This is a genomic window from Corallococcus terminator (assembly GCF_003611635.1).
Classification (GTDB): Bacteria; Myxococcota; Myxococcia; order Myxococcales; family Myxococcaceae; genus Corallococcus; species Corallococcus terminator.
In genome coordinates this window covers 1-45,149 of the sequence record NZ_RAVZ01000029.1, presented here as the reverse complement: position 1 = coordinate 45,149, position 45,149 = coordinate 1, and the positions used below count along the sequence as shown (strand labels likewise).

36 protein-coding genes are annotated in these 45,149 nt (G+C 69.2%); 10 read left to right on the top strand and 26 right to left on the bottom strand.

The window, feature by feature from the left end; all coding sequences use genetic code 11:
• Positions 1-353: 353 nt before the first annotated feature.
• Both D7V88_RS06950 and D7V88_RS06945 read right to left on the bottom strand, forming a co-directional pair.
• Positions 354-1,139 (bottom strand): anti-sigma factor, encoded by a 786-nt coding sequence (locus D7V88_RS06950; protein WP_120539813.1) that lies wholly within the window; start codon positions 1,137-1,139, stop codon positions 354-356.
• A complete protein-coding gene (locus D7V88_RS06945; RefSeq protein WP_120539812.1) occupies positions 1,136-1,765 on the bottom strand; it encodes an RNA polymerase sigma factor in 630 nt (209 codons plus the stop codon). Before D7V88_RS06945 ends, D7V88_RS06950 begins: the two co-directional genes overlap by 4 nt.
• Positions 1,766-1,889: 124 nt before the next feature.
• Between D7V88_RS06945 and D7V88_RS06940 the strand changes: the two genes are divergently transcribed.
• Genes D7V88_RS06940 through D7V88_RS06925 form a run of 3 tightly spaced genes read left to right on the top strand, consistent with a single transcriptional unit; the run spans position 1,890 to position 5,058 of the window.
• Positions 1,890-3,149 (top strand): hypothetical protein, encoded by a 1,260-nt coding sequence (locus D7V88_RS06940; RefSeq protein WP_120539811.1) that lies wholly within the window; start codon positions 1,890-1,892, stop codon positions 3,147-3,149.
• Positions 3,146-3,904: a hypothetical protein gene (locus tag D7V88_RS06935; protein WP_120539810.1), complete on the top strand. Its 759-nt coding sequence runs from the start codon at positions 3,146-3,148 to the stop codon at positions 3,902-3,904. The genes D7V88_RS06940 and D7V88_RS06935 overlap by 4 nt, the downstream gene beginning before the upstream one ends.
• Positions 3,901-5,058 carry an Ig domain-containing protein gene (locus tag D7V88_RS06925; protein ID WP_158625022.1) on the top strand — a complete coding sequence of 386 codons (1,158 nt, stop codon included), beginning with the start codon at positions 3,901-3,903 and terminating at the stop codon, positions 5,056-5,058. Before D7V88_RS06935 ends, D7V88_RS06925 begins: the two co-directional genes overlap by 4 nt.
• 13 nt (positions 5,059-5,071) lie before the next feature.
• On the opposite strand, the gene D7V88_RS06920 is transcribed toward D7V88_RS06925, so the two are convergent.
• The 18 genes from D7V88_RS06920 to D7V88_RS06835 form a co-directional block, all read right to left on the bottom strand.
• Complete coding sequence (locus D7V88_RS06920; protein WP_120539807.1) at positions 5,072-5,575, bottom strand: hypothetical protein; 504 nt, start codon at positions 5,573-5,575, stop codon at positions 5,072-5,074.
• Positions 5,576-5,616: 41 nt separating this feature from the next.
• A complete protein-coding gene (locus D7V88_RS06915) occupies positions 5,617-8,697 on the bottom strand; it encodes a POTRA domain-containing protein (protein WP_244238030.1) in 3,081 nt (1,026 codons plus the stop codon).
• 14 nt (positions 8,698-8,711) lie between these two features.
• Positions 8,712-12,587 (bottom strand): translocation/assembly module TamB domain-containing protein, encoded by a 3,876-nt coding sequence (locus tag D7V88_RS06910; RefSeq protein WP_208726161.1) that lies wholly within the window; start codon positions 12,585-12,587, stop codon positions 8,712-8,714.
• Positions 12,588-12,636: 49 nt separating this feature from the next.
• Complete coding sequence (locus D7V88_RS06905; protein ID WP_120539805.1) at positions 12,637-13,578, bottom strand: ExeA family protein; 942 nt, start codon at positions 13,576-13,578, stop codon at positions 12,637-12,639.
• A 27-nt stretch (positions 13,579-13,605) separates the two neighbouring features.
• The gene (gene sgmX, locus D7V88_RS06900) at positions 13,606-16,749 is read right to left on the bottom strand and encodes a type IV pili formation protein SgmX (protein WP_120539804.1); all 3,144 of its coding nucleotides are present in this window, start codon (positions 16,747-16,749) and stop codon (positions 13,606-13,608) included.
• Between the two features lie 192 nt (positions 16,750-16,941).
• A complete protein-coding gene (gene accC / locus D7V88_RS06895) occupies positions 16,942-18,327 on the bottom strand; it encodes an acetyl-CoA carboxylase biotin carboxylase subunit (RefSeq protein WP_120539803.1) in 1,386 nt (461 codons plus the stop codon).
• A 72-nt stretch (positions 18,328-18,399) separates the two neighbouring features.
• On the bottom strand, positions 18,400-18,984 hold the full coding sequence (gene accB / locus D7V88_RS06890) for an acetyl-CoA carboxylase biotin carboxyl carrier protein (RefSeq protein WP_120539802.1): 585 nt from the start codon (positions 18,982-18,984) through the stop codon (positions 18,400-18,402).
• A gap of 42 nt (positions 18,985-19,026) precedes the next feature.
• Complete coding sequence (gene efp, locus D7V88_RS06885) at positions 19,027-19,608, bottom strand: elongation factor P (RefSeq protein WP_120539801.1); 582 nt, start codon at positions 19,606-19,608, stop codon at positions 19,027-19,029.
• A gap of 140 nt (positions 19,609-19,748) precedes the next feature.
• Positions 19,749-20,111 (bottom strand): roadblock/LC7 domain-containing protein, encoded by a 363-nt coding sequence (locus D7V88_RS06880; protein ID WP_120533513.1) that lies wholly within the window; start codon positions 20,109-20,111, stop codon positions 19,749-19,751.
• 33 nt (positions 20,112-20,144) lie between these two features.
• Positions 20,145-20,807 carry a hypothetical protein gene (locus D7V88_RS06875; RefSeq protein ID WP_147448640.1) on the bottom strand — a complete coding sequence of 221 codons (663 nt, stop codon included), beginning with the start codon at positions 20,805-20,807 and terminating at the stop codon, positions 20,145-20,147.
• A gap of 32 nt (positions 20,808-20,839) precedes the next feature.
• Positions 20,840-23,614: a type IV pilus secretin PilQ gene (locus tag D7V88_RS06870; RefSeq protein WP_120539799.1), complete on the bottom strand. Its 2,775-nt coding sequence runs from the start codon at positions 23,612-23,614 to the stop codon at positions 20,840-20,842.
• Between the two features lie 54 nt (positions 23,615-23,668).
• A complete protein-coding gene (locus D7V88_RS06865) occupies positions 23,669-24,232 on the bottom strand; it encodes a pilus assembly protein PilP (RefSeq protein WP_167509819.1) in 564 nt (187 codons plus the stop codon).
• A gap of 44 nt (positions 24,233-24,276) precedes the next feature.
• Entirely contained in the window at positions 24,277-24,903 is a 627-nt protein-coding gene (locus tag D7V88_RS06860) for a type IV pilus inner membrane component PilO (RefSeq protein ID WP_120539797.1), read from the bottom strand.
• A gap of 24 nt (positions 24,904-24,927) precedes the next feature.
• On the bottom strand, positions 24,928-25,608 hold the full coding sequence (locus tag D7V88_RS06855) for a PilN domain-containing protein (protein ID WP_120539796.1): 681 nt from the start codon (positions 25,606-25,608) through the stop codon (positions 24,928-24,930).
• 29 nt (positions 25,609-25,637) lie between these two features.
• On the bottom strand, positions 25,638-26,720 hold the full coding sequence (gene pilM / locus D7V88_RS06850) for a type IV pilus assembly protein PilM (protein ID WP_120539795.1): 1,083 nt from the start codon (positions 26,718-26,720) through the stop codon (positions 25,638-25,640).
• A gap of 247 nt (positions 26,721-26,967) precedes the next feature.
• On the bottom strand, positions 26,968-28,380 hold the full coding sequence (locus D7V88_RS06845) for a sigma-54-dependent transcriptional regulator (protein ID WP_120539794.1): 1,413 nt from the start codon (positions 28,378-28,380) through the stop codon (positions 26,968-26,970).
• A 41-nt stretch (positions 28,381-28,421) separates the two neighbouring features.
• Positions 28,422-29,540, bottom strand: a complete 1,119-nt coding sequence (locus D7V88_RS06840) for a sensor histidine kinase (protein WP_120539793.1) — start codon at positions 29,538-29,540, stop codon at positions 28,422-28,424.
• Between the two features lie 22 nt (positions 29,541-29,562).
• Positions 29,563-30,606 (bottom strand): prepilin peptidase, encoded by a 1,044-nt coding sequence (locus D7V88_RS06835; protein ID WP_120539792.1) that lies wholly within the window; start codon positions 30,604-30,606, stop codon positions 29,563-29,565.
• A gap of 218 nt (positions 30,607-30,824) precedes the next feature.
• Here D7V88_RS06835 and D7V88_RS06830 point away from each other — a divergent pair, with 218 nt between their 5' ends.
• The 4 genes from D7V88_RS06830 to D7V88_RS06815 all read left to right on the top strand — a co-directional run bounded on the left by D7V88_RS06830 (position 30,825) and on the right by D7V88_RS06815 (position 34,224).
• A complete protein-coding gene (locus tag D7V88_RS06830; RefSeq protein WP_120539791.1) occupies positions 30,825-31,454 on the top strand; it encodes a type IV pilin protein in 630 nt (209 codons plus the stop codon).
• Between the two features lie 123 nt (positions 31,455-31,577).
• Positions 31,578-32,483: a pilus assembly protein PilG gene (locus D7V88_RS06825; protein WP_120539790.1), complete on the top strand. Its 906-nt coding sequence runs from the start codon at positions 31,578-31,580 to the stop codon at positions 32,481-32,483.
• On the top strand, positions 32,480-33,460 hold the full coding sequence (locus D7V88_RS06820) for an ABC transporter ATP-binding protein (protein ID WP_120539789.1): 981 nt from the start codon (positions 32,480-32,482) through the stop codon (positions 33,458-33,460). Before D7V88_RS06825 ends, D7V88_RS06820 begins: the two co-directional genes overlap by 4 nt.
• Complete coding sequence (locus D7V88_RS06815) at positions 33,457-34,224, top strand: ABC transporter permease (protein ID WP_120539788.1); 768 nt, start codon at positions 33,457-33,459, stop codon at positions 34,222-34,224. Before D7V88_RS06820 ends, D7V88_RS06815 begins: the two co-directional genes overlap by 4 nt.
• 42 nt (positions 34,225-34,266) lie before the next feature.
• Here D7V88_RS06815 and D7V88_RS06810 read toward each other — a convergent pair whose 3' ends face one another.
• The 6 genes from D7V88_RS06810 to D7V88_RS06785 form a co-directional block, all read right to left on the bottom strand.
• Entirely contained in the window at positions 34,267-35,700 is a 1,434-nt protein-coding gene (locus D7V88_RS06810) for a sigma-54-dependent transcriptional regulator (RefSeq protein WP_120539787.1), read from the bottom strand.
• Positions 35,697-37,286 (bottom strand): two-component system sensor histidine kinase NtrB, encoded by a 1,590-nt coding sequence (locus D7V88_RS06805; protein ID WP_208726157.1) that lies wholly within the window; start codon positions 37,284-37,286, stop codon positions 35,697-35,699. The genes D7V88_RS06810 and D7V88_RS06805 overlap by 4 nt, the downstream gene beginning before the upstream one ends.
• Positions 37,287-37,293: 7 nt before the next feature.
• Complete coding sequence (gene pilC / locus D7V88_RS06800) at positions 37,294-38,550, bottom strand: type IV pilus assembly protein PilC (RefSeq protein WP_120539786.1); 1,257 nt, start codon at positions 38,548-38,550, stop codon at positions 37,294-37,296.
• Positions 38,551-38,605: 55 nt separating this feature from the next.
• Positions 38,606-39,718, bottom strand: coding sequence for a type IV pilus twitching motility protein PilT (locus D7V88_RS06795; protein ID WP_120539785.1), 1,113 nt, complete (start codon positions 39,716-39,718; stop codon positions 38,606-38,608).
• Between the two features lie 40 nt (positions 39,719-39,758).
• A complete protein-coding gene (pilB, locus tag D7V88_RS06790; RefSeq protein WP_120536688.1) occupies positions 39,759-41,459 on the bottom strand; it encodes a type IV-A pilus assembly ATPase PilB in 1,701 nt (566 codons plus the stop codon).
• 250 nt (positions 41,460-41,709) lie between these two features.
• Positions 41,710-42,636 carry a bifunctional riboflavin kinase/FAD synthetase gene (locus tag D7V88_RS06785; RefSeq protein WP_120539784.1) on the bottom strand — a complete coding sequence of 309 codons (927 nt, stop codon included), beginning with the start codon at positions 42,634-42,636 and terminating at the stop codon, positions 41,710-41,712.
• An 80-nt stretch (positions 42,637-42,716) separates the two neighbouring features.
• Between D7V88_RS06785 and trmB the strand changes: the two genes are divergently transcribed.
• From trmB to D7V88_RS06770, 3 genes are all read left to right on the top strand, one after another.
• Positions 42,717-43,337 (top strand): tRNA (guanine(46)-N(7))-methyltransferase TrmB, encoded by a 621-nt coding sequence (gene trmB, locus D7V88_RS06780; protein ID WP_120539783.1) that lies wholly within the window; start codon positions 42,717-42,719, stop codon positions 43,335-43,337.
• 143 nt (positions 43,338-43,480) lie between these two features.
• A complete protein-coding gene (locus D7V88_RS06775; protein WP_120539814.1) occupies positions 43,481-44,524 on the top strand; it encodes a diguanylate cyclase in 1,044 nt (347 codons plus the stop codon).
• 50 nt (positions 44,525-44,574) lie between these two features.
• Positions 44,575-44,988 (top strand): hypothetical protein, encoded by a 414-nt coding sequence (locus D7V88_RS06770; RefSeq protein WP_120539782.1) that lies wholly within the window; start codon positions 44,575-44,577, stop codon positions 44,986-44,988.
• Positions 44,989-45,149: the final 161 nt, after the last annotated feature.

Below are 45,149 nucleotides of genomic sequence, written 5' to 3'. Positions count from 1 at the left end.
ACCCGGAGCCCCCTCCCGCTCCAGACACTGTCAGCCCCGGGGGCGCGGACGCCCCCTTGGCCAGGGCAGGGGCCCGGATTCCGCCGCTCCAGAAGAATCCGGTGGCATCACGATCCACGAAATCAGGCTCGTGACACTTCATTTCCAGACGCGTCCTGGATGCCGCGTCACCTTCACGAACGCCATCGCCGGAGCATGGTGCGTGCGGCCCGAGGACCTCCTCGACGCGCCATGCGGTCCCCCGGCACCAAGGAAGTGGATCGCCGCGCCGCGTCCGTCGTCGTTTCGGACCCCACAAAGCTCGGCAGTCCCCGCCCCTCCCCTGTGTTCACACGGGGGAGGGGTTGTTCGTTTCAGGGGGCCACGGGCGTGAGCGTCACCAGCGTGTCCGCGACCGTCCTGCCCTGCGCGTCCGTGAAGTTCGCGCGCACCAGCACGGGGCCCGTCAGCCACCCCCCCTGGACCGGCGTGCTGAACGGCAACGCGACGTCCACGCCGGCCGCGACTTCGGAGGCCGAACCCTCGCGCGGAAAGAAGTGCAGCGCCTCCCCCGTCACGGACGTGCCGTCCAGCGACAGGCGAGCGCGCTCCGGCGCGGTGTAGCTGAACTGCACCGCGTGGCCCTCCGCGCACGCCAGCGTCCCACCCGGCCGGGCCTCCGCGACCACCGCCCCCGCAGGCGCGATGCAGAAGGCCCGCACGCCCCAGGCCCCCACGCCCGGCGCCGCCGAGCGCGCTTGCCACTCCGGCGCCGTCTCCCTCGGAGGCTGGAGCGACGGCACCACGACCATCAGCGCCACGGCGGCCGCCGCCGCGCCCAGCGACAGGGGCACGAGAAACGGGGACGTGAACCACCGGCGCGCGGGCTCCACCACCACCGGACGCGGGGCGGGACTGGACTGCTTCGCCATCCGCGCCCACAGCGCCTGCTCCAAGAGCGCGCTCTTCGCCTGGGGAAGGGCGCGCTTCTCCAGCGCGGACTCCACGCGGGACAGCCGGTCGTAGGTCTCCTGGCACGAAGGGCACGTCGCCAGGTGCGCGCGCAGGTGTTGGAAGCCGGCCGCGTCCAGCGCCTCGGAGCCCTTCTCGAAGAGGGCAGCCATCGCCTGCTTCACCCGACGGTCGTCACAGCGGCTCATCGTGCACTCCGTCGCTTGAAGAAGCTCCAGCCCTGCGTCTCCAGGTCCTCCAGGTACCCCTTCGACTGGAGGAACCCGAGCAGCCTGGACTTCAACCCGAACTCCCGCCGCCGCACCTGGATGCGCGTGAGACCCAGCGCCGTGGCGGCGTCTTCCTGGGCCACGCCTTCGCCGAAGCGCAGCTCGAACAGCCGGTGCTCCTCGCGCGACAGTCCATCCTTGAACACCGCGAGCAGCGTCTCCACCTCGCGGTCCTCCAGCACCTCCGCCAACCCGCCGTCCTCGCCCGACGCCTCGGTGAGGCCCTCGAAGGGCACGTCCCGCCCCACCAGCTCCCGCTCGCGCGACTGTTCGAGGAGGACATTGCGCGCGATGCCCATCAGGAAGTGGGAATAGGGACGCGTGCCGTTGTAGGCCGCGCGCGTGCGGGGCTCGAACGCGCGGGCGAAGGTCTCCAGCAGGGTGTTCTCCAACTCCATCGCGTTCCTCAAGCGGGTGAAGGCCCCCCGCCATGCGGCCGCCTTGAGCAGGCGGGCGAGCGGCTCCGCGTGCGCGCGATACACGTCCGCCAACACCTCCGGGGTGCCTTCTCGAAAACGGCGCAGCGTGTCGTCATCCCACTCCATCCCTCAGGGGCTTACCGCGACCATCGCGGTCCCGTCATCCGCATGTTGTCGCGAGCAGGCCCCAGTGGATTGTCGGACGTTTTCCGTGGCATCCTTTCTTTCCGGCGCACCGCGCCATCTCCCCATGCGAACGCCCTCCCACAGGACCCTGGCCCTGGGTGTGCTCCTCCTGGTGGGAACCGCCGCGAGCGCCGCGCCCGAACAGGTGCACTACGCGCTCATCGTCGCCAGCAACACGGGCACGGAGAAGTCCCAGGCCCCCCTGCGCTACGCCGACGACGACGGCGCCCGGTACTACGAGCTGTTCGCGCCCCGCTCGCGCGAGGTCGTCCTGCTCAGTGTGCTGGACGCCGACACGCAGGCCCTGCACCCGGGGCTCGCCGCGAAGACGCGCCCTCCCACGCATGCCTCCCTGGAGGACGCGCTCCGCCGCCTGAATGAGCGCATGGCCCAGGACCGGGCGCGGGGACAGGCGCCGGTGCTGTCCTTCGTCTTCGTGGGCCACGGCAAGCGCGGCGCCGCGGGAGAAGGCACGGTGAGCCTGCTGGACGGGCCCCTGACGCGCACGGAGCTGTTCTCGCGCGTGCTCGCGCCGAGCAAGGCGTCCTTCATCCAGCTCATCGTGGACGCGTGTGATTCGTACTTCTTCGTGCACTCGCGCGGCTCCTTGCCGGTGGGGCCCGCGTACGCGGACGCCGTGAAGGGCCTGCTGGGCGGGCGCGAGTTGGAGCGCTTCCCGCAGGTGGGCGTGGTGCTGTCCACGTCGTCGGAGCAGGAGAGCCACGAGTGGAGCGCCATCCGCTCCGGCGTCTTCAGCCACATGGTGCGCTCGGCGCTGTCGGGCGCGGGCGACGTCAACGGCGACGGACGCGTGGACTACGCGGAGCTGCGGGCCTTCGTGGCCGCCGCCAGCCAGGGTCTGGACGACGTGCGGGGACAGCCGCGAGTGTTCATCCAGCCGCCCGCGCTGGACCGGGCGTTCGCGCTGACGGACATGGGGACCGCCGCGTCGCTGGGCTACCTGCTCGTGCCCACGGGCCTGGAGGGCCGGCTGTGGGTGGAGGACGCACGAGGCATCCGCGTGGTGGAGCTGCACAAGGAGCGCGAACGGCCGCTGGTGGTGTCGTTGCCCGTGGGGCGGGGTTACTACCTGCGCGGCACGGGTCGGGAAGCGACGTTCAACCTCACGCGCGCGGCGGAGGTGGTGGACGCAGGGGGGCTGGCCTGGCGCGAGTCCACCGTGGCGGCCCGGGGCGCCGTGGAGGATGCCTTCCGGGACAAGCTCTTCTCCGTGCCCTTCGGACAGCGCTTCTACCGGGGCTACATGGCGAGCTTCGGCATCACGCCGCCGCCCGACGAAGCCGACGCGTCGCTGGTGCCATGAGCGCGTCCGCCACCTCCCTTCTGCTCTGGCTCGCGCAAGGTGCTGTCGCCTGCGACGCGGACACGCGCGTGGTGCTGATGCCCTTCGAACGCGTGGCGCTGCCTTCCGCCGACGCGCGTGCGCTGGAGGACGCCACGCGGCGCGCGGTGTCCGCCCTGCCGGATGCGTGTCTGGAGTCGCGCGAGGACACGGCTGCGCGGCTGCGCGGGGCGGGCGCGTCGCTGTCATCGTGTGGCAACACGGAGTGCCGGAGCGCGCAGGCCGTGTCGCTGGGTGCGCGCAGGCTCGTGCGCGGCGTGGCGCTGGGCGTGGGCGGCAGGCGCAGCGTGGCGCTCACGGTGACGGATGCGCGGGGCACGGAGACGCGCGCGCAGTTCGAGGCACCGGCCCTGACGCCGGGCGAGGCGGACACGCGGGCCCGGCAGGCGTTGCAGGAGGTCTGGGCGCCCCTGCGCACGGAGACGGTGAAGCAGGCCGCGCCCCGGGGTTCACGCCTGCTGCCCAAGGTGATGATGGGCGCGGGCGGCGTAGCGCTCGCGGTGGGCGTGGGCTTTGGAATCGCGGCGCGGAGCACGGAGTCCCGGGTGTCGAAGAACGGGGGCGAGTGCGCCTCGGCCGGCGAGGACTTCTCGGGCTGCTTCGCTTCGCGGCTGGACGCGGGTCGTCGGCAGGCACGCACGTCGAACGTGCTGATGGGCGTGGGTGCGCTGCTCGGGCTCGGGGGCGCGGTGTCGTTCATCTGGGAGTGGCCATGAGGACGCACCTTCGGAAACTCCAGGCAGCGCTGATCAGCGCCCTCCTCCTCACGTTGCAGTCCTGCACGTTCGCGCCCGACCTCTCACGGTTCGCCGCGTGTGATGCATCGGGGGGCTGTCCGACGGGCACCTACTGCCTCACCGATGTGAACCGGTGCCTGCCGGCCTGTGGCGAAGGCCGCCAGTGCGACCCGCCCATCTCCGAGGAGGACGCGGGCACGGAGCCGGATGGAGGCACGACGCCGGATGCAGGCGAGGCCGACGCGGGCACTGTCGATGCGGGCACTGTCGATGCGGGCACCGCCGATGCGGGCACGCAACCAGATGCAGGCACGACACCGGACGCGGGCCCCGCCGCGCTCTCGCTGACGTCCACCCTCATGCATGGGGCCACCGAAACCGTCTACTTCACGGAACAGCTCCAGGCCCAGGGAGGAACCCCACCCTACACGTTCAGCTTCACGAACCAGCTCCCGGAGGGCTTCTCGCTCGGCACCGGAGGCCTGCTCACCGGCACGCCTTCGCGCGCGGGAGATGTCTTCTTCCCGGTGGAAGTCACCGACGAGAGCACCCCCATGAAGCGCGCCAGCGGCAGCCTGCGACTGAGCGTGCGGCCCGTGCTGCGCCTCGCGGGGCCCGCGCCGCTCGCGGACGCGCCCAGGAACAATCCCTACACGGAGACCGTCTCCGCCACTGGAGGCAAGGCTCCGTACCTCTTCGCCCTCGCCCCGCAGCAGTCGCTGCCGTCGGGGCTGACGTTGAGCGCGAACGGCGGCGTCACGGGCACCACGACCCAGGAGGGTCTGCGGACCTTCACGGTGGTGGTGACGGACAGCGACACGCCGCCCCAGAGCGCCACCCGCACGCTCTCCATCGCCCTCGCGGACGTCACCGCGTTCGTCAAGCTGCTCTCGCGCGGCGTGCCAGACGCGCGCGTCGGCTCCGACTACGCCTACGTCTTCCAGACGATCAGCGGCAGCAACTCGTTCACGTGGAGCATCAAGGACGGGGCGCTGCCCACGGGCATCCTCCTGGACACGAAGAAGGGCATCCTCTCCGGCAAACCCACGGTCGCGGGCGACTTCACCTTCATGCTCCACGTCCAGGACCTGCTGAGCAATACCCAGCAGAGCTACACGCTCCACGTGGACTGAAAGCTCTTAGGCCTCACGGGTACTGGTCCACCACCAGGATGATGCCGGTGTTGTCCTGCACCACGGAGAAGCCCTTCAGGGGACTGGGATACGCGATGAGCCCCTCGCCGTCCCGGTCCCAGCGCGAATCCAGCAGCACGCCGCAGAAGGGCACCGACGTGGCCCCGCTCTCCGGCGTGAAGATGCGGTCATACCGACCGAACACGCGGTGCTTCGTCACGTAGAGCCGCCCACCGATGCGCGCGCCTGGAAGCTTCGCCTCCCCTGCCCCCTGCGGCAGCGCGATGACGAAGCTGTAGTTGTAGCGGGCCGGCCCCGGGTGGTCCTGGATGCTGTCCACGATGACCGGGATGCGGTCCCCCGTCTTCAACCCCAGGCGCTCCATCTGGAGCTGTGCCCCGCGAGGACAGGTCCCCTCCGGCGGCATCCACTTGGGGCGCGGAGGCTTCGCGGAAGCGTCCGGCCCATGCTGGCACGCGAGCGCGAGCAGCCCCAGCAGGGCCCACCCTCCAGCCATCCCACGGCGCGGATGTTCGGGTCGCACGCGAAGGCCTCCGGTCAGAACGTACCGATGCTGAAGTGGAACTGCGTGGGGGCTTCGTTGAGCGCTTCGTCGCGGTCCAGGTTGAAGCCCACATCGAAGGCCAGCGGGCCCACGGGCGTCACGTAGCGCAGACCCACGCCCGCCGCGTAGCGCAGCACCTTCGCGTCGAAGAGGGTGCGGTCCTGCCACAGGTTGCCCACCTCGAAGAACAGGCCCAGGTCCACCGCCGCCACCGCCGGCACGCGCAACTCCGCCTTGCCCAGCGTGTAGAGCTCACCGCCCTGGCTCGCGGGCACCTGGCCGGAGAGCACCGCCTTCAGGTCATCCGGGCAGCCCGCCGGGGTAATCACCGCGCGGCACGCGGCCAGCCGCTGGTGGAGCACCTCGCGCACGTCCTGCGGCAGCACGCCGTCTTCACGGAAGCCGCGCAAGCTGGACGAACCGCCCAGGTAGAACAGCTTGGAGCCGATGTTCTGCGAGCCCTCCGTCAAGGGAACGATGGTGCCCGCACGCACGCTCACCGCCACGCTCGCGCGGCGTCCCAGCGGCGCGTACGCGCTGACGCTGCCCGACAGCTTCACACCGTCGATGGGGAACTCCGGCACGCGGTTGCCCGCGACATCCGTGGGGTGCACGCTGATGCCGCGCATGAACTCCGCGCTGGTGCTGAGCACCATGCCGCGCCGGGGGTTGGCCGGGTCGTCGCGAAAGTCCAGCGTCGCCGACGGCCGGAGCGAGTGCAGCGCGAAGTCGCCGTACGGGTAGCGCAGCCGCTCCTGGTCCGCGCGGTTCACCAGCTCCAGCACGCCCGCGCGCGAGCGCAGCCGGTTGTTCTCCAGTTCGTACTGGAGCGACACGTTCACCCACGACGCCAGCGCCCAGTCCGCGCCCACCACCGCCGCGAACCGGGTGGACAGGTACGAAGGCCGGTGCACGCGCTCGCCAATCAGGTCCAGGCGGGCGCCAATCTCCTGCGGTGCCACGAAGGACAACCGGGGCTGCGACAGCGCCAGGTTGCCGCGTCCGCCCAGGCCGCTGAAGCCATCCAGGTCGGAGTCGCACGCCTCGCCCGACAGCTCGCCGGTGCTGCACCCGGTGGGCAGACGCGAGGACGACAAGGCCTCCGCGCTCGCGCCCGCGTAGTTCACCTTGCCGCGCGCCAGCAGGTTCAGACCCCGGCCATCCAGGTTGCGCCACGCCGTGTCCAACGTGATGCGAGGACCGTCGACCAGGAAGTAGCCGCCGGACACCTCACCGTCGATGCGCGGTCGCTCCTGCACCGTCACCAGCACGTCCTTGGAGGCTTCACGCCGGTTGGGGTCCGCGAGTGAAATCTCCGCCTGACGGAACAGCCCCAGCCGGGACAGCCGCCGCTGCGCATCCGCCAGCGCCTCCACCGACAGGGGCGCCCCGGGCTTCAGGTCCAACTGCGCCAGCACCACGTCCGGATCCGAGCGCTTCAGCCCCTGGAGCAGCACCTGCCCCACGTGCACGCGGGGCCCGGCATCCACACGGAACGCCACCTGCGCGGACGTGCCCTCCCCGTCCACCGACACCGCGTTGCTCACGCGAGCGAAGAGGTAGCCCTCGCGGCCCAGTCCGCGCTCAAGCGCCGCCTGCGCCTGCTCCACCCGCTCGAAGCTCAGCGGCGTGCCCTTGGGCAAGAGCAGCGTCACCCACGAGGGGTTCACCTCCGGAGGCAGGCCCTCGAAGGCGGTGTCGAGCAGGAGCGCGCGGGGCCCCTCCTCCACGTCGAAGTCCGCCTCCGCCGTGTGGTGCACCGTGTCCACCGTGAGGCCGCGAAAGGTCACCAGCGCGGAGGCGAAGCCCTGCTCGCGGTAGGCCGTCGTCATCGCGTCCACGGCCTCCAGCCACATGTCCTCCACATAGACGGTGGACGGGTCCGGCGGAGACACCACGCTCGTCCCGTGGCGGCGTCCGCGCCCCTCGGTCTCCAGCGGATCCTCGCGCATGGGCAGGTCCAGCTCCGGCCACGTCTCCGCCGCCGCCACCTGGTTGGAGAGCTGCGCGCGCAGCGCCTCCGACGACACGGCCACGTTGCCGTGGAAGCGCACCTCCGTCACCCGAAGCGCAGGCCCCTCTTCCACCTGGAAGCCCAGCACTGCCGCGTCGCCATCCGGGCGGATCATCTCCAGCGCCCGCACGCGCGCGTCGTGGAAGCCCCGCCGTCGGTAGAACGCCTCCAGCCGCCGCGCGAGCCTCGCCGCCACGGACTCGTCCAATGCCTCCTCGCCGTCGTAGGCCACCACCCGCGCCAGCAGTGTGGCCGGGAAGTGGCGGTTGCCCGTGAAGCGCAGGTGGAAGGCCGGCCCCGCCGCCAGCGGCACCGCCACGGACGCCTCGCTGTCCTCGACGACGATGGTGGGAGGCCCCACCCACGCCCGCCAGTGCCGTCCCTCGCGCAGTTGCACCCGCAGCCGCTCCAGGCCCAAATCCAACCGCGCCCGGTCGAACACCTCGCCGGGCACCATTCCCAGCGCCTCCACGAGGCGAGGCAGGGGCAGCGCGGGGCTGCCGGAGAACGTCACCTGCCGCACGCGGGTGGGCTTGCCCTCCTCCACCACCAGCGTCACCGCCACGCCGCCCGCGGGCACCGACTGCTCCTCCACCCGGACGGAGACGGCGTCATAGCCCTTGCGCTGGTAGGCCTCGCGCACGGAGGCCGCCGCCGTGTCCAGTTCCTCCGGATCCAGGGGCCCACCCTCCAGCAGGCCGCTCGCATCCAGCAGCTCCGCGGTCGTGAGCACGCGGTTGCCCCGCACCGTCACGTGGGCCAGTTGGGGCAGCGGCGTGAGCTGGAAGACGAGCCGCACCCCACCGGGCACGTCCTCCGTGGTGGCCACCACGTCCGCGAAGCGCCCCGTGGCGAACAACTGCTCCACGGACCGGCGCACCGCGCCCGGCGTCAGCGCCTGGCCCTTGCGCAGGGTGACGAGCGCCGAAAGGCCCTCGGAGGCCACGCCTTCGGGCAGGTGCAGCTCCACCGCCATCACGTTGGGGGCGGCGTCGTCGCTGTCGCCCGAGCCAGTGGGGGACGCCGCGAAGGCGGGCCACGCGCACACGAGGAGCAGCACCGCGGTCAGCGCGGCTACTCGACCTCCCAGCCAAGCTTCAGCTCGAGCCCGAGGTTTCCGAACGACGCCTGGCTGTTCTCGTTGTCCCACTGGGCCTGTGCGGAAAGACGGTCGTCGAAGCGATACTCAGCGCGTGCCCGGGTACCACGCCCACTCACCGGTTGGGTCATCCCGATTTTAAGCTGCTCGGAGAGGAACTTCGACTCCAGTTGTGCGGTGGGTTCGGCCTGCCGGGTGGCGTCGTTGTAGGTGGTGGCGATCTGCAGGGACAAATCCCGGAGAACGGGGTTGCTGGGCAGGAAGCGTCGTACCTGCCGGTCCAGGCCGGAAACGTTGAACAACGCCTCCGCCGCCAGACCGTAGCTTGCCGACGCCGCCGTGTCCTTGTCCGCGCTCGTCACGCCCAGCGTCAAGAGCGACAGGATGTCGCCTTCGGTCAGCACCGGCTCCGACGACAGCACGATGAGGGGGTTGGCCGGCCGGCCGAACGCGTGCAGCTTCACCACGAACTCGCGCACCTGCGTCTGAGCCTGCACCTCGAACACCGGGTCGATGCCGGACGCGTCGCGGAACTCCAACTGCCCCTGCTCGATGGTGAAGAGGTTGTTGCGGAAGAACGCCTGACTGCCTTCCGCCGCCTCCACCCGGCCCAGGAGACCCGGCCGCACGTCGGTGCCGGTGAGCCGCACGTCGCCCAACAGCCGCGCCTTGGCCAGGTTGTTGTCCACGCGCACATCGCCGAAGTGCACGTTGACGTCCCAGGTGAAGAAGGCGTCCCGGGCGCGCTCGCCCCCGCCGCCCACCGCGAGCGAAGGCTTCTTCTGCATCGTCTTGAGCAGCGATTCGATGTCCAGCGGCTTCGAGTAGCGCAGCTTCACGATGTCCAGCCCACCCGTGACGGTGGGTCCGGTGGGCGGCCCCACCACCTGGAGCAGGCCGGACACGGTGAGCGGCAGGTCCTCCGTCATCCGGTACGGCACCGCGTCCAGTTGCAGCGTCAGCGCCAGCCGCTTGGGCACGAAGCGCTCCAGCCGGATGTCGCCGCGCGCGGACACCTGCCCTTCGTTCACCTGCGCCTGCAGGTGCTCCAGCAGCACGCGCTGGCCCGTCATCTCCAGGCGTCCGGACATGGCGCGCACGGTGAGCGGCATGTCGCGCATGGACATCCGCACGTCGGACAGCTCCGCGGTGCCCACCACCGACGGCGCGTCCAGCGTGCCGGTGGCCTCCGCGTCCACGCGAAGCTGGCCGCCCACGCGCTCCATGCCCGGCAGGAGCGGCTCCAGAAGCCGCACGTCCATGCGGCCCTCGCGCAAACTCATGTTCATCCGGGTCCGGCTCATCCAACCGCCCAGCGTCACGTCCACCGACGCGCCACTGAAGCGGAAGGGCTGCACGTCCAGTCGTCCCCCGGCGTAGGCCAGCACGATGGGCGCCTGGTTGCGCCCGCGCAGGTCGCCCCGGGCCAGCGTCAATTCCCGCAGCGTGGCCGCCACCTGGTACGCGTCCGGCTGCAACAGCGGGCCCTGCAACGTCACCCGCCCCGCGAGCATCCCGGTGACGCCCGCGAGCGCCTGCACCTGGGGCAGCAGCGGACGGATTTCGGGCAGCAGCAGCTCCAACGTGGACTCGAAGAGGTAGGGCTCCTTCACGGTCATGGACATGGAGCCCTGAGCGTCGCGGAACGGATGGCCGGTGATGCGCATCGCCTTGCCGTCCTGGTGCAGCGCCAGGTCCATGGCGCCCAGGTCGCGCGACGCGAAGGTGATGCGTGGGCCCTTCAGCGTGGCCCGGATGTCCGGCTTGTCCGCCGTGCCCGCCACGGTGCCCGCGAGCGCCAGCGTGCCCTGGATGCCCATCTCCTCCGCGGTCTCCGGGCCCACGGCCTCCGCGAGCGACAGGTTCTCTCCGCCGAAGCGGTAGTCCAGTCCGCCCGCGAAGGCGAAGGTGCCCTCCACCCAGGTGCGTCCCAGCCGGCCGTCCAGCACGGTGCGCTCCAGCACCATCTCCTTGCCGTCCACGAAGCGCAGCCGCGCGGCGCCCGCGCCCAGCCGGCGCCCCAGGTACGTGGTGTCCTTCAGGTCGAAGGCCACCAGCCCCTCCAGCTTCTCCAGCGGGCTGTCGATCTCCACGCGCCCGGATGCCGCGCCGCCGAACTGCCCCTGGATCACGGCGATGGAAGGACTCAGGCCCGCCACCAGGTCCACCAGGTCCTCGGTGCGTCCCTGCGGCACGTTCAGGTCCAGGCGCAGGTGCAGCAGCCGCGCGAACGTGAGCGCGCCCTTGCCGAAGTACTGCGTGCGTCCCTTCTGCCCGGTGAGCGACGGGAACGACAGCACGCCGTTGGAGTACGACAGCTTCCCCTGCGTCACCCCCAGGTTGAAGCCCCAGAAGACGAAGTCGCGCAGCGACAGCGACGCGTCCACCTTCACGTCGGCGAGCGGCCCCACGACGGAGTAGTTCACCGACCCGCGCCCGGCCCACGGCAGCTCCGCGATGTGGCCGAAGTCCGACAGCTCCACCTCGCCGTTGCCCTGGATGTCCAGGCCCCGCGCGGTGTCGAAGTAGAGCGTCACCTCGCCATGCACGCGCGACTTGCCCGACTCCACCGTGAGCCGGGAGAAGGACACGCGGTCGCCCTGGAGCTTCACGGTCGTCTGCGCGCGGCCCTTGTCGAAGGTGAGCAGCGTCTTGCCAGAGCGCACCGGCGCATCGAACGCGCGCGTGGCCAGGGTGAAGTGGCCGGTTCTCAGGTCCAGGGGCCCGGACAGAGAAGGCCGGGGCAGCAGCGTGCCGGTGAGGTGCGCGTTCGCGGACGCGGGGAAGTCCACCCAGGACCCGGCCACGCCCGCGCGCTCCAGGATGCGGCCGAACGACGCGTCCTCCGTCTGGAGCGTCAGCTCCACCGGCAGCTCCGGCGTGAGCTTGAGCGCGCCGGACAGCTTCACCTTGCCCCCACCCAGCGGGGCCTCCAGCGACTCCACGCGCACGCGGTCCCCCGCGTACGACAGGCGCGCGGTGAGGCTCAGTGGACCGTACTGCTCATAGGACAGGTTGCTCGCGGACACGTCCGCGCCCACCGCCAGCGCGGAGGGCTTCCCGGACAGCGACAGGCGCGTCCACAGATGCCCGGTGGCGGGCCGCGGCAGCAGCTTCGCTTGCGTCAGCGTGCGCAGCGGCAGGAACACCTGCGCGTCCAGCGCGAGCGTGGGATGGCACAGCGTCTCCACGCGGCCGGACACCGTGGCGGTGATGTCGTCGAGCGTCACCTCCGCGCGCTCCACGTCGAGCAGCCCTTCGTCCGGATCCAACGCGCCGGTGAAGGCCAACTGCCCCAGCGCCAGCTCGCCGCCGCCCGCGCCCAGACGCACCACGCCCCGCCGCGCGCCGACCTCCAGCTCCATCACGCCCCAGCGCTCCACCCACCCCACGTCGAGGTTCTCCACCTCCACGCTGCGGCCCTCGGGCAGCGCGAGCCGCACCTCCGCGCCGGTGATGCTCATGCGCCCCACGCCCACGCGCTCCAGCGGCGTGAGCGGGCACGTCCCGTCCGAAGCGGGCTTGTCGGGCGAAGGCTTCGAGAGATCCAACACCACGCGCGGATGGCGCACGCTCACGTGACCCAGCACGAAGCGGCGGGACAGGGGCGACAGGAAGCCCAGCCCCACCTCCGCCTCGTCCGCGGCGAACAGCGGCGTGTCCGAACCGGGCGCGAACACCGACACGCCGCGCAGCAGCACGCGCGAGCCCAGCGGATCCAACTCACACCGGCCAATGCCGACGTCCAGGCCCAGCACGTCCGGCAGGTGCCTGCGCGCCACCGTGCAGGCGGCGTCCCAGGTGAACGGCTGGCGCAACAGCAGGATGCTCCCCGACACCGCGAGGAGCATCAACAGCAGCGCCTTGCGCGCACCGTTGCGGCTGGGGGGAGACAAGCCCCTAGAGCTTACCGAGTCCCTCGAGGTAGCGGTCGATCTCCGCCAGATCGATTTTCGTGTTCGCCGTCCGGGGCAGCGACGAGGCAGGCACGCCTGGCCGCTCGCTCTCCTGGGAAGCAGCCGAGCCACCCTTCAGGCCCAGGTTCGTCCCGATGCGGTGCACGAGCTCCGCGTCGATGGACTCCTGCCGCGCGAGGAACGCCTCGAAGAGGGCGTTGTCGCACAGGGTGTTGATGACGCGCGGGGTACCACCGGAGTGCTCGTGCACGGCCAGCAGCGCCTCCGGCGTGAAGGGCATCCGCGGGCACCCGGCGAGCCGCAGCCGGTGCTTCACGTACGCCTCGGTGGACTCCGCCGTGAAGGGCTCCAGCTTGTAGCGGAGCGCCACACGCTGGGCGAGCGGCGGGTCCAGCTTCAGGTTCTTTTCAATCTCCGGCAGGCCGAAGAAGACGAAGGAGATGAGCTTGCGCTCGGGGACCTCCAGGTTCAGCAGCCCCCGGAACTCCTCCATGATCTCCCGCGTCTCCAGCATCTGCGCCTCGTCGATGAGGACGACGGCCTTCTTGCCGGACTCATAGATTTGCAGCAGCCGCTGGTAGAGCTGCGACAGCAGCGCCAGCTTCTCCTGCGCCGGATTCTCCACGCCCAGTTGGAGCGCGATGCGGCGCAGCAGCCACTGGGCGGTGATGCCCGAGTGGATGATGACCAGCAGCGCGGCCTCGTATTCGGACTCGGGCAGCGAGTCGAGCATGCGCCGGGCGAGCGTCGTCTTGCCCGCGCCGATGTCGCCCACGAGGATGGACAGGCCCTTCATGTAGCCCACGGCATGCATCAGCCGCGTGAGGGCCTGCGAGTGCTGCGCGGAGTTGTAATAGAAGCGGCTCACCGGAGCGTTGGAGAACGGCTCCTGGCTGAGTTCGAAGAAATCGAGGTAGGTCGTCATGGGCTCGCCGGTCCTCGCGGCTACGCGCTACACGTACCCTACCTTGCGGGCCTTCGGTGCGCCCGCGGCAGGAACCGGCGTCGGAGGGGCGGCGGGCGCCTTGGCTCCGGCCCGGGGAAGCGGGTCATCCTCGGGTGCGGTCACCGCCGACAGGCGCGTCACCTGCGACCCCACGTCGCGGTACTTCGCGTCCATGGCGGCCACGCGCTGGAAGTGGAAGAGCGCCTTGCCCGGCTCGTTGAGCGCGTCGTAGGCGCTCGCCAGCTCGAAGCCCAGGGCCTTGGCCACCTCACCCACCGCGAGCACGTTGGACAGGCCTTCCTTGAACACCTGGACGGATTCGTCCGGACGGCCGCGCAGCGTGTGGAGCATGCCAATCATCGTCAGGCAGTCCAGCTCGCGCTTCGTGCCCGCGCTGCCCTGGCGGGCCACTTCGAACTCGTGGACGGCGTCGTCCAGCAGGCCCATTTCCTTGTAGGCGATGCCCAGGTCGTAGTGCGTGTCCACGTCCTCGGGCTTCACCACCTTGGCGAGGCCCTTCTTGAACTCGGCGAAGACCTCGTCCACCGAGTACTGGAAGTCCTCGTCCGCCGGGGGCACCGCCGCCAGCGATTCGCCGCCCAGGTCGTCCAGCTCGCCGGCGAGCTGCGCCGCCAGGTCGAACGCGTCGCCACCGGACCCATCGTCGAGGGACGCCTCGGTCACCGGCTGCACGGAAGGCACCGACAGGGGCTCCGCCGGAGCCTCGTCCGCAGGGGCCGCGCCACCACCGGCCTCCGCCTCCTCCAGCCGCGCCATCAGCTCCCCGGCGCGCACGTGGCCCGGGAAGGCGATGGCGATGGTCTCCAGGATCTCCCGCGCCTCTTCGAGCAGCCCCTGGTCCAGGAAGAACGACGCCTCGTCGCACTCCTCGGCGGCGGGCTCCTCCTCCGGCTCCGCTTCGGGCTCCGGCTCATCCGCCAGCGCCTCGGGCTCCGGCTCGGGTTCCGCTTCCGGCTCGGGCTCCGGTTCGTCGTAGCCCGTCGTGTCCAGCGGCGCGAGCACGAGGTGCGCGGCGGTGGGCTCGTCGTCGTCGTCGCCCAGTTGCGAGCCCGCGTCGTAGGCGGCCGGGGGCGCGTATTCCTCCAGGCCCCCGTCGTCCAGCGCGGACGCATCCAGCGGCGCCAGCCCCACGCGGGTGGGCGCGTCGTCTTCCTCGCCCAGCGACCTGCCGGGGTCGGAGAACGCCATGTCCTCGTCGTCGAAGGTCGGGACCTGAAGGGTGTCCGGCGCGGCCTCGTTGAGCAGCGCGCGCGACGGGGAGTTCACGCGCGTGGGCGGCGGCTCGTCCTCATCACCCAGCGACATGCCGTCCGGGTCGTCCGCGAGCACCATGGGCTCGTCGCCGCCGGAGGTGTCGTCGAACGAATCCGCCGCGTACGACAGCGCGTCGTCCGGGCCCACCAGCGGTTCGTCCTCGTAGCCGGACTGGGAATCGCCCAGGCCCGGCTCGTCCGCCAGCACCAGCGCGTCGTCGTCCGAACCGACGACCAGGTCGTCCTGCGGCGGCAGGTCGTAGACGGCGTTCTCGGAGGAGCTGATGGGCTCCCCCATCACCGCTTCCTCGCCGCTCAACGTGGTCTCGGCGACCTCGTCGTCGACGATCTCATCCGAGTCCGTCCCGTGGCTCAGCGCCGCGAGCGCGAGCTCGTCACCCTCGGGCTGCGCGAGCGCGTCATCCGGAGGCTCCGCGACGAGGATCTCGTCGTCGTTGGAGTCCACCAGGATGGCGTCCTCTTCCAGCGACTCCACGCCCGGCGTGGCCACCGGCGCCACCACCCCACCCTCCGAGCGCAGCACGGACAGGAAGGCAGGCACCTCCGGATGCGCCGGATTCTCCTGGAGGATGGACGCCAGGTACGGCTGCGCGCGCTGCACATCCGCGCGGCGCGTGCACAGGCGCAGCACGTTGAGCAACTGCTCCGACGCCTGCGCGCCGTTATTGGCCGCCACGTAGATGTGGTACGCCTTTTCGTGGGCGTCCAGGTTCTCCGGATCCACCGCGAACACCTTGCGAAGGTGCTCGAGCGCTTTGTCGTGGAGCCCGTACTTCACGTAGACGTCGGTCTCCGTCAGCAGCTTCGCCAACTGCTCGCGGCTCATCCCCGCGGGAGCCGGCGCCATGGCGGCAGGCTGCGGCGCGGCGGGCGCGGGACGCGAAGGCTGCGCGGCGGCGGGCGCGTTCCACTGGGGCGCGGCGTCCTCCTGCGCGGCCATGGGCTCGGGCTCCGGCTCCGGTTCGTCGACGGGGCCCCGGCGCGCGAGCAGATCCGGATCCTGCGGATCCAGCAGCTCGATCTGCGTCCACACGCCATCGGACTCGGCGGTGCGGCCGCGCTCCTGGTGGATCTTCGCCAGTTCCTTGTAGACGGACACCGTCTTGGAGACCTGGCCCAGCCCCTGGAACGCTTGCGCCAGGAGCGTCAGCGTCTCCACGTCGCGGCCATCCGCCTTGAAGCAGACCTGGAGCTTGGCGAGCGCGCGCTTTTGATCGCCGCGCTGCAGGTACGACGCAGCCAGCTCCTTCGCCAGCGGCAGGTTCTCCGGCTCCAGCGCGGAGAGCCGCTCCGCGACGCGAAGCCAGTCGTCCGCGCGGCTGTTGCGCTTGAGGTACTCGGCGGCGCGCTTGAACTCCTGCGCCGCTTCCTTCGTCATGTTCTCGCGCGCGTACAGCTCCGCGAGCTTGATCTTCGACGCCACGTTCTCCGGGTCGAGATCCACCATCTTCTTGAGGGTGTCGAGGCTCGCCTTGGTGTCGCCGGCCTTGTCGTAGTGATTGGCGACGATCTGGAAGTACGCCATCGCCTCCGACATCAAGCCCAGCTGCTGGTGCAGCTCCGCCAGCTTGAGGTTCACCTCCAGCAGGTTCGGGTTGAGCTTGAGGACCTGCTTGTAGAGAGCGACGGCCTTGAGGAAGAAGCCGTCCGAGGAGTAGCTCTCCGCGACCTTGGTGAAGAAGTGCGCCGCCTGCGCGTTGTCATTCTTCTTCTGGTACAGCTCCCCCATCTTCTGGAGGACCCGGATGTCCTTCGGGTCGACCTCCAGGACCTTCTGGTACTCCTTGATGGCCTTGTCGTACGCGCCCTTCGCGACCAACTTCGCGGCGGCTTCGATGATCTTGTTCTTGTCCATCGAGCGCGCGCTTCCGACAGGCAGAAACCCCGAGGAACTTCGCGGGTTTCAGTCCTTCTCTGGGGGGGAGGTTCGGAGGCTAACGGAATCCTCCGACGCGGGTCAAGAAACTGCCTGCCATCCTCCCGGGGCGGATCACCCGCACGGACGGTCGTCCGCCCGGCGGGCTGCCCGGCAAGAGCCCTGCACGCGCTACGGCGTCTCCTCCACGGCCTTGCGCAGTCGCCGGGAACCCGTCTCGCTCGCTAACAGCCGCTCCACGAAGCGCGTGTCGTAGTTGCCCTCCTGGAAGGACTCCTCCGCCAGCGCGGCCCGGTGGAACGGGATGTTGGTGCGGATGCCTTCCACCACGTACTCGGAGAGCGCCCGCTGCATGCGGCGGATGGCCGTCTCGCGGTCCTCCGCGTGGACGATGAGCTTGGACAACAGGCTGTCGTAGTGCGGCAGCACCGTGTAGTTCTCGTACGCCGCCGAGTCCACCCGCACGCCGTAGCCACCCGGCACGCTGTAGCCCGTAATCTTGCCCGGCCAGGGCGCGAAGGTGACGGGGTCTTCCGCGTTCACCCGGCACTCGATGGCGTGCCCGCGAATCTGGATGTCCTCCTGCTTGAAGCGCAGGGGCTCACCGTAGGCCATGCGGATCTGCTCGCGCACCAGGTCCACGCCCATGACCAGCTCCGTCACGGGGTGCTCCACCTGGATGCGGGTGTTCATCTCCATGAAGTAGAACTGCCCGTGCTCGTCGAGCAGGTACTCGATGGTGCCCACGTTGTTGTAGCGCAGCTTCTTCATCGCGTTGACGGACACCTCGCCCATCTTCTGGCGAAGCTCCGGCGTGAGCGCGGGCGACGGGCACTCCTCGATGAGCTTCTGGTGCCGGCGCTGCACCGAACACTCGCGCTCATTGAGGTGGATGATGTTGCCGTGCTCGTCCGCGACGATTTGAATCTCGATGTGGCGGGGCTTCTCCACGTACCGCTCGATGTAGAGGTCGCCGTTGGAGAAGCTGGCCAGGGCCTCCGCCTGCGCGGTGGAGAACGCCTGCGCGAGCACGCCCGGCTCACGGACGATCTTCATGCCCTTGCCGCCGCCGCCCGCGGCCGCCTTGAGGATGACCGGGAAGCCAATCTCCTTCGCGAACGCCTCCGCCTCGCGCGGGTCCTTCACCACGCCGGGGCTGCCAGGGAGCAGCGGCATGCCGGCCTCCCGGGCCGCGCGGCGCGCACTCACCTTGTTGCCCATCAGCCGGAGCATCTCCGGACGCGGACCGATGAAGCGGATCTTGCAGTTCTCGCAGACCTCCGCGAACTCGGCGTTCTCCGACAGGAAGCCGTAGCCCGGGTGGATGGCGTCCGCGCGGGTGATCTCCGCCGCGGAGAGCAACTGCGGCACGTTGAGGTAGCTCTCCTTGGACGGAGGCGGCCCGATGCAGACCGCTTCGTCCGCGAAGCGCACGTGCAATGCGTTGGCGTCGGCGGTGGAGTGCACCGCCACGGTGGCGATGCCCAGCTCACGGCATGCGCGGATGACCCGCAGGGCAATTTCCCCGCGGTTGGCGACCAGTACCTTCTTGAACACGTCCGTGCTCCTTGAGAGGGCCTGGGGCGCATCCGGCCCCAGTGCGGGCCGGACGCGCCTTGAACAACGGACTCAGGCCGGCTCGATGCGGAACAGCGCCTGGCCGAACTCCACCGGGCGACCGTTCTCCACGAGGACCTCGGCGATCCTGCCGGAGACCTCGGATTCGATTTCGTTCATCAACTTCATCGCTTCGACAATGCAGAGCACCTGCCCCTTGCGCACCACCGAACCCACGTCGACGAACGCGGGCTGGTCCGGCGCGGGGGTCCGGTAGAACGTCCCCACGAAGGGGCTGGTCACCTGGTGACCCGGCTTCTCCGCCGGCTTCTCCGGGGCCACCGGAGCAAGCGACGCGGACGCGGTGGGAGCGGCCGCACGAGGCGCGGGCGCGGCGTATTCCACCGGCGGCGACACCGTCACCCCGGAACCCGGGGCGTTGGTGTGGTGCACGATGGTCGTCTCCGGCGCGTGACCGCGGCGGATGTAGAGCTTCTCCGGGCCTCGCGTCCACACCAGCCGGGTGACGTCCGAGGCCTCCAGGATCTCCACGATCTGCCGCAGGGCCTCCACGTCCAGGGACGTGGTGCTCGCGTCACGCCCGGATGCCGCGCTCGCGGGCGTGGCCGGCCGGGTTGCCTTGCGCTTCGTTGCCATTCCAGACCCCTCCGGGAGTCGCCAGGTGAAGACGGACGGTGACTAGCCCGCCGTGGACACGCGGGTGAGGTACTTGCCACCTTCGCGCGTGTCGATCTTCAGCACGTCGCCCTCGTTGATGAACAGGGGCACGTTGACGACGAAGCCCGTCTCCATCGTGGCGGGCTTCATCGCGCCGGACACCGTGTCGCCGCGCACGCCCGGATCGCACTTGGTGACCTTGAGGTCCACCGAGTTCGGCAGCCCCACGGAGATGGCCTTGCCGTTGAAGTAGAGCACCTCGACCTGGGTGTTCTCCTTCAGGAAGTTCTTCGACTCCCCGAGCACCTTCTCCGTGATGAAGGTCTGCTCGAAGGTCTTCTTCTCCATGAAGTAGTACTCGTCGCCCGACGAGTAGAGATACTCCATGTCCTTCTGCTCGATGTCGGGCAGGCCCACCTTGTCGCCGGACTTCATGGTGGGCTCCAGCATGCGACCAGAGATCAGGCTGCGGATCTTGGTCCGCACGAACGCGGAACCCTTGCCCGGCTTCACGTGCTGGAAGTACTCGATCACGAACGGCTCGCCGTCGATCTCGATCTTCAAACCATTGCGGAACTCGGACGTATCGACAAAACCGGCCATGGGGACCGACTCCTTCGGACAGGCAAAAACGATGAAAAGTCCGGGGTGTCTAGCCCATGCCCTGGGTCCTGCAAAGGGGAAAGCAGCGGCACGGTGCGTCGCCGGGCAGGCAGGACAACCCCTGCCCGGACGACTGCCCGCTACAGCTCCGCCTTCACATTCGGCGCCGTCACACGCAGGACGTAGCGACCCTTGCCGAAGTTGCCGTCCGCGCGCAGCGCCAGCACCAGGAAGTAGTCCGGTGTCAGCAGGCGCATCACGGTGAGGACCTTCTCGCTGTTGACGCTCACTTCCGTCACCGTGCCCGTCTTGAGGGACTCGGCGGCGTTCTTCAGCTGCGTCAGCAGGTTGGCGTACTCCACCCAGGTGCCCGTGACGTCCAGCTCCGCGGCCTCGTCCTTCTGGAACGTGTCCACGGAGATGCCGTCGAAGCCCATCACGCTGCACGCGAGGGCTCCGTCCACCTGGTTCACCACCGATTCAAGGTGCGTGCGAAAGGACATGGTCATCCCAGGCGGGCGGCGGGCGCCCGCGGGTCAGAGGGTACAGGAGGGGTAGTTGCCGTCCTGCCCACCGGTGGAGTTGCACGGCGCCACGGCATCCGGGACCTCATCCGGCCCGCAGACGGGGATGGGGCGGGTCGCGTTGAAGGCGTCGAACGTGTAGACGTACTCGTTGGACTCGAACGAACCGCTCCCGGAGGCGAACTTGCCCGTGAGCTTCACCGTCACGATCACCTGCACCGGATCCGATCCCGGGGGCACGTTGTCCAGCAGGGCCTCCGCGGACTCCCGGGTCAGCAGGTTGATGAGCAACTTGTTCTGCTCGGAGCCCGGATTCAGGCTGCCCGTGTAGTTGATGGTCTGGTCGGGGATCCGGACGTTCGGCGTCGTCTCATACGACAGCTCCACCTTCTCCACGAGGACGGTGGCCTGTCCCCCCGTCCCCGGTTCGGGATCCAGGGGAACGCCGTTCACCTCCAGCGGGGTGTTGACGTAGCTGGAGTTGACGAAGAGCCCCAACAGATAGCTCCGGCCGTAGGCGAGGTTGAGCGACCCGGCCGCGCTTCCGGCCGCTTCGGCGTCCAGCCCGCATTCCGCGGTCGGGACCTGGGCCGAAAGGATTTGAACGACCGGCGGGCTTTCGGAGCACCCGCACAGGCCCAGCGCCAGGGACGCCGCGACGAACAATGGCTTCATTGGAATGAGTCTCCCAATCAGGCGGCAGGCCCCTAGAGGCTCTGCGCGATGGTCTGCCGGTTGAGGATGCGGGGCGTGATGAAGATGAGCAATTCCTGGCGCTCGTCGGTTTCCGAGGTGCTCCTGAAGAAGAAGCCCAGCACGGGGATCCTCGACAGGAAGGGCACCGAGTCCTTGGAGGTGCTGCCCCGGCGCACGTAGATGCCACCGATGACGGTGGTATCCCCGTCCTTCACCAGGACCTGCGTGTTGGCCTCCTTGCGCTGGATGGACGGCTGACCGTTGGCGCCCGTGTTGGACGGGTCCGGCTGGTTGTTCTGCGCCTGGATGGACATCAGGATGCTGCCGTCCTGGGTGATGTGCGGCGTGACTTCCAGGGACAGACGCGCTTCGACGAAGGTCGTGTTCACACCGCTCGCCGACGTCTGGCTGAACGGGATGGACAGACCCTGGCTGATGCGGGCCGTGTTGTTGTCCAGCGTCGTGACCTTGGGCGACGAGATGGTCTTCACAGCGCCCTCGGACTCCGCCGCCGACAGGCGCAGGTTGAGCTGGAGCGCGCCGCCCGCGGAACCGAAGGCGAAGCCCATGGCACCACCGATGCCCTGGCCCACGGCCGCCGGCAGGTTCACCGCGAAGTTGGGCGCCGTCGGGACACCCGGGGCCGTGCCCGGAGCGCCGCCCGTCACGCCCACCGTGCTGGGGAAGATGAGGCCGGTGGGGTTGCCGGTCGCCGGCGACAGACGCGCCTGACCGCCCCACTGCACGCCCAGGTTGCGGCTGAAGGTGGTGCTCGCCTCCACGATGCGGCTCTCGATGAGGACCTGCGGCGTCTGCGTGTCCAGGCTGCGCACCAGGGCGCGCGCCTTCTCCGTGTTGGAGCGGATGTCCTTGATGATGAGCACGTTGGTGCGAACGTCCACCGACACCGAGCCACGGTCGCTGAGCACATCCTTGACCCGCGACGACATGTCACCGGCCACCGCGTAGTTCACCGGCACCAGGCTGACCAGCAGGTCCTCCTGCTGCTGCAGGGACTTCTTGCGCTCCTGGCGCAGCCGCGCCTCCTCTTCCAGCGTCTTCAGGGGCGCGATGCGGATGATGTTGCCCACCTGCTCCTGGCCCAACTGCTTGGTGCGCAGGATGAGGTCCAGCGCCTGGTCCCAGGGCACATTGCGCAGGCGGATGGTCACGCGGCCCGACACGTCGTCGGCCACCACGATGTTGCGCTTGGAGATCTCCGCGATGACGCGCAGCAGGTTCTGGATCTCGATGTCCTTGAACTCGAAGGACACGCGCTTGCCACGGTAGCGCGCCTGCTGGGGGGCGCCCTCCGCCGCGTACGCCGGCGCCTCGGCCGTGAAGCCGGCGGTGCGCTGGGTGACGGCCACCTCCTCCGTCTTCACGCCCTGCACATCCAGCCGCCAGCTCAGGGTGTTGGCGCCCTGGGTGACGTTCTCCTCGATGGCGCCGTCGGCGGCGACCACCACGCGCACCTTGCGGCCCTCACCGGGGACGCTGAAGGCGCTGATCATCTTCACCGGCGTGTCCAGCGCGCTGGTGTCCAGGCTGCGCTCCAGCTTCTTGGGCAGCCGCGCGTTGTCCAGCGTCAGCACCGCGCTGCGCGGATCCGGGCGGTCCACCTTCCACGTCGTCGCGCCGGACAGCTTCAGTTGCACGCGGCCACCGGAGGCGCTCTCGTCGAAGGACAGGTCCTTGACCTCCACCGCCTGGGGCTGCGGGGCCGCCTGGGCCACGACGGCCGGCGTGGACTTCGGCGCCTCCACGGGCAGGGGCTGCGGGCGCAGGGGTTCGGTCTCCGCCACCGCGTCGCGGGGCGTGGAAGGCTTCGGCTTGCGCGCCACCGCGGAGCCCAGCACCACCTCCAGGCCGCGCTCGGAGCGGTCCACGCGGTAGGCGGGCATGTCGCCCTTGGCCACCAGGACCAGGCGGACCTTGTCCTCATGGGCGCCCACGCGCACGTCCTTGAGCAGGTTGCCCTTCACCTTGGGCGCCTTCGCGCTCAGGCCCACGCCGTAGACATCCACGGCGAGGCGGGGGGGATCCACCAGCTCCAGGACCTCGTAGCGCGCGATGTCGCCATCAGCGCCCACGCGCAGCGCGTCGCCGTCCAGGGACAGCCGGGTGATGCGCTGGGCCGGGTGGGCCACCTCGCGCTCATCCGCCTCCGTGGCGACCACGTTCTCGCGACCCGGCGTCTGGGACGGAGCGGCCTTGGCGGCAGCGCCCTCCTCCGGCACCACGGCCACCATCGCCTCCACGACGGGCGCTGGCGCGGCCTTCACGGGAGCGGGCTTCGGCGCGGCGGCGACAGCCACCGGTTCGGCCTGCTTCGCAGCCACGGGCGCCTGGGCGGTCACGGTGGCGGGGGCCACCGACGAACCGTCCACGGAGATGACGACGCGGTTGCCCTCGGCGCGCACGTCGTACTGGGAGGCCTGGTCGAGCGCCACCAGCACACGGCCCACACTGGCGCGTGCGTCGGAGAACTGGGCGGCCACCACGCCGGACACCGGACCGGTGCCGTCATGATGTCCCTTGATGCCCGTGGCATCCGCGGACGACAGGTCCACCACCAGCCGCTCCGGCCCACTGAGCCGGAAGACGGTGAAGGTAGGCGGCCGGGTCCCGGTCACCACGACCTGGGCACCCGCCCCTGTCCGCGACACCTGCAGGTCGCGCAGCGTATTCAGATCCGCGCCATACACATTGGCGCTTGCCAGGACGACCGCCCATGCGGTCGCCATGAACCACTTGCCCCTCGTCACAGCGCTCTGCTCGAGCATGCGTCCCCTCAACAAGTTGGTGCGGGCGACTGCCCGCGGGCGCGCCGTGGGGCGCTACTCCCAGTTCTTGCCCGTCATCAGGTTGTAGGCGGGGTCTTTTACGCCATCTGCCTTGAGGTGCAGGCTCACCGGATTGCTGATGAGCTCGCCCTTGGCACCCGTGAAGACCTCGGTGACGGTGACCGAGTCCCGGAGGATCTGGGTCACCTTACCGCCCTGGCGCCCCACCCGGGTGTTACGCCGGACGATATGGCCCCGGCCCAGCGGATCCTCCACCATCGCCAGCGGACTGGCGTCCCCCGTCACGACCGCCACCAGCTTGAGCTGGTCGAGGTCGAACACGCACAGGGGCTCGTTGCAGGCGCGCTCCGGTGCATCGCGCGCCACCGGTCCCAGCTCCTCCAGCGGACTCCGGAACGGATCCCGCTTGCCCACGGGACTGTAGGTGTAGACGAATCCTGGCACCGTCAACACCTCGGCCTTCGCCATCACCGGCGCCACGGCGGGGGCCGCGGCCTTGGGTTTGGCGGGAGGCTTGCTGGCCGGAGGCGTCTCCCCACAGGCAGACAAGGTCAGCACCAGCACCGCAGCAGTCATCGTGGACTTGAACGTCTTCATCCGCGTCATCCCTTGTCGCCCCAGTTGCCGGGCGGATCAAGTTTCTAGTTTTTCTTCTTCTCGACGGGCTTCTTCGGGTCGGCGGCGACGGCGGGCTTCGTTTCGACGAACCGGAACGTCGTCGCCAGGAAGCTGCTCTGGAGGACCACCTTCTCGTTCTTCAGGGCCGCGCCATCGAGCTTGATGTTGTTGACGTTCACGATGCGGCGCATGTTCGCCATCTCCTGCAGGAACATGGCGATCTCGTGGTAGTTGCCGCTCACCGTCATCTTGATGGGGATGCGCGCGAAGAACTCGCCGCCGCTGACGTACTCCTTGTCAGGCTCCACGCGGGCGATCTCCAGGCCGGACTTCTTGCCGATGTCGTTGATCTGCGCGAGCAGCTCTTCCATGTCGCGCCGCTCCGGCAGCTCCGTGAGGGCCTCCGCCAGCTTCTGCTCCAGCACGTCCATCTCGCGACGGCGCTCGTTGAGGTTCTGGGCGATCTCGCTCTTCTCCGCGAGCTCCAGGTCCAACTTGCGCCGCTCCGCCGCCCGGGCGGTGATGGCCTCTTCCGTGGGCTGGATGGCGAGGAAGAAGTTGGCGACGGTCAGGATGACGACGAGTGCCGCGAGTCCGCCGAACTTCACCGCCGGCGGGGCCTTCGCGAGCTGATCCAGGTATTTGTCCATGACGTGGGGGTCCTTCGCCGCCTGCTAGATGGCGTAGTTGGCGGTGAGGGTGAGCTTGAAGTCGACCAGCGTGGGCGACCCGGCCGCATTGGCCTTGGTCTGCACCGCGTTGGTCAGTTCGATGTTCTTGAAGAAGGGCCGGATGTCGCCCACGGGGAACTCCTCCACGGAGGCGGTCTCCGTGTTGAAGAGCTCCACGCGGGTCGTCTTCGCGTCGCGGCGCTGCTCCACCAGGCGCCCCATGCCCTTGGGCGTCCACACCATGCCGCCCAGGCCGCGCATCAGTTCGGCGACCTCGTCGTGGCTGACGGCCGAACCGTTGATGGTGACGTTGTTGGACGCCTCCACGAAGTTCTTGAGCCAGACCTTCTTGGGGAGGGCGGACGACAGCGCGTCCAGCATGCGCACCGGCCCGTTGCGCCCCTTGCGCAGCGTGTCCAGCACGGCCAGCTTCTTCTCCACCTCGGTCTTGCGGGTGTTGATGTTGGTCACCTCGCCGATGACCTTCTCCAGCTCCGCGATCTTCGCCTTCGTCTGGGCGATGCCCTGCTTGGCACGCGTCAGGTCGCCATCGCGATCCGCGTACCAGAAGTAGTTGCCCACCACCGCGGCGATCAGGACCGCGGCGTAGACGACCAGCACCTGCTGGCCCATCTCGCGCTTCTTCACCGCCCGGACGGGCAGCAGATTGATTCGAATCATCATGTGCGTCATCTCCTCGCGGCCAGAGCGGTTCAGCCCAGCTTGTCGCCCGGGCGCCGGAGCGCCAGTCCCACTGCCACCGCGGCCATGGGTGCCACGTCCATGATGAACGCGGGGTCGAACTTGCGGTTGTCCACTTCAATCTTCCGGAACGGGTTGAGGATCTCCACCGGCACGCCGGTCCGCGCCTCGATGGTCTTGAACAGGGCGGGAATCTTCGCGGTGCCGCCGGACAGGTAGACCTTGGTGAAGTTCGAGTCGGCGGCGGTGCCCGCGTAGAAGTCCAGCGAGCGCTGGATTTCGCCGGCCACCTGCTCCGCCACGCTGGAGAGCACCCGCTCCACGTCCTGGGGCACCACGGCGTCCGCGTCCGCGCGGTTGCCGCCGATCTTCAGCGCTTCGGCCTCCTCGTAGGAGACGTTGAGCTGCTTCTGGATCTCTTCGGTGAACTGGTTGCCACCGATGGTCACGTCGCGGGTGAACACCGTCACGCCGTTGGCGATGATGTTGATGTTCACCACGGAGGCGCCGGCGTTGATGAGGACGACGGTCTCCTTCTCCGGCAGCTCGTAGTTCGTGGAGAACATGTTCTGGACGGCGAACGCGTCCACGTCCACCACCACCGGCGACAGCCCCGCTTCGGAGACCACGGTGGTGTAGTCGTTGATCATGTCCTTCTTGGCGGCCACCAGCAGCACGTCCATCTGACCGGTGGCGTCGTTGCCGCCGCCGTCGAGGATCTGCGTGTCGATGTTCACGTCCTTCACGTCGAAGGGGATGTACTGCTCCGCCTCCCACTGGATGCTCTCCTCGAGCTCTTCCTGGCTCATGCGGGGCATCTGGATCTTCTTGATGATGACCGAGTGGCCGGACACGCCGATGGCGACGTCCTTGCCCTTCACCTTCAGCTCCGCCATCAGCTCCTGCACGGCCTGCACGATGGCCGTGGAGTTCATCAGGGCACCGTCGACGATGGCTTCAGGAGGCAGCGGTTTCATTCCGAAGCTTTGCAGGGCGTAGCCCACTTCACCGCGCTTGCGCTGCTCCTTGAGCATGATCATCTTGATCGACGTCGACCCGATATCCAGCCCAAGTGCCAGTTTGCCCTTCGCCATGCGTAACTCCATCGGAGAGGTGGCCAGCGTAGCACCGGCTTGATACCCCTCCTAAAAAGTGCTTGGCGCCCGGCCGCCCATCGGACGGGGGAGCGCCGCAAAGACCGACGACAGCCGCTCGCCCCCTGACGTACCGCCGCGGAGGCCCGATTTTCCGGCCCCAGCCGCGTTCCGTCAAATGGCCGCGGATGATTCCTGCCAGGTCGGGTCGCCAGGCGACCCTCTCCCCTGCCCTTGGGTCCCTCCTTCAGCCCCGGAGCGCCTCCGCGTCGGGATCAATGCCGTACTCCTTGATCTTGTACAGAAGGGCGCGGTGGCTGATGTCCAGGACCTCCGCCGCCCGGGTGCGATTGCCCTTCGTACGACGAAGCGCTGCCCGGATGTAGGACTCCTCCATCTCCCGGATGGCTCGCTTGAGCGACAGGTCGCCTGCGGCCTGTAGCGGCGGCGCCGTCCCGGCGGACGCGGGTGCGGAAGCCGCCCACAACTTCTCCGGCAGGCTGCCGGGCGCGATCAGGATGCCCTCTTCCAGCAGCACCGCGCGCTCCATGGCGTTCTCCAGTTCGCGCACGTTGCCCGGCCAGGCGTAAGCCGTCAGCAGGGCCTCCGCCTCCGGGGTGAAGCCCTGCACCGGCGGGTCCCGGTTGAGCTCGCGGTTGAAGCGACCCAGGAAGGAGCGGGCGAGCAGCGGGATGTCCTCGCGGCGCTCGCGCAGGGGCGGCAGGGCGAGGTTCACGACGTTGAGCCGGTAGTAGAGGTCCTCGCGGAATTCGCCCTTCTCCACCAGCCGGCCCAGGTCGCGCAGCGTGGCGGCCACCACGCGCACGTCCACGCGCTCCACGCGGCTTTCGCCCACCGGGCGGATCTCCCCCTCCTGCAACACGCGCAAGAGCTTCACCTGCGCGCCCAGGGGAAGTTCGCCCACCTCGTCGAGGAAGAGCGTGCCTCCGTCGGCCTCCGCGAACAGGCCCCGGCGGGCGGTGCGCGCGTCGGTGAAGGCGCCCTTCGCGTGGCCGAACAGCTCGCTCTCCAGGAGGCCGTGGGGGATGGCGCCGCAGTTGACGGCCACGAAGGCCATGGCGGAGCGGCGGCTCTTGCCGTGCAGTTCGCGGGCGATGAGCTCCTTGCCGGTGCCGCTCTCCCCGGAGATGAGCACGGTGGTGTCCACCGGGGCCACGCGCGCCACCTGCTTGAGCACCGCCTGGAGCGCGGCGCTCTCCCCCAGGATGTGGCCCAGGGACGCGCCGGGCAGGTGGGCCTCGTGCAGGCGCCGGTTCTCCCGCAGCAGCCGTTCGCGCTCCTCGGCCTTGCGCAGGACGAAGACGATCTCCTCCGGCTTGAAGGGCTTCTGGACGTAGTCGTACGCCCCCGCCTGCACCGCCTCCAGCGCCTGCTCCTGGGAGCCGTAGGCGCTCATCACCACCACGGTGAGGCCCGGCTGGTCGGCGAGCGCCGAGCGCAGCACCGACAGCCCGTCGCGCTTCGGCATGCGCACGTCGCACAACAGGACGTCGTAGGGGCGCGCGGACAGCTCGCGCAGGGCCTCTTCGCCGTCGGCGACGGCGCGCACCTCGTAGCCCTTGTCGGTGAGCACCAGGGTGAGGATGTGGCGGATGGACGGCTCGTCGTCGGCGACGAGAACGGTGCGGAAGAGGGACATGGGCTTGGGCGCATCATACGCCCCGCCCGCCCCGGCGCGTATCAGACGGCGGGAAGCGACAGCCGGAAGCGGGCGCCGCCCCCCTCGCCGTCGCGGGCCTCCAGCCGTCCGCCCATGCCCTGCGCCAGATTCAGCGATACCGCGAGCCCCAGGCCCGTGCCCTGCCGGCCCTTGGTGGTGAAGAACGGTTCGAAGAGGTGCGCGCGCACCTCCGGCGACAGGCCCGGGCCACTGTCCTCCACCTCCACGAACAGGAGCGCGTCCTCGCGCCGGGTGGAGATGCGCACCTGTCCCTGCCCGCCCATGGCCTGCGCGGCGTTGAGCATCAGGTTGATGAGGATCTGCGACAGGGGCCCTGGATCCGCGCGCGCCAGCAGGCCGGGCGTCAGCTCCAGCGTCACGTCCACGCGATCCAGCTCCGGTCCGGCACGCACCAGGCGCACGCACGTCTCCACCACCTGCCCCACGTCCACCGGCACGGGCTGCGCGCTGCCGGGGCGCCCCAGGTCCAGCAGGCCCCGCACGATGCGGTCGATGCGCAGCACCTCGTGGTCGATGCGCTCCAGGAAGTCCTTCACCTCCGGCCCTTCCGCCTTCATCCGCGCCAGGGAGAGGTAGCCCAGGATGCCCGCCAGCGGATTGCCCACCTCGTGCGCCACGCCCGCGGCCAGCTTTCCCACGGTGGCCAGCCGCTCCGACGCGACCAGCTCCGTCTGCGCCCGCGCGAGCCGCGAGTTCGCCTCGCGCAGCGCCTCCAGTTGGGAGCGCGTGAGGGCCTGCTCCTGGCGCAGCGCCTCCGCCATGCGCTGCAGCGCCCGCTGGATGCGCGACAGGAGCGGTCCGCCCTGCCCCGCAAGTGGCACGTCCAGTTGCAGGCGGCCCAGTTGCTCCACGGCGGCTTCGGTGGCGCGCAGCGGACGGCCCACCGTGAGATCCAACACCACGTAGGCCAGCACCGTCAGCACCACCAGGTCCAGCCCCAGCGCCAGGGGCAGGAAGGTGCGGATGCGCGTAAGCCCCTCCGCCTCCGGCGTCCCGGGCTCCGCCAGCCGCCGCGCCACGTCCAGCAGGCGGATCAACACCGGTTGCAGCGTGAGCCAGGACAGGCCCGTGGACAGCGAGCCCAGCAGGAAGGCCACGCTCGCGATGCGCCACTTCATCCGCGCACCGGCGGAATGCCCCTCACTGCGTCCCCCCGAGCATCAGCGCCACCTCCAGCGGCAGCACGCGGGCAATCCAGGGCCCCAGCAACATCACCTCCAGCCCCGCCAGCGCCAGCCACGGGCCGAACGGGATGTTGGTGGGACCGGGCACCCATTCCTCTTCTTCCCCCGTCTCGTCCAGGGGCGCGTCCGGGATGGGCTGGAAGAGCAGGCACGGAATCACCAGCGCCACGCGCTTCCACCAGGGCATGCCGGGCTTCGTGAACTCCCACGTCATCGTGGACTCGGGCTCCTCCGCATCCTCTGAAGGAGGCGCCTTGGACGGATCCGCCTTCTCCTCCTCCGCGCCACCGGGGCCCGCCCGACCCGTGACGGCGAGCAGCACCACGCCGACGACGGCGCCCTGGAACGACGAGAAGAAGAGGATGCCGAGCAGCGACTGCCAGCCCAGGAACGCACCCAGCAGCGCGACGAGGAACTTGTCCCCACCGCCCAGCGCCTCCTTCTTGAAGGCCTTCCAGCCCACGTATTCCATGAAGCGGAAGGTGAGGAAGCCCACCGACGCGCCCACCACCGCGCGGACCACCGCGTCCTGGCCCACGGGAATCGCCAGCAGGACGCCCGCCACGATGCCCGGCACCGTGAGCGAGAACGGGAGGATCCAATGCTCCAGATCAATGAAGGTGAGCGGCACCAGCAGACAGACGAGCACCAGCGCGGGCACGAGCGGATACGTCCAGTCGAAGCGCTTGAGGCACGCGAGGAACAACAGCCCCGTGAGCAACTCCACCAGGACGTAGCGCGGTGAGATGGGCATGCCGCAGCCGCGGCACTTGCCCCGCAGGCCCAGCCACGACAGCACCGGGATGTTCTCGTACCAGGACAGCACGTGCCCGCACTTGGGGCAGCGCGAACCCGGCCGCACGATGCTCAGCCCTTCCGGCACGCGCGCGATGACGACGTTGAGGAAGGAGCCGAAGCACAGGCCCAGGAAGAACAGGAAGAGGATGAAGAGGGGCTCGGCCCAGCCCGGCGCGTAGGTGAACGTCACGGAGCCGGGCATCCTACAAGCCGCTCCAGTCACTGGCGACTTCGTGGCGGACGACGAAAACCGTCAGCGTCAGTGACAAAAATTGGCAGGCCAGCAGGCGTGCCGCACCTGAGGTGGGCTGCCCTTTGAGGGAATCCAAGCGGTTGGCCGAATTGTTCGCGGTGGCACTCTTCGTGCTAAGACTTCTCCCGTCGTTCAACCCCCCTCTGCCTGCCGCGGAGTTCCCAAAAATGATGAACCGTCTCTTCCGGAAGAAGGGTGGCTTCACCCTCATCGAGCTGATGATCGTGGTCGCCATCATCGGCATCCTGGCCGCCATCGCCATCCCGAACTTCATCCGCTTCCAGGCGAAGTCCAAGCAGTCGGAGGCGAAGACGAACCTGAAGGCCATCTTCACGGCCCAGAAGGCGTACTTCGGTGAGAAGGACAAGTACCAGGTGAACTTCACGGTCATCGGCTTCGATCCCGAGGCCGGCAACCGCTACAGCTACGGCATGGCCACCGGCTGCGCCGCGGCCGTGGAAGCGACCCAGACGGCCCGCCGCGCGGGCGCCACCGCCGGCTGCATCGGCCAGGACGCGCTGAAGTTCCCCACGGCCCCGGACGCGGCGGACGCCGTCACGGCCGTTGGCGTGAACCCGGACATCCCCACGTGCCCGAACTGCTGGTTCAGCGCGACGGCGATCGGCAACGTGGACAACGATCCCGAAGGTGACACGTGGGGCATCACGTCCGCCACGGTCGCCGGTCAGGCCGCCATCCCGGCCCCCTGCGGCATCGACGAGGACACGCCGAACGGCCTGAACCTGGTCGCGGGCGAGCCCACCAACGCGTTCAACGACGTGAGCTGCGGCGGTTGATTCGCTGCATGCTGTTTGAGCCGGTCTCGCCTGCTTCATTTGCTTCACCGACGCGGGCGTGACATGGCACAATCGACGGGGCGCCCGGGCATTTCGGGTGCCCCGTTGTCGTTTCGAGAAGCCATGCGAAAGCTGCCCCTGTTGCGATTCGTTCCGGGACTGCTGCTGGTAGCCCTCCTGTCAGCGCCGCCTGTGCCCCCGCGCAGGCAGGGCGGCGGGCCCCTGCTCCCCCGTCCCGACCTGCTCAAGGTGCTCTTCACCGCCCAGAAGGGGCTGGTGACGGACTACTTCTGGATCCTCATGCTCAACCGCATCGGGACGGCGGTGAGGCCGGAGGAGTACCGCCACATCTCCGACTACGCGGAGCTGGTCACGACCCTGGATCCGAAGTTCCGGCAGGCGTACCTCTACGGGGGCCTCACGATCCCCGTCTACGCGGGAGAGGGCCGGTACCTCAACACCGCGGAGTCCACGGCGCTCTTGCGCAAGGGCGTGGCGAATGTCCCCCACGACCAGCCCCTCACCTTCCAGCTCGCGTACAACCTGATGTTCTTCGAGCGGAAGTACAAGGAGGCTGCGGACCTGATCCTGGAGATGTCCCGGTGGGAGGGCGCCCCGGAATACTTCTCCGCGCTCGCGACGCGGCTGTACGCGCAGTCCGGGGACTTCGACGCGAGCATGTCCTTGACCGTCGCCCTGCGTGACAGCGCGGAGGATGAGGAATCACGCACCTTCTACGAGCAGCGCATCCAGGAGATCCAACAGGAGCGCGTGCTGAAGGGCATCGACGCGGCCATCGCCCGTTACCGGGCCCGCGAAGGCCGCCTGCCCGACACCCTGCCCGCGCTGGTGAGCGCGGGCGACCTGCGCCAGCTTCCCCCGGATCCGATGGGTGGAGAGTTCTTCCTGGGGCAGGACGGCCGGGCCTACTCCAACGCCTCCCGGTTCCGGTTGGAGCTCATCGAGGATGAGAAGACCGAAACCGGAGACCGCATCGTCCCCCAGCCCCGAACGACGACCGAGCCATGACGACTCCCAACCCTGACGCTCCTCCCATCCTGGCCCAGGGGCTCGCCAAGACGTACAAGGTCGGCTTCTGGTTCAACCGCACCGTGCGCGCCCTGCAGTCGCTGGACCTCCAGGTGGGCGCCGGACAGATCTACGGCCTGCTCGGACCCAACGGCGCCGGCAAGTCCACCACCATCAAGATCCTGATGAACTTGGTGCGCCCCAGCAGTGGGGTCGCGCGCATCTTCGGCCAGCCGGTGGATCAGGCCTCCACGCGGCGGCTGGTGGGCTTCCTTCCGGAGAACCCCGCCCCGTACGAGTACCTCACCGGCCGGGAGTTCGTGACGCTGGCCGGACAGCTCGCGGGCCTGAGCGGCCACGAACTGGACGGGCGCGTCACGGAGGTCCTGGGCGCGGTGGAGATGGCGGGCGCGGAGAAGCTGCAGATCCGCCGCTACTCCAAGGGCATGGTGCAGCGCGTGGCGCTGGCCCAGGCGCTGGTGAGCCGGCCGAAGCTGCTCATCCTGGACGAGCCCACGAGCGGCCTGGATCCGCTGGGCCGCCGCCAGATGCGCGACCTCATCCTCGCGGAGCGGGAGAAGGGCACCACGGTCCTCTTCTGCAGCCACATCATCCCGGACGTCGAGTCGCTGTGCGACCGGCTGGCGGTGCTGGTGGGCGGCCGGCTCGTGCGCGAAGGCAGCGTGCGGGAGCTGGTGTCCGCGCAGGTGCCCACGGTGGAGGTCGTGGTGGAGGGAATGGCCCCGGACGCGGTGAAGGGGCTGGGCGTTCCGCTGGAGTCGCTCCAGGCGCTCGACGGGCGCGTGCTGCTCCAGGTGTCGGACGTGGACACGCAGCGGCTGCTCAGCGGGGTGCTGGGCGCCGGGGGCCGGGTGAACCAGGTACAGCCAGCGCGGTTCTCACTGGAGCAACTGTTCATGAACGCGCTCAAGGAGTCCGGGCGCGCATCGACCGTGGGCGGGGAGATCAATACATGAGCGCCTTCAGCGCGATGATGTGGAATGGCTTTCGCGAAGCGCGCCGCAACCGGGTGACGGTGGTGGTGGGCGTGTTCGCCGCGGTGGTGCTGCTGTCCTCCACCCTGGTGACGGAGGTCACGGTCACCACGTTCGACCGCGTGCTGACGGACTTCGGCCTGGGGATGATGAGCATCATCCTCGTCTTCCTGGCGGTGTTCCTGTCCAGCAGCCTGCTCAGCCGTGAAATCGAGCGGCGCACCATCTTCCTGGTGGTGAGCAAGCCCGTCTCCCGCACCCAGTTCCTGCTGGCGCGGCTGGCGGGCACCATGCTGACGCTGGGCGCGTTGCTGGTGGCGATGACGCTCGTCTTCCTCAGTCAACTGCTGCTGTTCCGCGCGAACATCACGTCCACGCAACTGCTCGCGAGCGCGGGCCTGTGGTTCGAACTGCTCGTCATCAGCAGCGTGGGCATCCTCTTCTCCAGCTTCGCGGGCCCGGCGGTGTCGGCCATCGCCACCACGGGCCTGTACTTCACCGGGCACCTGACGGGCGACCTCTACGCCATCGCCAGCCGGTCGGAGAGTTCGTTCATCCAGGTGCTGGGCAAGGCCATCTATTACGCGCTGCCCAACCTGGAGCGGGTGAACTTCCGGCCGCAGGCCACCTACGCGCTGCCCGTGGACGCCAGCACCTTCCTGTCCGGCGCGGCCTACAGCGTCGCGTGGGCGGGCGTGCTCATCGCCCTGGCCACGGTCATCTTCGAGCGGCGCGACTTCCGCTAGAGAGCGCCCGGGCCCGCCGTCTCCTGAGCCTCGGGCGGGGCTTCAGGCCCGGGGCGTCGGTTCGTCCAGTTCGTCGGTGAGGCCGTGCTTGGCCAGCCGGTAGCGGAAGGAGCGAAAGGACAGCCCCAGAAGCTCCGCGGCGCGCGTCTTCACCCCTTGCGCCTGCTTGAGCGCGGCCAGCAGGTGGCGCCGCTCGCTGTCGTCCAGGTAGCGCTCCAGGTTGAAGCCCGCCCCCATGGAGGGCTCACCGGCCTCGCCGGAGCGGGACTGGGGCTCCGCCTCGCCGCGCACCGTGGGCGGCAGCGTCGTGGGCCCCAGCAGGTCCGAGTCCGACAGCGTGGCCGCGCGCTCCACCATGTTCTGCAACTGGCGCACGTTGCCCGGGAAAGCGTAGCGCTCCATCAGGGCCAGCGTCTCCGGGGCGAACCTCAGCGCCGGGCGGCCCAGCTCCTCCGAAAGGCGCGCCAGGAAGTGGGTCGCCAGCGGCGGGATGTCATCCGGACGCTCGCGCAGGGCGGGCAGCTCCAGGGTGATGACGTTGAGCCGGTAGAAGAGGTCCTCCCGGAATCTCCCTGCCTTCACCTCCGCCTCCAGCCGGCGGTTGGTCGCGGCGATGACGCGCGCGTGGAAGGGAATCTCCGCCGCGCTGCCCACGGGCTTCACCTTGCGCTCCTGCAACACGCGCAACAGCTTCACCTGGGTGGACATGGGCATCTCCCCCACTTCGTCCAGCATCACCGTGCCCTCGCCCGCGGACACCAGCAGGCCCGGGCGCTCGTGCGTGGCGCCCGTGAAGGAGCCCTTCATGTGGCCGAAGAGTTCGCTCTCCAGGACGCCCTCGTTGAGGGCGCCGCAGTTGAAGGGCAGGAAGGGCTGGGCGGCGCGCTGGCCTCGCAGGTGGATGGCGCGCGCCACCAGCTCCTTGCCGGTGCCGCTCTCCCCTGTCACCAGCACCGTGCTGCGCCCCGGGGCCACCTTCTCCACCAGGTGCCACAGCGCGCGCATGCGAGGGCTGGAGCCCACCATCAGCCCGCCCAGGCCCGGCAACAGCCGCTCCTTCAGCGTGCTGTTCTCCTGGCGCAGCGCGCGCTTCTCCAGCGCCTTGTGCACCAGAAGCCGCAGCTCCTCGTTGTCGAAGGGCTTGCAGATGTAGTCGTAGGCGCCTTCCCGCATGGCCTCCACCGCGGAGGACGGGGTGCCGAAGGCGGTGATGAGCACCACCTCCGGCGGCTCCTTGCGCGAGCGCGCCGCCCGCAGCACGTCCAGCCCGCTGCCCCCGGGGCCCAGCTTCATGTCGGAGATGACCAGGTCCACGGAGTCCCGGGCCAGCACCTCGCAGGCGGGCGCCACCGCGGGCACGCTCGTCACCGCGTAGCCGTCCCGCACGAGCAGGATTTCGAGGTACTCGCGCATGGACAGCTCGTCGTCCACCACCAGCACGTGGCCGCGCGGGCCGCCTTCATGGAGCGCGCTCACAGCGGCAGCCCCACCAGGAATTCGGTGCCTTCGTCGGGGTGCGACTTCACGCGGATGGTGCCGCCGTGCGCGCGGATGAGGGAGTGCGCGGTGGACAGGCCCAGCCCGGTGCCACCGCTGCGGGTGGTGAAGAACGGCTCGAACAGGTGTCCCATCATCTCCTCCGTGATGCTGCCGGCCGAGTCCCACACCCGAATCTGCGCCTCCTCGTTCGCGTGCGCCAGCGCCACGCGCACCGTTCCCCGCGCCCCCGCCGCCTGACAGCCGTTGCGCACCAGGTTGATGAGCACCTGGCGGAGCTGATCCGGATCCACCGGCACCGTCAGGGGCTGGGTCACCCGCACCTCCAGCGCCACCTCACGCGTGAGGGGGTCCGCGCGCAGCATGTCCACCGTCTCCGACACGAGCGTGTCCAGCGCCACCGGACGGCGCTGCGGCTGGGGCGGGCGGGCAAAGCGCAGGAAGTCCTCCACCAGCCGCGCCAGCCGGTCCGATTCGCGCGTGAGGATGCCGGTGAGCCGCTGCACCACCACGTCCTTCGACTGCTCCTGCGCCAGGAGCTGCGCGGAGCCGCGCATGGCGGCCAGCGGGTTGCGCAATTCGTGCGCGAGCTGCGCGGACAGGGTGCCCAGGCTGGCCAGCCGGTCCGTGCGCTTCAGGTCCTCCTCCATGCGCCGCAGTTCGGTGAGGTCCTGGAAGACGATGAGCAGCGCGCCCGCCTCGCCCTCCAGCGGCGACACCGACAGGCCCAGCACCCGCTTGCCGCCGGGCGTCTGCACCGGCAGCTCCCCGCGCGTGGAGCGCGGCGCCAGCGAGGCCACTCCCGGCAGGAGGTTCTCCAGGGGCTGGCCCAGGCAGGAGAAGTCGTCCACCTGGAGGATGCCGCTGCCCGCGGTGTTGAGGAAGGTGACGCGCCGCTGGACGTCGCAGGTGACGAGCCCCGACGGCATGGAGGACAGGATGAGCTGCTGCAGCCGCCCCAGCCGCCGCAGGTCCGCCTCGCTCTCCGACAGCGCGCCACCCGTGGCGGACAGTTGGCGCGACAGGTAGCCGGACAGGACGGCGATGAGCACGAGCGCCAGCGCGTTGCTGCCCAGCACGAAGAGCACCCGCGAGGGCGACACCGCGACGCTGCTCACCGGCGTGGTGAGCCGGATGATGAGCAGGAGCGCGGTGAAGGCGAACGTGGACACGGCCGCGGCCACCAGCGCGCCGCGCCAGTCCAGCACCACCGCCGCGCCGATGACGGCCAGGCTGTAGAGGAACGTGAGGGGGGAGTCCGCGCCGCCGCTCAGGTACACGAGCCCGGTGGCGATGAGCACGTCGCCCACCACCTGCACCGTGGCGTCCAGGCGTCCGGCGGTGCCCCGGCGCAGCCGCAGGCCCGTCACCACGGTGAGGAGGTAGGCGCCCGCGATGACCGCGAACGACAGCGAGTCCGCGCGGCTGGGCTCCTGCGCGGGCTGGGTCATCAACCGCACCACCGTCACGACGAGCGACAGGCTCGCCGCCACGGTGCGGAACAACACCAGCCACACCAGGCGCGAGCGCAGCCCCGGGGCCACGCTTCGCGCCGTGCTTCTCATGACCGCGTTACTTGATCGCGCCGGCAAGCGAGAAGATGGGCAGGTACATGGCGATGAGGAAGCCACCGACCACGCCGCCGAGGAACACCATCAGGATGGGTTCGATGAGCGACGTCAGGTTGCTGACGGCCGTGTCCACCTCGTCGTCGTAGAAGTCGGCGATCTTGTTGAGCATGGTGTCCATGGCGCCCGTCGCTTCACCGACGCCAATCATCTGCACCACCATGGAGGGGAACACCTTGGTCTCCAGCAGCGGACCCGCGATGTTCTTGCCTTCGGAAATCTTGCCGCGCACGTAGTAGATGGCCTCTTCCACCGTGCGGTTACCGGCCGTCTTCGCCGTCACGTCCAGGGCGTCCAGGATGGGCACGCCGGAGGAGATCATCGTGCCCAGCGTGCGCGTGAAGCGCGCCACCGCCACCTTGCGGAGCACGTCGCCGAACAGGGGCAGCTTGAGGAACGTCTTGTCCCAGAACTTGCGGCCCCGGGGCTGGCGGTAGCTCCAGGTAAAGGAGAAGACGAGGGCGGCGATGCCGATGACGGTGTGGAGGAAGTACGCCTGGGCGAACTTCGACATGTCCACGACGACCTGCGTGGGGGCCGGCAGCGCCGAACCGAAGTCCGCGAACATCTTTTCGAAGACGGGCGTCACCTTGAGGAGCAGGAGCGCTGTCACGCCGATGGCCACCATGATGACCACCGTCGGGTAGGTCATCGCGCTCTTGACCTTGGACTTGAGCTTCTCGGCCTTCTCCCGGTAGGCGGCGAGCCGGTTGAGGATGGTGTCGAGGATACCGCCGACCTCGCCCGCGGCGCACAACTGGACGTAGAGCTCGTCGAAGACCTTCGGGTGTTCCTTGAGCGCGTCCGCGAAGGTGCTGCCCTGCTCCACCTTGTTCTTGATGGCGAACACCACCTTCTTGAAGGCGGGGTTGTCCATCTGGCTGGCGAGGATGTCCAGGCACTGCACCAGCGGCAGACCGGCGTCGATCATCGTCGCGAACTGGCGGGTGAAGATGAGGATGTCCTTGCCAACGACACCGCCCATCCCGGGGATGGAGATCTCCACGTCGAAGCCGCTCTTCTTGCGGACCTTCGTCGGATTGAGACCCAGGGACTTGAGGCGCGCGTTGACGGCCTCCACGTCCATGGCCTCCATCTCGCCCTTCTTCGCCTCCCCGCTCTTGGTCTTCGCCTCCCAGAGGAACTGGGCCGTGTTCTTCTTGGACGCTGTCGCCTTCTGCTGGACCGCTGGTGCTGCCATAACCTGGACCTCCGGGGAGGGCGCGAGTCTAACCCGCGAAATTCACGACGGAAAACTAACGGGCACCCGCTCCCCCGGCCGGCCGCTGGGCTCCACCCTGCCCTGCGCCTGTCGCGAGGATGTTGCGCAGCTCTTCCGGGTCGGACGAACGGCCGAACGCCTCGTCCTGGGAGATGAGCCGACGCGCCAGAAGGGCGGCCAGCGCCTGGTTGAACGTCTGCATGCCGTACTTCGCCTGACCGACCTGCATGGACGAGTAGATCTGGTGGACCTTGTCCTCGCGGATGAGGTTCCGGATGGCGGGGTTCGGGATCATGACCTCCAGGGCCAGCACGCGGCCCGGGCCACCGACCTTGGACACCAGCGCCTGGCTCATCACGCCCTCCAGCACGAAGGAGAGCTGCGCGCGCACCTGGGGCTGCTGGTACGGGGGAAAGACGTCCAGCACGCGGTTGATGGTCTGCACCGCGCTGTTGGTGTGCAGCGTCGCGTAGCAGATGTGGCCTGTCTCCGCGATGGTGAGCGCCGCTTCGATGGTCTCCAGGTCTCGGAGCTCACCGACCAGCACCACGTCCGGGTCCTGGCGCAGGATGTACTTGAGGGCCGTCTTGAAGTTCTTCGTGTCCGCACCGACTTCGCGCTGGTTGACCAGGCAGTTCTTGTGCGGGTGCAGGTACTCGATGGGGTCCTCGATGGTCATGATGTGCTCATGACGCTCGGTGTTGATCTTGTCGATCATCGAGGCCAGCGTGGTGGACTTGCCGGAGCCCGTGGGGCCCGTCACCAGGATGAGGCCGCGCGGCTTCTTCACGAGCTCCGCCACCACCGGAGGCAGGCCCAGCTCCTGGAACGTCAGGATCTTGAAGGGAATCGTGCGGAAGGCGCCGGCGACGGCGCCACGCTGCATGAAGATGTTCGCGCGGAAGCGGGACAGGCCCTTCACGCCGAACGACAGGTCCAGCTCGTTCTCTTCCTCGAACTTGTGCTTCTGCGCGTCCGTGAGGATGGAGTAGCAGAGCTGCTTCGTCTCCACGGGGGTGAGCGGCGCCGTCTTGAGCGGGACGAGTTCACCGTCCACGCGGAGCTGCGGCGGCGAGCCGGTGGTGATGTGGAGGTCGGAAGAGCCCTTCTCGACCATCGCCTTGAGGAGCTGGTGCAGGTTGGCCACGGATGCGTGTCCTGTCGGGGGAAAAGATTGAGGAAGGTGTCTAGAAGCGGTCCGGCGCGGTGTTGCCCACGACCTCTTCGAGCGTCGTCATGCCATCCATGAGCTTCTTGAGCGCGCTCATGCGAAGGCTGCTCATGCCCAGCCGGATGGCCTCCTGCTTGAGCTCCGCCGCGGAGCCGCCGTTGATGACCAGCTCCTTGAGGCCGTCCCAGAAGGGCATGACCTCGTAGATGGCCACGCGGCCCCGGTAGCCACGGTCGTTGCACTCGCGGCAGCCGACCTTCTCGTACATCGTGAAGGTGCCCATCTTGTCCGGGGGGATGCCCGCGTCGATGAGGGCCTGCTCGTCCACCTTCTCCGCGGGGCGCTTGCAGGCCGGGCACAGCCGGCGCGCCAGACGCTGGGCGAGGATGAGGTTGAGCGACGCCGTCACGAGGAACGGCTCGATGCCCATGTTGAGCAGACGGCTGACGGTGCCGGGGGCGTCGTTGGTGTGCAGCGTGGAGAGCACGAGGTGGCCGGTGAGCGCGGCCTTCACGCCGATTTCCGCCGTCTCGAAGTCGCGGATCTCACCGATCATGATGATGTCCGGGTCCTGGCGCAGGAACGAGCGCAGGCCGGCGGCGAAGTTCAGGCCGATGTCCTCATGCATCTGCACCTGGTTGATGCCGGCGAAGTTGAATTCGACCGGGTCTTCCGCGGTGCAGATGTTGGTGCCCACGTCGTTGAGGCTGGCGAGCGCGGAGTACAGCGTCGTCGTCTTGCCGGAGCCCGTGGGGCCCGTCACCAGCACCATGCCGTAGGGACGGTCGATGGCTTCCTTGAACCAGGCCAGGGGCGTCGCGTCGAAGCCCAGCTTGGTCATGTCGAGCTGCAGGTTGCTCTTGTCGAGCAAGCGCATCACGACCTTCTCGCCGAAGAGCGTGGGACACACGCTCACGCGGAAGTCCATCTCCTTGCCGCCGCCAATCTTGATCTTGATGCGACCGTCCTGCGGCAGGCGGCGCTCGGAGATGTCCAGCGACGCCATGATCTTCAGACGGCTGGTGATGGCGTTGCGCAGCTTCATGGGCGGGCGCATCACCTCGTACATCACGCCGTCGATCCGGAAGCGGACCCGGAAGTCCTTCTCGTACGGTTCGATGTGGATGTCGGACGCGCGCTTCTTGATGGCGTCCATGAGGATGAGGTTCACCAGCTTGACCACGGGCGCGTCGTCCGCGGCCTTGGCCATCTCATCCAGGTTCTCCTGCTCCTCCTTGGCGACCTCGATGTCGTCGCCCACGTCGCCGACGATGTCCTCCATCGAGGGGCCCTTTTCGGCGTAGTAGCGCTCGATGGCCTCGCGGATGGAGATCTCGGAGGCGACGACGGCCTCGATGTTGTAGCCGGTGAGGAACTTCAGGTCGTCCACCGCGAAGATGTTGGACGGGTCGCACATGGCGACGATGAGCGACGGGCCCGCGCGGTTGACCGGGATCACCAGATGCTTCTCGGCCACTTCCTTGGGCACGAGCTTGATGATGTCCGGATCAATGTCGAAGTCCTTCAGGTTGATGGCGGGCACGCCGTACTGCTTCGACAGGAAGTCGGTGAGCTTCGACTCCTCGATGGCGCCCGTCTTGATGAGCGCGGTGCCAATGCGGGCACCGCTCTTCTGCTGCTCCTCCTGCGCCTTGCGGAGTTGCTGGACGGAGATGAGGTTCTCGCGCACCAGCAATTCACCGAGTCGACCGGACATTTCTGGGATGCCTCTTTGAGCGTGAGGAGGGGACAGCCAGACCCCCGGCCATCGCGGGGACCTTTAAGGGGGATGAGGGGTGCGACAGGGACCTGACGCCCTGGCACGGATCCTCACGGATTAGAGGAAACCGATGCGCGGCCTGTCAAGGCGCCCCCGCGTGCCTCCTTGCTGTCCGCTGCCCCAAACCCGGGCGCGCCTTCCTTCACCCAGGAAGGCGTCCGGCGTGGCGGAAAAAAGGCCCTTTCCGTCACCCGTCGTCGCGGGCCACCACGGTGCGGGCAGCCTCCACGTCGCGTTTGATTTGACCCACCAGCTCCGCGGCGGAGCCGAAGCGCTGTTCGGGCCGCAGCCGCTCCAGGAACTGCACCCGCAGCTCCTTGCCGTAGAGGTCGCCGGTGAAGTCCAGCAGGTGCGCCTCGATGGTGACCTCCGTGCCGCCGAAGGTGGGCTTCACCCCGATGTTCGCCGCGCCCGGCCGCCACGGCCCGGCCGCTTCCGAGTGCAGGCGCGCGCGGATGGCGTACACGCCGGGTGCGGGCCGCAGTTCGTTCTGCGTGTCCACGTTGGCGGTGGGAAAGCCGATGGTGCGGCCCCGGCCTGCCCCGGCCACCACCGTGCCGTCCAGGTCGAACGGGCGACCGAGCAGGCGCCGGGCCGCTCCCACGCGGCCTTCCAGGATGTACTCACGGATCCGCGACGACGAGGCGACGACGCCGTCCACGTGCACCGGTTGCACGATGTGGACCTGGGCCCCGCGCTTCGCCGCGGCCTCGCGCAGGGTGGTGACGGTGCCCGCGCGGTGGGCGCCATAGGTGAAGTCGCTGCCCACCACCACGTGGCCCACGCCCAGGGTGTCCAGGAGCGAGGCCTCGAAGTCGGCCGGGGTGTTGCGCGCGTAGTCGCGGGTGAAGGGCTGCACCACCACGCTGTCCAGGCCGCAGGTGGAGAGCAGCTCCAGCTTGCGCGGCAGCAGCGTGATCAGCTTGGGCGCGAGGTCCGGCTGGAGCACCTTGCCCGGGTGGGGCTGGAAGGTGAGCGCGGAGGCGGCGGCGTGGCGCCGTCCTTCCGCGAAGAGGGCCTGGTGGCCCACGTGCACGCCATCGAAGTTGCCCAGCGCGACGGCCTGCCCCTGGAGCTGGCGGCCCGCCTCGGACACCGACTGGAAGACCTTCATGGCCCTTTCCTATAGCACCCCGCGCGCTTTTGCCCTGGCCAACCCACGCGGCTCCATGGTTAGAGGCGCCCGCTCCCGCCATGCGCCCTGCCCTGCTCCCCGAACCGGTCGGCCTCAAGTTCGTCCCCCTGGAAACGCCCCCGGACTGGGACGCGGAGTTCGGGTTCACCGGCCCCCTGGAGCTGGAAATCGGCTCCGGCGCGGGCGGCCACGCCCTGGAGTACTGCCGCCGCAACCCCGGCGTGCGCTTCATCGCCTTCGAGTGGCGCAAGAAGTACGCGCGCGACACGCAGATGCGAGGGGAGAAGCTGGCCCTGAAGAACCTGCGCGTCATCGAATCCGACGCGCGCTTCGTGGTGCCGCGCATCATCGCCCCCGCGTCCCTGGACGTCATCCACCTCCAGTTCCCCGACCCCTGGTGGAAGCGCTCCCATGCGAAGCGGGCGGTGGTGCAGCCGGACTTCGCGAAGCTGATGCTGGGCCTGCTCAAGCCCGGCGGCCGCTTCGACATGCGCACCGACGTGCAGGACCGCGGCGTGGCCATGCTGCGCATCCTGGAGGAGGCGGGCTTCCACAACCCGCTGGGCGCGGGCGTCTTCCATCCGTATGACCCGGAAGAGGTGCCCTCCACCCGCGAGCGGCGCTACCTGGCGTCCGGAGAACCCGTCTACCGCGCACGGTTGGTAAAGCCCGCTCCGTAGACCGCAGAACGTCCCGGCCCGGCCGCACCGCGCGGCCCTTGGCAGCAACCCGGGGCCCGGGAGAGAATCGACGTGACAGGTCCCTGGACCGGGGGCCACGTGTGAAGTCGGCCACGACCGCACTCCAGGGGGGCGGGCACCTCATGCCGGAAGCCGAGAGGAAGAGGATGCTGGAGGTCGCCCGGAGGAGCGGGCCGGCGAACGACTTCTCCGGCCGCACCGTGCTCATCGTGGACGATGATCCGGCGCAGGTGAAACACGTGCGCGAGGGCCTGGCCCCGCACGGCTACGTGTTCAAGGAGGCGCTGGACGGGGCGCAGGCGCTGTCGGCCATCCGCGCGGGGCGGCCGGATCTCATCGTCATGGACGTGGAGATGCCGGGGCTGGGCGGCGTGGAGGTGTGCCGCATCGTCAAGGCGAACGCGGGCGAGGGCGGCTTCGGCTTCATCCCGGTCATCCTGATGACGGCGCGGCAGGCGGCGGGCAAGGTGGAGGGGCTGGAGCTGGGCGCGGACGACTACCTGGTGAAGCCCTTCGACATGCTGGAGCTGGGCGCGCGCGTGAAGTCGATGCTGCGGCTCAAGGCGCTTCAGGACGCGCTGGTGGAGAAGAACCGGGAGCTGGAGTGGGCCAACCGGGAGCTGGACCGGCGCCGGCAGGAGCTGCTGGCCCTGAGCCGCACGGACGCGCTCACGGGGCTGTTCAACCGGCGCTACTTCGAGGAGCGGCTGAGCGAGGAGTTCATGCGCTCGCGCCGGTACCGCTCTCCCCTGTCGCTGGTGATGCTGGACATCGACCACTTCAAGAACATCAACGACTCCTACGGTCACCCCTTCGGGGACGAGGTGCTGCGCGCGGTGGCCCAGACGGCCCGGAGCACGCTGCGCGAGGTGGACCTGCTGGCCCGCTACGGGGGCGAGGAGTTCATCGCCCTCTTGCCAGAGGCCGCGCCCCAGGACGCGCTCCGGGCGTGCGAGCGGGTGCGGGAGGCCATCGAGAAGCTGGAGCTGCCCTGGCAGGGGCCGGGCGGGGTGACCCGGATGGTGAAGCTGACGGCCTCCCTGGGGGTCGCCACGGTGCCGGCGGACGACCTGCAGGAGACGGAGGCGCTGCTGCGCGCGGCGGATGTGAGCCTGTACTCCGCCAAGGGGACGGGACGTAATCGCGTCCATCAGCACGCGGCTTGAAGCAGCTCGCGCTTCCCCACGGCGGCGCTTTGACCTAAACCGGAGGCTCCATGCGCCCGCTCGCGACGACGACCTGGCTGCTGTTCGCCCTGTTTGCCCTGGGCGGCTGCAACCGGCTCCAGCCGGACTCCCCCGTGGGGGCCTACCAGACCTTCCACCGGCACGTGCAGCGAGGCGAGCTGCCCAAGGCCTACGCGGTCCTTTCCCAACCCACCCAGACCAACCTCAAGGCCCAGGCCCAGAAGGTCAGTGACGCCTCCGGAGGCATGGTGAAGCCGGAGCCGCTGGCACTGTTCTTCGCGAATGTCCCCGTGCCCCCCGATGTTCAGGAAGTCTCGCTGCTCCGCCAGGAGGGCGACGAGGCGACCCTGGTCGTGCGCTCGGCGGGAAGGTCGGGCGAGGTCCGGATGGTGCGAGAGCCGTCCGGGTGGAAGGTCGACCTCTCAGCATCCCCCCAGCCGTGAGCCCGGGCATGCCCGGACCCCGCGCATCAGGTAACGTACAACCGTGAACGACAGGAAGACACGGCGGGTGGTCCCCGCAGTCGAAGTCATCCGGAGGCCGGGCACGCCCGGCAGTGGTCCGGTGGCTCCGTCCTCGGCCGCCCCCTCCCCCACGCCGAGGC

Bases quoted from the DNA above. Each gene is read 5' to 3' on its own strand.
- D7V88_RS06935 (WP_120539810.1), top strand. From the start codon at position 3,146: ATGAGCGCGTCCGCCACCTCCCTTCTGCTCTGGCTCGCGCAAGGTGCT.
- trmB (WP_120539783.1), top strand. From the start codon at position 42,717: ATGCGCCCTGCCCTGCTCCCCGAACCGGTCGGCCTCAAGTTCGTCCCC.
- D7V88_RS06785 (WP_120539784.1), bottom strand. From the start codon at position 42,636: ATGAAGGTCTTCCAGTCGGTGTCCGAGGCGGGCCGCCAGCTCCAGGGG.
- D7V88_RS06825 (WP_120539790.1), top strand. From the start codon at position 31,578: ATGCGAAAGCTGCCCCTGTTGCGATTCGTTCCGGGACTGCTGCTGGTA.
- D7V88_RS06840 (WP_120539793.1), bottom strand. From the start codon at position 29,540: ATGAAGTGGCGCATCGCGAGCGTGGCCTTCCTGCTGGGCTCGCTGTCC.
- D7V88_RS06880 (WP_120533513.1), bottom strand. From the start codon at position 20,111: ATGTCCTTTCGCACGCACCTTGAATCGGTGGTGAACCAGGTGGACGGA.
- D7V88_RS06945 (WP_120539812.1), bottom strand. From the start codon at position 1,765: ATGGAGTGGGATGACGACACGCTGCGCCGTTTTCGAGAAGGCACCCCG.
- sgmX (WP_120539804.1), bottom strand. From the start codon at position 16,749: ATGGACAAGAACAAGATCATCGAAGCCGCCGCGAAGTTGGTCGCGAAG.
- pilC (WP_120539786.1), bottom strand. From the start codon at position 38,550: ATGGCAGCACCAGCGGTCCAGCAGAAGGCGACAGCGTCCAAGAAGAAC.
- D7V88_RS06865 (WP_167509819.1), bottom strand. From the start codon at position 24,232: ATGAAGACGTTCAAGTCCACGATGACTGCTGCGGTGCTGGTGCTGACC.
- D7V88_RS06845 (WP_120539794.1), bottom strand. From the start codon at position 28,380: ATGTCCCTCTTCCGCACCGTTCTCGTCGCCGACGACGAGCCGTCCATC.
- pilM (WP_120539795.1), bottom strand. From the start codon at position 26,720: ATGGCGAAGGGCAAACTGGCACTTGGGCTGGATATCGGGTCGACGTCG.
- D7V88_RS06910 (WP_208726161.1), bottom strand. From the start codon at position 12,587: ATGCTCCTCGCGGTGTCGGGGAGCATCCTGCTGTTGCGCCAGCCGTTC.
- D7V88_RS06940 (WP_120539811.1), top strand. From the start codon at position 1,890: ATGCGAACGCCCTCCCACAGGACCCTGGCCCTGGGTGTGCTCCTCCTG.
- D7V88_RS06815 (WP_120539788.1), top strand. From the start codon at position 33,457: ATGAGCGCCTTCAGCGCGATGATGTGGAATGGCTTTCGCGAAGCGCGC.
- D7V88_RS06820 (WP_120539789.1), top strand. From the start codon at position 32,480: ATGACGACTCCCAACCCTGACGCTCCTCCCATCCTGGCCCAGGGGCTC.
- D7V88_RS06875 (WP_147448640.1), bottom strand. From the start codon at position 20,807: ATGAAGCCATTGTTCGTCGCGGCGTCCCTGGCGCTGGGCCTGTGCGGG.
- D7V88_RS06860 (WP_120539797.1), bottom strand. From the start codon at position 24,903: ATGGACAAATACCTGGATCAGCTCGCGAAGGCCCCGCCGGCGGTGAAG.
- D7V88_RS06950 (WP_120539813.1), bottom strand. From the start codon at position 1,139: ATGAGCCGCTGTGACGACCGTCGGGTGAAGCAGGCGATGGCTGCCCTC.
- D7V88_RS06855 (WP_120539796.1), bottom strand. From the start codon at position 25,608: ATGATGATTCGAATCAATCTGCTGCCCGTCCGGGCGGTGAAGAAGCGC.
- D7V88_RS06835 (WP_120539792.1), bottom strand. From the start codon at position 30,606: ATGCCCGGCTCCGTGACGTTCACCTACGCGCCGGGCTGGGCCGAGCCC.
- D7V88_RS06805 (WP_208726157.1), bottom strand. From the start codon at position 37,286: ATGAGAAGCACGGCGCGAAGCGTGGCCCCGGGGCTGCGCTCGCGCCTG.
- pilB (WP_120536688.1), bottom strand. From the start codon at position 41,459: ATGTCCGGTCGACTCGGTGAATTGCTGGTGCGCGAGAACCTCATCTCC.
- D7V88_RS06775 (WP_120539814.1), top strand. From the start codon at position 43,481: ATGCCGGAAGCCGAGAGGAAGAGGATGCTGGAGGTCGCCCGGAGGAGC.
- D7V88_RS06920 (WP_120539807.1), bottom strand. From the start codon at position 5,575: ATGGCTGGAGGGTGGGCCCTGCTGGGGCTGCTCGCGCTCGCGTGCCAG.
- D7V88_RS06925 (WP_158625022.1), top strand. From the start codon at position 3,901: ATGAGGACGCACCTTCGGAAACTCCAGGCAGCGCTGATCAGCGCCCTC.
- accB (WP_120539802.1), bottom strand. From the start codon at position 18,984: ATGGCAACGAAGCGCAAGGCAACCCGGCCGGCCACGCCCGCGAGCGCG.
- D7V88_RS06905 (WP_120539805.1), bottom strand. From the start codon at position 13,578: ATGACGACCTACCTCGATTTCTTCGAACTCAGCCAGGAGCCGTTCTCC.
- D7V88_RS06830 (WP_120539791.1), top strand. From the start codon at position 30,825: ATGATGAACCGTCTCTTCCGGAAGAAGGGTGGCTTCACCCTCATCGAG.
- D7V88_RS06770 (WP_120539782.1), top strand. From the start codon at position 44,575: ATGCGCCCGCTCGCGACGACGACCTGGCTGCTGTTCGCCCTGTTTGCC.
- D7V88_RS06870 (WP_120539799.1), bottom strand. From the start codon at position 23,614: ATGCTCGAGCAGAGCGCTGTGACGAGGGGCAAGTGGTTCATGGCGACC.
- efp (WP_120539801.1), bottom strand. From the start codon at position 19,608: ATGGCCGGTTTTGTCGATACGTCCGAGTTCCGCAATGGTTTGAAGATC.